53 protein-coding genes and 3 tRNA genes (2 of these 56 cut by a window edge) are annotated in these 57671 nt (G+C 50.2%); 13 read left to right on the top strand and 43 right to left on the bottom strand.

Annotation, left to right across the window (positions count from 1 at the left end; genetic code table 11):
- The 4 genes in view from AC0YN4_RS14675 to AC0YN4_RS14660 are tightly spaced (at most 27 nt apart) and all read right to left on the bottom strand, a layout consistent with a single transcriptional unit that may run on beyond the window.
- On the bottom strand, window positions 1-361 hold the 5' portion of the coding sequence (locus AC0YN4_RS14675) for an aromatic-ring-hydroxylating dioxygenase subunit beta (RefSeq protein ID WP_475836078.1). The gene continues 224 nt to the left of window position 1, outside the view; only the first 361 of its 585 coding nucleotides appear in the window; it begins with the start codon at window positions 359-361; the stop codon falls past the left edge of the window.
- Window positions 351-1712 carry an aromatic ring-hydroxylating oxygenase subunit alpha gene (locus AC0YN4_RS14670; RefSeq protein WP_475780425.1) on the bottom strand — a complete coding sequence of 454 codons (1362 nt, stop codon included), beginning with the start codon at window positions 1710-1712 and terminating at the stop codon, window positions 351-353. Before AC0YN4_RS14670 ends, AC0YN4_RS14675 begins: the two co-directional genes overlap by 11 nt.
- 27 nt (window positions 1713-1739) lie before the next feature.
- Window positions 1740-2657: an NAD-dependent epimerase/dehydratase family protein gene (locus tag AC0YN4_RS14665; protein WP_475780424.1), complete on the bottom strand. Its 918-nt coding sequence runs from the start codon at window positions 2655-2657 to the stop codon at window positions 1740-1742.
- Window positions 2658-2670: 13 nt separating this feature from the next.
- Entirely contained in the window at window positions 2671-3681 is a 1011-nt protein-coding gene (locus tag AC0YN4_RS14660) for an ABC transporter substrate-binding protein (RefSeq protein ID WP_475836077.1), read from the bottom strand.
- A gap of 114 nt (window positions 3682-3795) precedes the next feature.
- Here AC0YN4_RS14660 and AC0YN4_RS14655 point away from each other — a divergent pair, with 114 nt between their 5' ends.
- The gene (locus tag AC0YN4_RS14655) at window positions 3796-4656 is read left to right on the top strand and encodes a MerR family transcriptional regulator (RefSeq protein WP_475780422.1); all 861 of its coding nucleotides are present in this window, start codon (window positions 3796-3798) and stop codon (window positions 4654-4656) included.
- A 21-nt stretch (window positions 4657-4677) separates the two neighbouring features.
- Here AC0YN4_RS14655 and AC0YN4_RS14650 read toward each other — a convergent pair whose 3' ends face one another.
- From AC0YN4_RS14650 to glgB, 5 genes are all read right to left on the bottom strand, one after another.
- Window positions 4678-6645 carry a glycoside hydrolase family 15 protein gene (locus AC0YN4_RS14650; RefSeq protein ID WP_475780421.1) on the bottom strand — a complete coding sequence of 656 codons (1968 nt, stop codon included), beginning with the start codon at window positions 6643-6645 and terminating at the stop codon, window positions 4678-4680.
- Entirely contained in the window at window positions 6627-8093 is a 1467-nt protein-coding gene (gene glgA, locus AC0YN4_RS14645; protein ID WP_475780420.1) for a glycogen synthase GlgA, read from the bottom strand. Before glgA ends, AC0YN4_RS14650 begins: the two co-directional genes overlap by 19 nt.
- A gap of 69 nt (window positions 8094-8162) precedes the next feature.
- Window positions 8163-9275, bottom strand: a complete 1113-nt coding sequence (gene glgD / locus AC0YN4_RS14640) for a glucose-1-phosphate adenylyltransferase subunit GlgD (protein ID WP_475780419.1) — start codon at window positions 9273-9275, stop codon at window positions 8163-8165.
- On the bottom strand, window positions 9272-10438 hold the full coding sequence (locus AC0YN4_RS14635; protein WP_475780418.1) for a glucose-1-phosphate adenylyltransferase: 1167 nt from the start codon (window positions 10436-10438) through the stop codon (window positions 9272-9274). The genes glgD and AC0YN4_RS14635 overlap by 4 nt, the downstream gene beginning before the upstream one ends.
- A gap of 76 nt (window positions 10439-10514) precedes the next feature.
- Window positions 10515-12440 carry a 1,4-alpha-glucan branching protein GlgB gene (gene glgB, locus AC0YN4_RS14630; protein ID WP_475780417.1) on the bottom strand — a complete coding sequence of 642 codons (1926 nt, stop codon included), beginning with the start codon at window positions 12438-12440 and terminating at the stop codon, window positions 10515-10517.
- A 396-nt stretch (window positions 12441-12836) separates the two neighbouring features.
- On the opposite strand from glgB, the gene AC0YN4_RS14625 reads away from it, so the two are divergent.
- On the top strand, window positions 12837-14003 hold the full coding sequence (locus AC0YN4_RS14625; protein WP_475780416.1) for an iron-containing alcohol dehydrogenase: 1167 nt from the start codon (window positions 12837-12839) through the stop codon (window positions 14001-14003).
- Window positions 14004-14075: 72 nt separating this feature from the next.
- Here AC0YN4_RS14625 and AC0YN4_RS14620 read toward each other — a convergent pair whose 3' ends face one another.
- From AC0YN4_RS14620 to AC0YN4_RS14545, 16 genes are all read right to left on the bottom strand, one after another.
- On the bottom strand, window positions 14076-15842 hold the full coding sequence (locus AC0YN4_RS14620; protein ID WP_475836076.1) for an ABC transporter ATP-binding protein: 1767 nt from the start codon (window positions 15840-15842) through the stop codon (window positions 14076-14078).
- Between the two features lie 195 nt (window positions 15843-16037).
- Window positions 16038-16946 carry a helix-turn-helix transcriptional regulator gene (locus tag AC0YN4_RS14615; protein ID WP_090978112.1) on the bottom strand — a complete coding sequence of 303 codons (909 nt, stop codon included), beginning with the start codon at window positions 16944-16946 and terminating at the stop codon, window positions 16038-16040.
- A 96-nt stretch (window positions 16947-17042) separates the two neighbouring features.
- Window positions 17043-17636 (bottom strand): DUF4269 domain-containing protein, encoded by a 594-nt coding sequence (locus AC0YN4_RS14610; protein WP_475836075.1) that lies wholly within the window; start codon window positions 17634-17636, stop codon window positions 17043-17045.
- Window positions 17626-18840 (bottom strand): lysophospholipid transporter LplT, encoded by a 1215-nt coding sequence (lplT, locus tag AC0YN4_RS14605; protein WP_475836074.1) that lies wholly within the window; start codon window positions 18838-18840, stop codon window positions 17626-17628. The genes AC0YN4_RS14610 and lplT overlap by 11 nt, the downstream gene beginning before the upstream one ends.
- A 155-nt stretch (window positions 18841-18995) precedes the next feature.
- The gene (locus AC0YN4_RS14600) at window positions 18996-19733 is read right to left on the bottom strand and encodes a DUF4247 domain-containing protein (protein WP_475780411.1); all 738 of its coding nucleotides are present in this window, start codon (window positions 19731-19733) and stop codon (window positions 18996-18998) included.
- 15 nt (window positions 19734-19748) lie between these two features.
- Window positions 19749-20255: a DUF4178 domain-containing protein gene (locus AC0YN4_RS14595; RefSeq protein WP_475780410.1), complete on the bottom strand. Its 507-nt coding sequence runs from the start codon at window positions 20253-20255 to the stop codon at window positions 19749-19751.
- A 25-nt stretch (window positions 20256-20280) separates the two neighbouring features.
- Window positions 20281-20685 (bottom strand): DUF350 domain-containing protein, encoded by a 405-nt coding sequence (locus AC0YN4_RS14590; RefSeq protein ID WP_475780409.1) that lies wholly within the window; start codon window positions 20683-20685, stop codon window positions 20281-20283.
- A gap of 142 nt (window positions 20686-20827) precedes the next feature.
- Entirely contained in the window at window positions 20828-21499 is a 672-nt protein-coding gene (locus tag AC0YN4_RS14585) for a PspA/IM30 family protein (protein WP_475780408.1), read from the bottom strand.
- A gap of 238 nt (window positions 21500-21737) precedes the next feature.
- The gene (locus AC0YN4_RS14580; RefSeq protein WP_475780407.1) at window positions 21738-22625 is read right to left on the bottom strand and encodes a phytanoyl-CoA dioxygenase family protein; all 888 of its coding nucleotides are present in this window, start codon (window positions 22623-22625) and stop codon (window positions 21738-21740) included.
- A 140-nt stretch (window positions 22626-22765) separates the two neighbouring features.
- Window positions 22766-23005, bottom strand: a complete 240-nt coding sequence (locus AC0YN4_RS14575) for a hypothetical protein (protein WP_475836073.1) — start codon at window positions 23003-23005, stop codon at window positions 22766-22768.
- A 142-nt stretch (window positions 23006-23147) separates the two neighbouring features.
- Complete coding sequence (locus tag AC0YN4_RS14570; RefSeq protein ID WP_475836072.1) at window positions 23148-23363, bottom strand: hypothetical protein; 216 nt, start codon at window positions 23361-23363, stop codon at window positions 23148-23150.
- A gap of 9 nt (window positions 23364-23372) precedes the next feature.
- Window positions 23373-24782, bottom strand: a complete 1410-nt coding sequence (hydA, locus tag AC0YN4_RS14565) for a dihydropyrimidinase (protein WP_475780404.1) — start codon at window positions 24780-24782, stop codon at window positions 23373-23375.
- Between the two features lie 5 nt (window positions 24783-24787).
- Window positions 24788-26065, bottom strand: coding sequence for an NAD-dependent dihydropyrimidine dehydrogenase subunit PreA (preA, locus tag AC0YN4_RS14560; protein WP_475780403.1), 1278 nt, complete (start codon window positions 26063-26065; stop codon window positions 24788-24790).
- Between the two features lie 26 nt (window positions 26066-26091).
- A complete protein-coding gene (locus tag AC0YN4_RS14555; protein WP_475836071.1) occupies window positions 26092-27435 on the bottom strand; it encodes an NAD(P)-dependent oxidoreductase in 1344 nt (447 codons plus the stop codon).
- Window positions 27436-27438: 3 nt separating this feature from the next.
- Window positions 27439-28716 (bottom strand): M20 family metallo-hydrolase, encoded by a 1278-nt coding sequence (locus AC0YN4_RS14550; RefSeq protein ID WP_475780401.1) that lies wholly within the window; start codon window positions 28714-28716, stop codon window positions 27439-27441.
- 22 nt (window positions 28717-28738) lie between these two features.
- Entirely contained in the window at window positions 28739-30115 is a 1377-nt protein-coding gene (locus AC0YN4_RS14545) for an aminotransferase (RefSeq protein ID WP_475836070.1), read from the bottom strand.
- Window positions 30116-30262: 147 nt separating this feature from the next.
- Here AC0YN4_RS14545 and AC0YN4_RS14540 point away from each other — a divergent pair, with 147 nt between their 5' ends.
- The 4 genes from AC0YN4_RS14540 to rbsK all read left to right on the top strand — a co-directional run bounded on the left by AC0YN4_RS14540 (window position 30263) and on the right by rbsK (window position 32031).
- On the top strand, window positions 30263-30721 hold the full coding sequence (locus tag AC0YN4_RS14540; protein ID WP_475836069.1) for an N-acetyltransferase: 459 nt from the start codon (window positions 30263-30265) through the stop codon (window positions 30719-30721).
- A gap of 65 nt (window positions 30722-30786) precedes the next feature.
- Window positions 30787-30862: transfer RNA gene (locus AC0YN4_RS14535), tRNA-Thr, on the top strand.
- 7 nt (window positions 30863-30869) lie between these two features.
- Window positions 30870-30946 (top strand) — tRNA-Pro (locus AC0YN4_RS14530).
- A gap of 167 nt (window positions 30947-31113) precedes the next feature.
- Window positions 31114-32031, top strand: coding sequence for a ribokinase (gene rbsK, locus AC0YN4_RS14525; protein ID WP_475836068.1), 918 nt, complete (start codon window positions 31114-31116; stop codon window positions 32029-32031).
- A gap of 384 nt (window positions 32032-32415) precedes the next feature.
- On the opposite strand, the gene AC0YN4_RS14520 is transcribed toward rbsK, so the two are convergent.
- The 4 genes from AC0YN4_RS14520 to AC0YN4_RS14505 form a co-directional block, all read right to left on the bottom strand.
- Window positions 32416-33873 carry an amidase family protein gene (locus tag AC0YN4_RS14520; protein ID WP_475836067.1) on the bottom strand — a complete coding sequence of 486 codons (1458 nt, stop codon included), beginning with the start codon at window positions 33871-33873 and terminating at the stop codon, window positions 32416-32418.
- Window positions 33874-34021: 148 nt separating this feature from the next.
- On the bottom strand, window positions 34022-34513 hold the full coding sequence (gene ilvN, locus AC0YN4_RS14515; RefSeq protein ID WP_475836066.1) for an acetolactate synthase small subunit: 492 nt from the start codon (window positions 34511-34513) through the stop codon (window positions 34022-34024).
- A complete protein-coding gene (ilvB, locus tag AC0YN4_RS14510) occupies window positions 34510-36222 on the bottom strand; it encodes a biosynthetic-type acetolactate synthase large subunit (protein WP_475836065.1) in 1713 nt (570 codons plus the stop codon). Before ilvB ends, ilvN begins: the two co-directional genes overlap by 4 nt.
- Window positions 36223-36452: 230 nt before the next feature.
- Window positions 36453-37844 carry a HEAT repeat domain-containing protein gene (locus AC0YN4_RS14505; RefSeq protein ID WP_475780394.1) on the bottom strand — a complete coding sequence of 464 codons (1392 nt, stop codon included), beginning with the start codon at window positions 37842-37844 and terminating at the stop codon, window positions 36453-36455.
- 180 nt (window positions 37845-38024) lie between these two features.
- Here AC0YN4_RS14505 and AC0YN4_RS14500 point away from each other — a divergent pair, with 180 nt between their 5' ends.
- A complete protein-coding gene (locus AC0YN4_RS14500) occupies window positions 38025-38855 on the top strand; it encodes a helix-turn-helix domain-containing protein (RefSeq protein ID WP_475780393.1) in 831 nt (276 codons plus the stop codon).
- A gap of 69 nt (window positions 38856-38924) precedes the next feature.
- On the opposite strand, the gene AC0YN4_RS14495 is transcribed toward AC0YN4_RS14500, so the two are convergent.
- The 5 genes from AC0YN4_RS14495 to AC0YN4_RS14475 form a co-directional block, all read right to left on the bottom strand.
- On the bottom strand, window positions 38925-40595 hold the full coding sequence (locus tag AC0YN4_RS14495; protein WP_475780392.1) for a hypothetical protein: 1671 nt from the start codon (window positions 40593-40595) through the stop codon (window positions 38925-38927).
- Window positions 40596-40718: 123 nt separating this feature from the next.
- Complete coding sequence (locus AC0YN4_RS14490) at window positions 40719-41831, bottom strand: hypothetical protein (RefSeq protein WP_475780391.1); 1113 nt, start codon at window positions 41829-41831, stop codon at window positions 40719-40721.
- 132 nt (window positions 41832-41963) lie between these two features.
- Complete coding sequence (locus AC0YN4_RS14485) at window positions 41964-42857, bottom strand: cation diffusion facilitator family transporter (RefSeq protein WP_475780390.1); 894 nt, start codon at window positions 42855-42857, stop codon at window positions 41964-41966.
- A gap of 139 nt (window positions 42858-42996) precedes the next feature.
- Window positions 42997-43848, bottom strand: coding sequence for a phytanoyl-CoA dioxygenase family protein (locus AC0YN4_RS14480; protein ID WP_475780389.1), 852 nt, complete (start codon window positions 43846-43848; stop codon window positions 42997-42999).
- A 146-nt stretch (window positions 43849-43994) separates the two neighbouring features.
- Window positions 43995-45275 (bottom strand): adenylosuccinate synthase, encoded by a 1281-nt coding sequence (locus AC0YN4_RS14475; protein WP_475780388.1) that lies wholly within the window; start codon window positions 45273-45275, stop codon window positions 43995-43997.
- A gap of 106 nt (window positions 45276-45381) precedes the next feature.
- Between AC0YN4_RS14475 and AC0YN4_RS14470 the strand changes: the two genes are divergently transcribed.
- Complete coding sequence (locus AC0YN4_RS14470) at window positions 45382-46272, top strand: LysR family transcriptional regulator (protein WP_475836064.1); 891 nt, start codon at window positions 45382-45384, stop codon at window positions 46270-46272.
- A gap of 42 nt (window positions 46273-46314) precedes the next feature.
- Here AC0YN4_RS14470 and AC0YN4_RS14465 read toward each other — a convergent pair whose 3' ends face one another.
- Together AC0YN4_RS14465 and AC0YN4_RS14460 are read right to left on the bottom strand one after the other, a co-directional pair.
- On the bottom strand, window positions 46315-46740 hold the full coding sequence (locus AC0YN4_RS14465; protein WP_475780386.1) for a DUF1284 domain-containing protein: 426 nt from the start codon (window positions 46738-46740) through the stop codon (window positions 46315-46317).
- A 21-nt stretch (window positions 46741-46761) separates the two neighbouring features.
- A complete protein-coding gene (locus AC0YN4_RS14460) occupies window positions 46762-47502 on the bottom strand; it encodes a GNAT family N-acetyltransferase (protein WP_475836063.1) in 741 nt (246 codons plus the stop codon).
- A gap of 140 nt (window positions 47503-47642) precedes the next feature.
- On the opposite strand from AC0YN4_RS14460, the gene AC0YN4_RS14455 reads away from it, so the two are divergent.
- The 4 genes from AC0YN4_RS14455 (at window position 47643) to AC0YN4_RS14440 (ending at window position 52468) form a co-directional block, all read left to right on the top strand.
- A complete protein-coding gene (locus AC0YN4_RS14455) occupies window positions 47643-48425 on the top strand; it encodes a hypothetical protein (RefSeq protein WP_475780384.1) in 783 nt (260 codons plus the stop codon).
- 206 nt (window positions 48426-48631) lie between these two features.
- On the top strand, window positions 48632-50470 hold the full coding sequence (locus tag AC0YN4_RS14450) for a DEAD/DEAH box helicase (RefSeq protein WP_475780383.1): 1839 nt from the start codon (window positions 48632-48634) through the stop codon (window positions 50468-50470).
- Complete coding sequence (locus AC0YN4_RS14445; protein WP_475780382.1) at window positions 50467-51405, top strand: YqhG family protein; 939 nt, start codon at window positions 50467-50469, stop codon at window positions 51403-51405. The genes AC0YN4_RS14450 and AC0YN4_RS14445 overlap by 4 nt, the downstream gene beginning before the upstream one ends.
- A 55-nt stretch (window positions 51406-51460) precedes the next feature.
- Window positions 51461-52468, top strand: coding sequence for a hypothetical protein (locus tag AC0YN4_RS14440; protein WP_475836062.1), 1008 nt, complete (start codon window positions 51461-51463; stop codon window positions 52466-52468).
- 7 nt (window positions 52469-52475) lie between these two features.
- Here the strand turns inward: AC0YN4_RS14440 and AC0YN4_RS14435 are convergent, their stop codons facing one another.
- A complete protein-coding gene (locus AC0YN4_RS14435) occupies window positions 52476-52676 on the bottom strand; it encodes a YqzE family protein (RefSeq protein WP_475780380.1) in 201 nt (66 codons plus the stop codon).
- A gap of 110 nt (window positions 52677-52786) precedes the next feature.
- Here AC0YN4_RS14435 and AC0YN4_RS14430 point away from each other — a divergent pair, with 110 nt between their 5' ends.
- Window positions 52787-53575: an N-acetylmuramoyl-L-alanine amidase family protein gene (locus AC0YN4_RS14430; protein ID WP_475836061.1), complete on the top strand. Its 789-nt coding sequence runs from the start codon at window positions 52787-52789 to the stop codon at window positions 53573-53575.
- Here AC0YN4_RS14430 and AC0YN4_RS14425 read toward each other — a convergent pair.
- The 6 genes from AC0YN4_RS14425 to AC0YN4_RS14400 form a co-directional block, all read right to left on the bottom strand.
- The gene (locus AC0YN4_RS14425) at window positions 53543-54364 is read right to left on the bottom strand and encodes a divergent polysaccharide deacetylase family protein (RefSeq protein WP_475780378.1); all 822 of its coding nucleotides are present in this window, start codon (window positions 54362-54364) and stop codon (window positions 53543-53545) included. The genes AC0YN4_RS14430 and AC0YN4_RS14425 overlap by 33 nt on opposite strands.
- A gap of 136 nt (window positions 54365-54500) precedes the next feature.
- A complete protein-coding gene (locus AC0YN4_RS14420) occupies window positions 54501-54914 on the bottom strand; it encodes an exosporium protein C (protein WP_475780377.1) in 414 nt (137 codons plus the stop codon).
- Between the two features lie 110 nt (window positions 54915-55024).
- Entirely contained in the window at window positions 55025-55600 is a 576-nt protein-coding gene (locus AC0YN4_RS14415) for a P-loop nucleotide/nucleoside kinase family protein (RefSeq protein ID WP_475836060.1), read from the bottom strand.
- A 194-nt stretch (window positions 55601-55794) separates the two neighbouring features.
- Window positions 55795-55881, bottom strand: a tRNA-Leu gene (locus AC0YN4_RS14410).
- A 94-nt stretch (window positions 55882-55975) separates the two neighbouring features.
- Complete coding sequence (locus AC0YN4_RS14405; protein WP_475836059.1) at window positions 55976-57034, bottom strand: glycoside hydrolase family 18 protein; 1059 nt, start codon at window positions 57032-57034, stop codon at window positions 55976-55978.
- 15 nt (window positions 57035-57049) lie between these two features.
- Window positions 57050-57671, bottom strand: partial view of a transglutaminase domain-containing protein gene (locus AC0YN4_RS14400; RefSeq protein ID WP_475836058.1) — the 3' end only. 1997 nt of this gene lie beyond the right edge of the window; only the last 622 of its 2619 coding nucleotides appear in the window; its start codon lies off the right edge, out of view — the gene reads right to left on this strand; it ends in the stop codon at window positions 57050-57052.

Here is a 57671-nt window from a genome sequence, read left to right as displayed (position 1 = left end):
CCAACCGGAAATTCGACAGAAAATGTCTGGTCCGAGACGGCGGATCCTCTGCCCAGTTGTAGTCAGAGAATGTCCGCTCCACACGCATTTGGATCGATGCCAGATTCTCGTTCATATGAAAGGCTTGATCGCTGAACGGGCTTGGCGCATGACGTTCCCGCGTTAGCCTGATCGGAATTTGATAGCGGATATCACTTGTCAGCAGGGTCATCCAATCTGCATAGTTTCCGTTGTCCAGCAGCTCTGCCTCGTGTATCAGGAAACGCTCTCCCTCCTTCAGCAACTGCTCGGTTCCACGCTCAACAATCACGGTTTCTTCCCCCATAACAGCCCATTCCTTCCCCCTAATGCTAGATTTCATCTTCATCGTCAAGCATCGTATTCACGTACGATTCATAGAAATAACGCTGATTGCCTTCCCCATATCGCGGATAGTAGGCGACGCCCGGGAGTGGCCATTCCTCGTCTCGTTTCGCCTTGCCCATCCCGTTCATCCCCATTTGGAAATTGAGCTTCAAATTATTCTTCGCAAACCGATTGCCTGCCGTCTGCGTAATCGTCTCCCATGTCATCGAATCATCCATCTCGAAAATCCCCGCCAAGCTGAATGTCGCTGAACCAGCACGATAAGAAGCTTCTTTGAACGCTTGCGGCGTATTCTTAAACATGAGGAACCAGTTCCAAATTTCGATTTGGTCCGGGCCCTTCGGACGCCACTGTCGCATACTGATGAACGGCACAGGGGGCAAATTCCGCTCCGGCGTGACGGTCATAAGCAGGAATGAGCTGTTTGGAAATATATTACCGAGCATTTCCTTGGAGTCTCGAACGATCTCAAGTCCTTTCGGCTCCAGCCGATCCAAGCGGAAGGTATCGACGATTTCCTGCGGGAAATTCCAGTAAGGCATCTCAATGACCTGTTCGGTTTTATCGAGCGAAATGTCGACGCAATGTCCGTTCCCGGCAAGAATCTGCTCGCCGTTCATATTCGCCAGCATGGAGAATGGCGATGAACCCACTTCATACGCGGAATGGTGCAGGAAGATCAGGTGATACGCGTCGCCGCTGAAGTTTTCCGCCGCAACCTTCCAATTCGCATTCACGATCCAGCGCTGAGGTTCGCCAATGACTTCGAGTCCCTCATCCTGCAACCCGAACAGCAGATCCAGGTAGTACTTGCTGTCCGCAAGATATTCCTCAAGCGGCGGCGTCTCCTTATCCAGACACGCGAAAATCAATCCGTGAATCGTATCGCAGCGCGCCGCAAGCATGCCCCAATCCTTCTTGTTCAGCCCGTTGTAGGCATGCTGCTGCGCTGGCATTCCGATGAGGTTACCGTTGTTTTTATAAATAAATCCATGGTAGGGACAGCGAAAATGCGATGCGTTCCCTTTCTCCGCCCGGCATACTCGAACGCCGCGATGAACGCAGGCATCCAACATGACACGAATTTCTCCGGACTCGTCACGGTTCACGATGAACGGATCTTCGCCGATATAACGAAGCACATAATCGCCTGCGGATGGAATTTCCGATTCATGGCCCACATAGATCCATTTTTTCGTAAAAATTTTCTCCATTTCAAGCTCATACAGCTCGCGGTCATTGAAGATACCTACTGGGATTATGCCTTCCTTCAAGCTCTCTCTCATTTCGCGGAGCAGCGATTTGGCATGGCTGTATGCTGGTGCACCCTTCGTCTCTGTTTTCATCGTCTTGCACCTCGCTCTTCTATTGGGTTAGTAAGGATTAAACGTCAGCCAGCTCGCATATTCGCGCACACTATCATAGAATGGCCGCGATGGCTCGTAGCCGATTTCTTCGCGCGCTTTCGTAATATCGAAGGTGCCATAATGATCCAGCTCCGAGAATCGGCCTTCCCCGACTTCGATCACGGCGTCCGGGTACAGCTCCTTCACGAAGGCGATCAGCTCGCCGAACGTTGTTTTATAGCCAGCCGTTATGCTGTATACATAGCTCTTCATGTCCTTCGCTTCCATAGCACAGATGCATGCCTGCGCCACATCTTTCACGTGCACATACTGGAAGCCGTAGTCGCGGCCTTCTTTCAGGTAGGTCGGCACTCCCTTAATGGCATTCACGATTAGATCCTTCATGTAGCACTGCATAAACTGTCCTGGCCCATAGAGCCAACCCGGCCGCAACGACGGGATTTCTAAGCCATACAGATTGCGATAGCCGTAGGCCAACTTCTCCGTGAACACCTTCGTAGCACCGTATACGCCGCTCGGATGAAGCGGTACATCCTCCGTCACTGTGCCTAGCTCAGCATTGTTGCCGTAGGCGTATTCGGAGCTCAGGTTAACCACTCGTTTGATGCCGGACAGTCTGGCCGCTTCGAAAATATTCGTCGTGCCAACCGCATTGGTCATTACCGTCTGATACGGAATATCGATGGCAGTCACGGGATGGGAGATGGCAGCCGTATGAATGATGCGATCGATCTTATACGTGCGAATCGTCTCCAGAATAAGAGGCAAATCCAGCAAATCGCCTTGTACATAGGTGAGGGATTCATCTCCCCCGTTATCCTTCACTCTGCGATCGTAGCTGACGACGCGGTAGCCGCGCTCTCTCAGCATCGGAACCAGATTGGAGCCCAAGAAACCCATACCGCCGGTTACTAGAATATTCATTTATTAGTCCTCCCTATTTCTCGTCTGCCAGTTGATTGATAAATGTTGGATTGTACAGCTTGCTCATATCTGGTAACTCATCGATAAATTTCAGATCCTTCAGAAAGGCACCGACCTGCTCGCCGTTATATTTCACGGAGGTGTAGGCTTCTGCTTCCTTCTGAGCGGCTACATTATCGTTCAAATCATATACTTTCACACCTTCTAGGGAGATCTTAAATTCCTCCGGCGTAATCTCTGCATGTTTCGCCATAATGGCAATTGCCTCATCCGGACTGTCCTTGAGGAAGCTTACGGCGTCGAACCAAGCCGCCATGACGTTCTTAACGTCCTCTGGGCGATCCTTGATGATGCTTTCGCGGAAAGCGATGGTGTCCATCAGGAGTCCCGGTGTCTCTTTCGAAGAGAAGAGCAGCTTCCCCTTTCCCGAGCTTAACGTTTCGCTCAGGAATGGCTCCCAGATGACAGCGGCGTCGATTTTGCCTGCTAGGAAGGATGAGCCAGCGTCCGCAATCGCCATATTGAAGTAGTTAATATCCTTTTCTGATAAACCGTGCTGTTTGAGGACGGTCAACATGAAGAATTGATCCACCGTGCCCAGCTCTGTTGCAATTCGCTTCCCTTTCAAATCCTCAAAGCTCTTAACCGAGGGGTCGACCACAAAACCATCTGCACCGTCGGAGTAATCAATAATCATCGGAATTTGCAGTTTAATGCCTTTGCCAACCGGTGGCAGCGTGTCACTGAGGGTTTGGCTGTTCGCATCTACATTGCCGGAATTCAGTGCCGACAAACCGTCGCTGTAGCTAGGGAACCATTCGAGCTCCACATTCACATCGCGCTTCTCGAAAAACCCCTTCTCCTGCGCCACATACCAGAGAAAATAGGTCGGGAACGGATTCAGGCCGATTTTGAGCGGATCACTGGATTTCTCCGTGCCGCTGCCGTTACTGCTCGCGCAGCTGCTCAGCAGCAAACCTGCCATCATGCATGTCGTAATGATCGATAATACACGCCTCTTCATGGTTTGTTCCCTCCACTCGATTAACTTAAAGCGATTGTAAACCTTTGTGCTACACAAAAGTCAATCGCAATGTTATATTTTATAACATGATCGTGTGAGAGAGGTGTTTTTCCCATGAAAGAACGGCTATCTATTAGCGAAATGGCGCAGCTGCGCGGGATTTCTGCCGAAACGCTTCGTCATTACGACAGAATCGATCTGTTTAAGCCTCAGCATGTCGATCCCCATACCGGCTACAGGTACTATTCGATTTTTCAATACGAGGTTCTTGGTACGATTAAAGAGCTGCGTCAGCTTGGAATGAACACGAACGAAGTGAAACAGTATTTCAATGAGCGCAATATAAAGAATTCAACCGATATCTTAGCAGCCAAACACGAAGAGCTCGTCCATAAGCTGAAAGAAATGACGGCGCTCGAGGAGAATATCCGAGATAAGCTGGCTTTTCTAAGGGAAGTTATTGCCGAGGTAGGCAGCCCAGCCGTTACAATACGTCAACTGGAGCGCCGGAAGCTATTTACGCTGCATCAGAAGATTAACAGCAACCTGGAGCTGTGTTATGGCGTGCTGGGATTGGAGAACAGACTCACGGAAACGGCTCCGTTGCTTGCCAGCAACAGGCTTGGCGTCCTGCTGTCACAGGTAGACTTGGGGGCTCGTCGATTCGAGTCTCCGTCTACGATCTTCGTAGTGGCTAAGCGAGCTGCTTCTGTTCCGAAGGAGAATTTGATTATCATCCCCGCCGGTTCGTTCGCTTGTATTCGGTATTACGGGGAACTGTGGAATCGCAGCGAAAGTCTCGATACACTGTGCCGCAAGCTTGAAGAGGATGGATACGAAATAACAGGCGATGCACTGCAAATCATGCAAGTCGACATTACGATTACCGATAATCCAAGCGAGGTCATGTTTGAGATTCAAGTCCCTATCCGTAAGAAATCAGAAACAGCAGCTATTACGGCGGATGAGCCGTAATAGCTGCTGTTTTCATTTGTTCTATACTTTGGCGGAGAGCTCCGCATATTTCTCTGCATACCGCGTAACCGACTGCACATAAGTCGCATGAGACCATGTGAGCGGCGCTACGGAGAGCGGGCTGCCGTCAAGCGGATGCAATTGCTCCGGCAGGACACCGCTTGATAGTGCGTGTTCGACTACCCAGTTGAGCGTTTCGCGAGGACGGACCAGGTCGCTTAATTGCTTCGCCGATTCGATCTCGAAGTTCGCAATCCACAGCGTGCATATGATCCATGGATTACCCGGCACATTCTCGATATCTCCAGACTGCTGGAAGTAATAGTCGTTCGTGTAACGCGCAACGCCGCCGACACTTGTACGGATCGTCAGTCCATCACGAATCGCATTCATTGTCTTAATGACGCGTTCGTCCTCGACAGGCAGCACACCGAATTCCCAGATACCGAATAAGCTGCTCTCCAAAGTCATATCCTTCACCCAGCGGTTATCCTTCTGGATTAAGCCGCGCGCGAATCTGCCAGATTCTTCATCCCAGAGATGGGTAATCATCCCGTGTTTGATGGATTGCGCCGTATTGCGAAGATGATCGCTGCGTTCGTAATCCCCGAACAGCTCTGTAAAGAAGGCCGCCGCCATTAATCCGCCGTAAACGGAAGCAACGGTATAGGTCCATATGCCGTAACGTTCTTCCCACAGATCATAGCTAGGCTTCGGAAGTGACAGGCTATGCTCCATATATTGACTCAAGAAGGCTGCGCCTTTGCGAATCAAATTGTTATAAAGCGACTGGGGCAGCTCGATGACTTGATGCCGCGTGTAATCCCTCCACAGGGCAAACAGCACTAACGCTGTTTCGTCCTCTTGAATCGGCAAGCGCCGGCTTCCCTGCACGATATACGGATGCCAGCTGGAGCCTACCGTTCCATCAGGATTGTATTTGTGAAACAAGTATCCATCCGGTGAGAGCGTCTGCGCGCAGAACTGGAAGAACGGCGCGATTACGCTTTGGAATCCTGCAGCAGACATCGCATCGGCAATCAATGCTCCGTCACGCGGCCACATATAGCTATAGTGGTCACGATTATATTGCAGAATATCCGTGTCATTCGCTGCTACGATTGCTCCCCGTTCATCGGTTTGCGTCCGAACGAGCAGCAAGCTTAAGCGAAACATGTTCGCCGCTTCCTCATTCAGATCACCCAGATTATTCTCCGCGCGGTGGAGCCAATGCTTCCAATAAATCACGATTCGGCTCAACAATTTCTCCGGGTGGCTCTCTTGAACATATTGATTAAGAGATTTGACTTCTTCTAAATTCTTGCCGATCGACATCCAGTAATAGACTGTCTTCTCTCCGCCTGCAGGCACAACCGTACGGAAGCTGATCGTACTGTCAACAGAACCTTGCGCGATAGAGTTGCCCATCAGCGTTCCGTCCTCAGCGTCCCGCCAGGTTCCTTCTGCGGATTGGAATCGTTTAATCCCCGTCGTATATTGCATGATGCCGCCTTCATCCGAGAAGCCGTTGAACATGAAATACGAGGAGCGTTTATAGTGATAAAGCGTATGGTTCTCCGGATAATAGGCTGCCGTGTCTCCTACCTCCGAACCGTCAATCATGAGATCATGATGGAAGAACAACCGGAATTCACGCGGATCTGCACCTAGATTGCGCACGACTACGCGTTTGATGTAGATGCATTCCCGCTGATGAATGCCGTCATTCATATGCAGCTCCACAGCGAGACGTTCGTTACGCGCGATGACATTTGTTACAAGTGAGTCCTCGACGTAAGACAGCTCAAACTTCCATTCCGGATCTTCCAGCCAGGAAAACTGTCCCCCTGCCCATATCCCAAATCGACAATATTGGCCGCCCACATGATTCAGTTGACCGACGAAAGGATAGTAGATGTCTCGGATGTAGTTGTTTCGGTCCAAATTAATCAGTATTTTACCATTGCCAATTACGAGATGACGGGCCATTGGTGACTCTCCTTTCGATTAGGCGCAATCGCACTATATAACGACATATAGGCTTTCGCTGAACGCGTCCAGCTGATATCATCTTTGGCACCATTGGCCACGATTCGCTGCCACACTTCTTCATCTTGATAGAACTCGAGCGCTCTGCGTATCGTAAAGAGAAGATCATGCGCGTTATAGTTAGTAAAGCTAAAGCCGTTTCCTTCGCTTGTAAACTCGTTAAACGCCTGAACAGTATCCTTCAAACCGCCAGTCTCTCGGACAATCGGAACAGACCGGTAACGCAGCGCCAGAAGCTGGCTAAGTCCACAAGGCTCGAACTGCGAAGGCATCAAGTACATATCGCTGCCGGCATAGATTCTGCGAGCCAGACCGTCGTTAAACCCAAACCAAGTCGTAACCTGCCCGGGCTTCTTCAGCTCTGCACGGCGAAACATTTGCTCGAAGTTCCAATCACCGGAACCTAGCACGACCAACTGAACATCTTCCTTCAGGATCTGCTCCAGTACCGCTTCAATTAAATCAAAGCCTTTCTGATCGACCAGTCTGGATACGATACCGATTAACGGCGTTGACTCCGATTCCGTCAGGCCCAGCTCACGCTGAAGCGCAAGCTTGTTCTTCCGTTTGCGAGGTAATGATCCTCGATAAGGAACATCCACAGCCGGATCATTCATCGGATCAAACAGTTCCGTATCGATGCCGTTCACGATTCCGACCAAATCCTCTGAGCGGTAACGCAGCAGCCCTTCCAGCTTCTCTCCATACGCTTCCGTCTTGATTTCCTCCGCGTAAGTAGGGCTTACCGTCGTCAGCTTGTCCGCATACCGCAAGCCACCCATCATGCAGTTGCCGGCACCATAGAAATCAATGCCTTCCGAACCAAACAATTCATCCCCGGAACCAAGCAGATCCTTCAGCAGCTCTCGCCCGAATACCCCTTGATATCTCAAATTATGGATGGTGTACACAGAAGCGATGTCCCGGCATGCCGGGTCGTGTTTGTATCTGGTTTTGAGCAGGAACGGAATGAGTCCGGTTTGCCAATCATGGCAATGAATAATATCAGGCCGGAAGTCCATATGATACAGCGACTCCATCACGGCAAAGCAGAAAAATACGAACCGCTCCGCATCATCGCCATATCCATACAGCACGCCGCGCTTGAAATAAAATTCGTTATCGATCAAATAGTAGACAATGCCGTCGATTTCGGCCTTGAGCAGGCCGCAGTACTGGTCCCGCCAGCCCAGCCGCACGTTAAAGGTGGCAATGGTCTCGAACTGTTCCGCCATTGCAGCCGGAATCGTATCGTACTTGGGCAGAATGACGCGCACATCGGCGCCGACTTTAGAACGCAGTGCTTTCGGCAATGCGCCGGCTACATCAGCGAGGCCGCCCGTCTTCACGAGCGGCACCGCTTCAGAAGCAGCGAATAATACATTCATTGTATGGTTTCACCTCTACTCAACTTTCTATCTCTCTAGATTTGCAACGAATGCCGACAACAATAGGATTTAGATGACTTTCCGCTTAACTGCCAGGAATGGCGACACTTCGGCACCGCGCAGCTCACGGCTGCGTTCCACGGTGACATCCTTGTCGAGGATGACATGATCCACGAAGCTATGCTCTCCGATAATACCGTTCTGCATAATGATGCTGTTGCGCACAACGGCACCTTTGCGTACATGGACGCCTCGGAACAATATGCTGTTGATTACCGTTCCTTCGATGATACATCCGTTTGCAACGAGGGAATTCGACGTCTTCGCCCCTTCTGCATAACGGGCCGGCGGCTCATCTTTGACTTTGGTGTAGATCGGGCCCGGCTCATAGAACAGGCTCTTCCACACCTCAGGACGAAGAAGCTGCATGTTGTTTTTGTAATAGCTGTTCAATGTATTTACGACGCCAAGATAACCATCATACGCGTAGCTTTGAATGTGGAGATCGTTTACTCGCGACATAATCGCGTGGCGGACAAGATGATCCTGTCCTTGCGCAAGCGAAGTATCCACAAGCTCAAGCAGCAGCTCCTTGCGCATCAAGTACATCTCCATCGAGATCAGATCGCTTTCCAGCCGGCCGTAATGATCCTGCATCGCCGTGACGCGTCCTTTCTCGTCCGTTTGCAGTTTGCGCGCTTTACCGCCAAACAGCTCCGTCTGCTCTTTCGTAACGACCGTAATGTCCGCGCCGCTAGCTTTATGCGAAGACAGCATGGCGTCATAATCCACATTGCAGACCATATGACTGCGTGTTACCAGCACGTACTCTTGCGACGAGCGCGTAAAGTAATCACGGTGCTGATAGAAGTGATACAAATCGCCGCGACGCACTTCGTTCACGTCATCCGTTACCGGTGGCATGATGAACAACCCGCTCTGACGATGATGTAGATCCCAATGCTTGCCGGAACCCAAATGGTCGATAAGGGAACGATATTTGGTTTGCGCGAACACGCCAACCTTCGTAATCCCTGAATTCACCATGCTTGAAAGTGTGAAATCGATAAGCCGGAAGCGCGCTCCGAACGGAACAGTAGCCAAGCAGCGGCTTGCCGTCAAGGACTCTAGTTCATCTGATTCGTGGATAAGATTTATGACACCTAGTATGTTGGAGTTCATGACTGCTCTACCTCCTGCAACGAATGAGTAGCCGTAACGAGTTCATCACTTCCAATAACCGTAACTGAGCTTGAATCCGGACTTCCGATCACGACCCCGTCGCCGATGATGGCTCCTTCGCCAATAATGGCACGATAGATACGAGCCCCTTTGCCGATCTTTACGTTCGGCATAATGACCGATTCGCGCACTTGACTGTCAAGGCCGGACTGGACCCCATGGAACAGTACCGATCGATGAACAAGCCCCTCTATCAAGCAGCCCTCCGTAATGAGAGAGTCTACGATGTCTGCGGTAGCCGCAGAATAATGAGCCGGTCGATTCGGGTTAACGGAATATATCCGCCAGTCGCGGTCGTTCAGATCAAGCGCCGGTTTCTCCGAGAGCAGATCCATATTGGCTTCCCATAAACTCTCAAGCGTACCGACATCTTTCCAGTATCCGTTGAATGTGTAGGACTGAAGCTTCACGCCGTCCTGCAGCATAGCCGGAATGATGTCTTTGCCGAAGTCATTGCCGGACAACCGATTCGCTTCATCGCGAACCAAATACTGCTGCAACACCGGCCAGGAGAAAATATAAACACCCATCGATGCCAAATTGCTGGTAGGCACTTTCGGTTTCTCTTCAAACGAAGTGATGGCACCTTCATCGTCAACATGCATAATGCCGAAGCGGCTTGCTTCCTTCCAGCCTACTTCGATACACGCGATCGTAACATCGGCACCACGCTCCTCATGCTCTCGCAGCATGAGCTCGTAATCCATCTTATAAATATGATCGCCTGAGATCACTAATACATAGTCGGGGTCGTACCGATCGATGAACCCCATATTTTGATAGATTGCATTCGCGGTGCCTTTATACCACATACCGCCTTTTTGCTTGACATAAGGAGGAAGTATTGCCATTCCGCCGTCGCGTCGGTCTAGTCCCCATGGACTGCCGATTCCGAGATAGGTGTTCAGGACCAGCGGCTGATATTGCGTCAGAACGCCGATTGTGTCGATGCCCGAATGTGCACAGTTGCTTAAAGTAAAATCGATAATTCGGTACTTCCCGCCAAAATGGACCGCTGGCTTTGCTACATCTTTCGTTAGCACGCCGAGTCTTTTTCCTTCTCCTCCGGCAAGAAGCATGGCCACCATACGTTTTCTGCCCATGGACACACTCTCCTTCTTTACTGCAACGGCTTGCTGCAGTAGGTGTAATGATTGCTGTCAATCAGTGATGCGTGGTTTAGCGATCAATGCGGTCAAGTGACCCCTTGGCAAGTACCAGCAATTGAATCGATAGCGGTGGAAGTTCAAGCGAAATGTTGCAAGGCCTTCCATGCCATGGTGCCGGTTTGCTATATAGAACTTCCGGAATGTCCGTTAAGACACCGCCGAAGGCTGCCGCCTCACTGTGTAAAACGATCCGGTATTCACCGGATTCAGGTACGCCGATTCGATAGTCGGAGTAGTGATGATAGGAGAAATTACAGACAACAATCATGAACTCGCCACTCGCATGTCCGCGGCGCATGAAGACGATGACGCTCTGCGCGGCGTTGTGGACGTCAATCCATTCAAATCCGCCGGGATCGCAATCCCGCTCCCAAAGCGATGGCTGCTCGCCATATATATGATTAAGGGATTTAACATAATGGTGCATGCTCCCGTGAGCACGATATTCAAGAAGCTGCCAATCAAGTGCCTCAGCATCTTTCCATTCGTCGAACTGTCCCCACTCACCGCCCATAAAGAGCAGCTTCTTGCCCGGATGCGTCATCCAATAGCCGTAGAATAAGCGGAGCTGTGCGAATTTCTGCTCATAGGTGCCGGACATTTTGTTCAGGAGCGAATGTTTTCCGTGCACGACCTCGTCGTGTGAAAGCGGCAATACGAAATTTTCAGAGAATGCATATACGAGAGAGAAGGTGATGAGGTTATGGTGTCGCATGCGATCATTCGGATCAAGCGCCATGTAGCGCAGCATGTCATTCATCCAACCCATGTTCCATTTGAAATTGAAGCCAAGGCCGCCCATGTAAGTTGGTGAAGTAACGGCTGGCCAAGAAGAAGAGTCCTCGGCAATCATTAAGGCATCCGGAAAATACTGAAAAACGGTTTCGTTCAATCGTTTCAGAAAACGGATGGCATCGGTATTCTCCGTGCCGCCAAATGCGTTATAGGTGTAAAGCTCAGGAGGTTTGTCAAAATGAAGATCGATCATACTGGCAACGGCATCCACTCGCAGACCGTCGATATGGAATACGTCCATCCAATAGATCGCATTAGAAATGAGAAAACTTTGCACTTCCGTGCAGCTAAAGTCGAAAGCCAGTGTTCCCCACAGCGGTTTCTCCGCCAGCTTCCAGTTCTTTCCTTCGAAGATCGGTGTCCCGTCAAACTGCCGCAATCCATGATCATCCTTGCAGAAATGACCGGGAACCCAGTCTAAGATGACTCCGATGCCGCGCTGATGGCAGCGATCAATAAGATGCATAAGCTGCTCTGGCGTCCCATACCTGCTTGTTGGCGCATAATAACCGGTCGCTTGATACCCCCAAGATTGATCGAGCGGATGCTCCGTAATGGGGAGCAGCTCGATATGGGTATAACCCATATCAACGACATAATCGACGAGCGCACCAGCCATCTCTTCGTAGGTCCAGAACAGCTCCTTGCCCCAATTGCGCCATGAACCAAGGTGGACTTCATACGTGAGCATTGCTTCGTGATATGGACTGTCTTCTAGCTTACGCTGATGCCAGTCTCCATCATTCCAGTTAAAATGGAATACTTCAGCAACAACGGATGCCGTGCTTGGCCGCAGCTCGGATTGAAACGCATAAGGATCCGACTTTAGCAGCAGAGCGTCGTCAAGGGTTTGAATTTCATACTTATATACCGTTCCCGGCCCAATACTTGGTACAAATAAGCTCCAAACGCCGGTTTCGCCAAATAACTCCATTTCATGTTGGTACCCATTCCAATCGTTAAACGAACCAACAATTCGGACATGCTTGGCATTGGGAGCCCACACGGTGAATCGTACGCCGGTTTCGTCGCCGAGGCGAATCGGATGCGCACCAAAAGTTCGGTAACTATGAAACAAATTTCCTTTGTTAAAAAGGTATATATCGCGCAAAGATAGACCGATTGCAGCCGCATTAGCCATAATTGGCATGCACCTCCCCTAGTGTAGCTACTTGTAAAGGTATTGTCATGTTTACTAACGCAGGCGCGATTTTTATTTCATTATACACTCTCTTTTTAAAGTTGGCATCCTATTTTCAGAAAATTTTGATTCGTCCACTATTTCACTCTTTGTTATCTAGATGTTAGATTTGTCAAGAAAAATTTTTGTCAAAAAATGGCGTAAAATAAATAAAAACTGTTCTGATAGGAACAGTTCATATCTTAATATATTGGGAGAATTAGGACCATATTTCTTCATCCGATACTCGCGCGGCGTCAAGCCGAACCGTTTGCCGGTCGTCATTCCCTCGCCTTGACTTCACTCCTCCACTATCGATAAGATAAGCATGGTGTAACCAACTTATGGAGGTGCGACATGAATTCATTTACTTTTCAGAACCCAACGAAAATCGTCTTCGGCAGCGGTACGGTCAGTCAACTGGGCAAGCTGGCGGAAGCGTACGGCAAGACGATTCTACTCGTTTATGGATCCGGCAGCATCAAGAAAACCGGCCTATATGATGAAGTCATGACGCAGTTGAAGTCCATTGACGCTAAGGTCGTGGAACTGTCCGGCATCGAGCCGAACCCTCGTCTAACTTCCGTTAACCGCGGGATCGAGCTGTGTCGCAGCGAGAAAGTAGACCTCGTGCTTGCTGTCGGCGGAGGAAGCGTACTCGATGCAGCCAAAGCGATTGCAGCAGGCGCGCTCTATGATGGAGATGTTTGGGATTTCTTTATGCAGAAAGCCGTTATTCGCGATGCGCTCCCAATCGGCACGATCTTGACTTTATCGGCAACAGGCTCCGAAATGAACGGAAATGCCGTTATTTCGAACTGGGAGACGAAGCAGAAACGCGCATTTGGCAGCATGTATGCCTATCCTCGCTTCTCGATTTTGGACCCGACGCTTACGTTCTCGGTACCGCGTGACCAAACCGTAAACGGATCAGTCGATATCATGTCTCATGTGTTCGAGCAGTACTTTACGCTGACGCCTAATGCTCCGCTGCAAGAACGTCTGTGCGAATCCATCCTGTTAACGGTTATCGAGAACGCGGAGATTGCAATGGAGAACCCTGAGAATTACGAAGCACGCGCGAATCTTATGCTCTGCGGAACCATGGCGCTAAACGGCGGATTAATTAGTGTCGGTACGCAGAACGACTGGGCTTCCCATGGCATCGAGCATGAAATCAGTGCCATCTACGACATTCCGCATGGCGCCGGACTATCGATTGTGTTCCCGAACTGGATGAAATATGTATATAATGAGCGGATTGACCGTTTCACGCAATACGCGCAGCGCGTATGGGGAATTGAACGCGGCAACAAGTCGGACGAGGAGCTGGCGCTGGCCGGCATTGAAGCAACTCGCGCCTTCTTCACACGGATCGGCGCACCTGCAACACTTGCTTACTACAACATCGGCCGCGAGAATATTGACACAATGGCGAAAGAAGCCGTGCGCTTCGGCCCGCTTGGCAACTTCAAGAAGCTGAACGAATCAGATGTGCGTCAAATTCTAGAGCTATCGCTTTAATAAACGCAATTGAAAAAGCTGTCCCGAACGCGTTCCATCTTGATGGATGCGGTATGGGACAGCTTTTTTCGTTTAGATCTGAAGCTGCTTCAGATGATAAAATTCCCCTTTGCTCGCAATCAACTCATCGAATGTGCCAATCTCCGCAATTCGGCCCTGCTTCATCACGACGATGCGATCGGCATCGCGAATCGTGGACAAGCGATGCGCGACGATGAACGTGGTTCTGCCTTTGATCAGCTCCTGCATCGCTTTCTGCACATGGTATTCCGACGCATTATCGAGCGCTGACGTCGCTTCATCCAAGATAATGACTTTCGGATTACGGATAAGTGCCCGTGCAATCGCAATCCGCTGACGCTGCCCGCCGGACAGCTTGCCGCCATGCTCGCCGACCTTCGTATGGATGCCGCTCGGCAATCGCTTGATCATCTCAGACAAATTCGCCATTTCAATCGCAGCATAAATTTGCTCATCTGTAATATCCGGCAAACCGTACACGATATTGTCGCGGATCGTACCGGAGAACAGAATATTCGTTTGCGGGACAACCGAAATGAATTTGCGGTATTCCCGAAGATCGATATCATCGATGTTCACTCCGTCGATCGTCAGCTTGCCGCCTGTAGGCTGCAGGAAACCTGTGACGAGATTAAGAATAGTCGACTTCCCCGCCCCGGACTCCCCGACAAAGGCGATACATTCGCCGGCTCTTACCGTCAGCGTCACTTCCTCCAAGACATGATGCTCAGAGCCCGGATAAACAAGCTGAATATCTTCCAAAGCAATCTCACCGCTAATCTCGCGCAGTTTGATCTTCCCATCGTTACGTTCAATCTCCGGCGAGTTGAGAATTTCCGTAATGGAATAGATAGACTCGAAGCCTTTGGCCATATTTGGGTAGGTCGTAATCAAGGCAGATACCGAGCCTAAGATCATGCTGAAGAAGCCTTGATACATCACGATATTGCCAACTTCGATCTGTCCTTTGTAAGCAAGGAAAGCCGTGAACAGCAGGCAGAACACCTGGAACAGCTGGAACGTGACCCAGTTGGAAGCGCCAAAATACGCCTCGGCGATATCCAGCCTTAGCCCCTTCCCTTGCAGCTTGCGCAGCGTCCCGTCAATGCGCTCGATCTCCACTTCTTCCAAGCCATGTGCTCGCGTGACCGGAATCATCTCGACCATCTCGGACATTTTGGAGGACATCTTCTCGATTTCTTTACGGAATTCCTTATTGGTCGAGCTGATTTTCTTACGGAATATCCGCACGAGCAGAATAGCTGCCGGAATCGTCATCACGAAGAAAAGCGATACTGACCAGCTGTTGCGCACCGTAATGATAATGGAAACGATAATATTAATGAGAGCAGGCATCAGCGTCAGCATCACTTGCTTGGAAAGCTGCTCGACCGCCTCAACGTCCCGCAGCACCTTCGACTGAAGCCGTCCTGCTTGCAGGTCGCGATGATACGTAATCGACAGCTGCTGCAGCTTGCGGACAAGTGCGCTTCGTATGCCGGCTTCGACATGTCTGATGGCGCGGCTCATGTACGAGACATACCAAGTATGCGTCGGGATATTTTGCAAAATAACAACTACGATAACAGCAAAGTTTATCCATAATTCCCGTTCCGAATGTGCGCTGGGCTGGCTGACAATGTTGATAATGTTGGCCGTCACAATCGGCAGTACAAAAATCGGCGAGCTCTTCACGATGTAAAATAACAACGAGAGCAGCAGGTTGGTGAAGTTTCCGCGGTAAAGTGCAATCAGAAATTTCACGGGACTTTTCTCTTCCAGCGTAGCAGCCTGCTGAAAGGCGTGTTCATAATTCAAACGAGCTTTCTCTATTTTCTCCAATGCGTTCCCATCCCTCATCCGGCAACAAATACTAAAACGTCTTTGGCTATCTTAATTGAAAATATCAGGTTCGTAAACAGGCAAAACACAAGTTAAACAACTTGATACTCTTCAACCAAAAAACCTGCCAGCCCTCGAACAAGCGAGGACCGGCAGGCTGCCGCATGTCTATTACTCTCGATCAAGCGCATGATTGCGCATATCAAGCATGGTTTGTTTATCCCTGCTGCTGCCGGTAAAGCGCTTCCGATAGGAAAGCGGCGTAATCCCGACATGCTCGGCGAAGGAACGCGAGAAATGCGGGGTTTGCTTAAACCCGGTTTCATCTGCGATTCTGGAAATCGGCCAATTGGTCTTCATAAGCATCAGCTTCGCTTGATCCATCCGATAGGAAAGCAGATACTGCTGCGGCGTGCAATCGAATACTTCGCCCATGCAGCGCGCAATATAGTTCGGATGCAATCCCATCACATCACCAAGCTTCGCATTTGTTACGGTTGTGCGGAAATGCATTTTCAAGTAGGCAGCTGCCTCTTCGGCTACGGCAATCGGAGCTTTAGCCGCATCACTGCGCCAGCCCTCATCGAATAGCTGCAGCAGATGGAGGAACCACTGCTGTCGCTGCCAGAACGCCGCATGCGATGTACCCATAGCCGCATCGTGCAGCTTGCTGAAGAGCGAAATCGCTTCATCCGGATAGGAGAACGTCATCGTCTTCGGCAGTCTGATCGCGTAGGAATAATAATCGCCGCGAAGTGTGCCGCAGTTCGTATCGTTTAACTCTTCCCAAGGACCTGCAGTTTGAAAATGAACCCAATCAAACACGGTTTCTTCTGTACATGGTTTCGTTGGATAATGCCATAAATCCGGTCTTAAGATCAACATTTGTCCTGGACCGATTGCCCAGGAATTCGATTCTTCGCCAATGTATAACGTTCCGCTATGCACAAACAGCAAGTCGAAAACGCCGATATTCCGACGGTTAGGATGTTCGCCGCCCGGCCCATAAGAGCCGCGGTTGGATTCAATAAAGTAAGGCAGCGGCGGTGACAGAAAGGTGAGCAGCGGTTCGGACGACAAGGTAAGGCCTCCTAGCAAAAGTGTTGAGTCCGTATATTCTAACAGACATTCGCTTATGGAGATACATCTATTCTACGATTCTTGATAATTGTTTATTTAGTCAGCCACTATTAACGCAAGCAGCTGCTCGTCTGTCCAATCAGCAAGCTCCAGCAGCTTCATATAGGGATCTCCTTCAAGCTCGAGCGCCTTCGCGAAAGCCGGCTCTGTTTTGAAACCATTCTCTTTCAGACGTATGATCTCCGATTGAAAAGCATGGCCGAACAATGCCAGCATCCGTGCCTCAACAACCATGTGCCGGTAACCGTTCTGTTCGCTAGTCCTAATGGATTGCGCAAATATCTCAATCGGCCAATGCTCAAGCGTGAAATTCACCTTGATGCGTTCAAGACCGGCAACGATTCTTCGAACGATCGTACATTGCTGCCGCTCGAACTCCGCCTTCATCGCAGCTTCAAAGGCATCAAAGTCAGTCACTTCACAGATGATGTCCAAGTCGCTGCATGCAATGTTAATTCCGATCGGTACAGTTCCTACAAGGATCGGTGCGTATGGTTTAAGCTTCTCTAGAAGCAGGTGCTTCTTCAGTAAGTTATATACTTCGACTTGGGTAGGACTTCCCGCCAGTAAATAAGCAGGGTCCTTCCAATCCACGGAAAGGAAAGACCCTGCAGTGTGCCTAGTGCTCATGTCGTTGCTTTAACGGAGCTGATTCTCCGCCTTCTTTAATGCCGCCAAGCTGGGTTGCGAGGAAAAGAATAAAGAGGAGCAGCACCAGTCCAATCCCGATGACGGAGCCGTTAACGGAAACATCCATTTGGCTGAGCGTTAAATAAATGACAAGTCCACTGACCGTAAGAATATTCTCCACGAAGTTCTGCACCGCAATTGTCTTGCCAGATCCAATCAGTGCTTTGCCTTCTTCCTGCAGCATCGTATTCAGCGGAATAACGAAGATACCGCCGAAGACGCCGATTAAGAAAAGAAGAAGAATCGTCATCCACAGCACATAAGTTAACGATGCCACCATAACGGAAGCGACCATAAAGAGACCATAGTAGAATGCTCGGTGCAGCCTGCCTGCCGGCACAAGTTTAGGTGTTAGGAACGCGCTGCAAACGACGCCGATCGCCGTAACGCCAATCATCATCGACTGTTGATCGGTATCTTCGATTCCAAGATTAAGCGGCAACCAAGCAATGAGCGCAATGCGGAGCACTGCTGCCGTAAGCCAGAACGATCCGGTGCCGATTAAGGAAAACCGAGCACGCGCATTGCGGAACAACAAGGAGAAGTCGCGCAGAAATTGAACGGCTTCTTTGCCGTAACGCAAGGAGCTGTTTCCTGCTTTGGCCGGGATCATAAGCGTCATGAACAACGACAACAGATAGACAGCCATACATGTCAGTACAGCCGGCAGATCCGAATTCTGGGCGAGGAACCCGCCCGCCACTGTCCCGAGCAGAATCGCCAGAATCGTGGAGCCCTCGACTTTGGCATTTGCCCGCAGCAGCTCGCTCTCATTCGTGGTTAGCTCGGTGAGGATGCCATATTTCCCAGGCGAATAGACAACAGCCCCAATCCCGACGAACACATAACACAGTGCAGGCGGTAGACCGAAAAGCAGCAGCCCAATTCCGATTGCTTTCAGTACATTACCGAGAAGCAGCACATTCGATTTGGCCTTCTTATCAGCGAATGCGCCAACGACCGGAGCCAGTATAACATAAGCGCAGAGGAACGCAATCTGTATGTAATTGACGGCGATATCCGGATTGGCGACCCCTTGTCGCTTGACCATGCCCACGATGAGAAAAAAGTTCAAATTATCCGCGAATGCGCTCAGAAATTGAGTAAGTACGACCGTATTCAGCGGTGACAGCAACCGTTTCATTCCAGTTCCCCTTCCTATTACAAGCAGCCATTATGATCTCTCCATCATACCTAATGCCGCAATCGAATTAAAGTAAGATCATGCCATATACGCAAAAAAAAGACCGGATAAGCAGCTCCACTTTCGTCTGCTTATGCCGGTCTCTTCGTTTTCGTTTATCGTCGTCTCGAAATTCTGCCGAATCCGACTCTGGTCTTCGGTTTCGAGGATTTGCGCGGCGTAAGCCAGCTGCTCGACTTCTTGCTGCCGCCGGAATCGCGCGTAATTTTGCCGGATTGGGGGGGAGCTTTGTTGAAGAGCCCGCCTTCGCCCACCTTGCTGGTATCGGCGTTCTTGGAGCGTTTGAAGATCGATCCGGTCCGACTAACTGTCATCGGGGGAACGGCTTTCTTCTCCTGAACCGACGGGGCATGATAAGTGCCGCCCTTCGGCTTGTACTTATCTCGGTCGGAATAACCACGATAATTGCCATTCCCATAACGACCGTTATCGAATAAATCACCTAAGATGCTGGCGATCAGATAGCCTTGCAAGAAACTGGAGCTGTAGTTATTGCGGACGTACTCTTTGGAATCCACTTCGATCAGTGTATCTTCCGGCTTTGCTGCATCCTGCTGCAGATGGACAACTCGGTCCGAGTAGACGAGAAACATATGATCTGTTTTCTCAGGCGATTGCTGCTGCGGCTTGGACTCATCGATGAGCGCCTTCGCTACTTCAGGTACACTGACACCTGCTGCGCGATACACATAAGACGTTTCATTGCCGCTTCCGTTGACGGACTCCAGCGGATAGTTCTCTTCAATCGTCTTATTCATGCCGCAAGCGGCAAGAAGAGGAACAATGAGCGTTACAACAAGCAATAATTTGATTAAATAACTGGCTTTGCGCATCCCACTCATCATCTCCTAACTGCCGCGGAGAACGCGAACATCGGCCGGAAGCACATCTTCACCTTCATATAGCATGAATCGGCCATCCTGCCATTCAATACGCAGCAGCTTCATATCATCAGATTGATACTGCCAGACGTATTGCTCTCCACCTTGCACAAACGGCGTCTTACCGGATGCGGTAACGAGGCCTGAATACTGCTCCTCCAAATGGAACACACGGTCATCCAATTCGATTTCTGTTGGTACTTCCTCAACGGAATCGAGCCGCCCATCGATGGAATTGTACAAAGCATACTCGGTACGCTCCCGTTCTTCAATGGTTAAGTATTGGATCGCGGAACCGTCTTGAAGCGTTAATACAATCAGATTACGTTGGCGGTTATGCAGCCTGCCAACGACCTGGTACGTAACAAGCGACACTTCGACTACATCCCCGGGACCAATCGTCAGGACGCTTTTCTCCATCTTCGCCGGTTCCGGTTTGGCCATTATATTCTTAATTCGTTTGAATAAGCTCATGACGATAACTCCCTATTGTTCAAGATTACAGACACGAACCGATGATCAAGGCACCTGCCACGTGGAGCGATCCCGCCAGCAGCGCATGCGAAAGCTTGTTGTCTTTCGTGCCTTCACTCAAGTCAAGTCCGGTTGTGGAGCGAAGTACGAATTCAACAATACTCTCCACGAGCAATAAGATGACAAACGAAATGACGGATACGAGCAGCGCTTCCCCGAGATGATTCGAAGTCGAAATCGACTGCGACAGGATATAAGCTTGCGCGAGCAGCTTCATGACAAAACGGCTCGTCACCGCTACGTTGCCCTTCTTGATTTCTTCCAAATCCTTATACCGGGTAAACAAGGAATCGACCGCCATTAGCACAACCAGCAGTACTGCACCGGCCCCGGTCCAAACGAAAATCGCAACCATCTCATTTAATGTCATTCCATTATTCCTCCGTCATCCATTGTGCCGCAGCCCATCTGCAAAGAAAAAACGCCGCAGGGCCTGGAATCAAGCAATGTGCGTGATTCCGGCCGGCAGACGTTCTTCCCTAAACAGCCACTTGCGGATTAAGCTCCACCTGTTATTCTTTGTTCTCGTATTTCTTCATCAGCGCCGCGAGCTCATCGTCAACGGCTTTATTCTTGCCGAGCGCTTCGAACTCATCGTCCAGCGACTTGGCTTTGCTGTTCATTTCATTGCTTGCTTCGGCTTGGGCTTCAGCTTGCAGCATTTTCTCTTCCATACGCTTCAAACCCGACATTGCCGTATCGGAGCTGAAACCAGCCATCGACTTGTTAATCTCAGCTTGTGCTTTCGCTGCTTTGTAACGAGCAACGAGCGTCTCACGCTTGTTCTTCATTTCAGTCAGCTGCTCGCGCATTTCGCCCAGCTTGGAGCGAAGATTGTCTGCGGACGCTTTATTCGTATCGTAGCTGACTTTGTATTCATCACGCTTCTGCTCAGCTGCTTTCTTCTCTTCCAGCGCACGTCTTGCCAGCTCGATATTCTGCAAGGAAGCGGCTGTGTGTGCCTGCTCTTCGCGTTTCTTAACGAGTGCATCTTGTTCCTCGTACAACTGCTTGAACCGTTTCTCAATTGCGATCTGGGATGCAACAGCTTTCTCCGCATCCTCTAGATCCTCTTGCATATCGCGGATATATTGATCAGTCAGTTTAATCGGGTCTTCAGCTTTCTCAATAAGTGAATATACGTTCGATAACGTTAGGTCCCGCAATCGTTTAAATACAGACATGTTTCGTTTCCTCCTCAAAATGGTGTTCGTATGCGTTCATGCTCTCTAATACGACAAGTGAATTCATTCGTTTCACAAATATTCTCGTTTGATTATATTTCCTACAGTCCCTGCTGCAATTTACGCCAATCGGGGCGGCGAAGCACCTTCCTTCGTAGCCTTCCCCTAATTTACCATAGGAACGCAAGACAAGAAAAGAGTCTTTCGCAGTTAACTACGAAAGACCCCCCTGTTTATTCTATACGCCCCATTTTGCTCTTGCATCCTCCATGCTGACCGTCGGGCCGGCATGCCAAGCATAATGGCCTTTGGGCTTGGCTCCGATCCAGCGCTCATCAACCGGCTCCGACTTGAGCTGATATCTCGTATCGGCACTGAACCGGTAACGGTTCGTTTGATTCGTTAATGAGCCGTGCATCGTATACATACCGAACAGAATGGCATCTCCAGCCCTAAACTCCGTAGTCGCCCACCGTCCGCCATATTTGTTAATCAGCTCGAGTGGATCAGATGAAAACCAACCATCCACGCGGTCTCGATCCACATCCATCTGTCCATACGTTTCCCGAATGCGATCAAAGTGCTGGGAGCCCAATAATATGGCCAGTCCGCCTAATTCATAAGGAATGTCATCAAGCGGTGTCCATAGCGTGTATAAGTTCTTCGTTCCGCGTCCCATATAGACTATGTCATAATGTGCCCCGGTAAATCCGCCTGTCTCGACAGCTCGCACCCATTTGTAATCATACGTGATACATTCGCCGCCCAGAAAACGTTCGAAGAACTGCATCGTCGAATCGCTGTTCACGACATCAAGCAGCTCCTGGGGTTGATTCTCGCTGCCTTGGAAGCCTGCTGCTTTATTACTGTCATTGATGATCCCGTCTTCTAGCGGCATTCCCGGCATCAGCTTCCCTTGTTCATGAATTCGCTGCAGGAAGGCCAACCTTGCCTGCTGTACTTTGGAGCGATTATGAAAATCCCTGATGAACAGATAGCCGTCTTCTTTCAGCCTTTCCCGCAGCTTGATCTCATCGTCAAGGATATCGTTTGATTCCCTCAGCTCCGTCAAATAAGGGCCATTCATCTCCAGCTCACATTCGCCGATTTTCACCTTTACTGTCATCTCAAGTTCCTCCCAAGATATCGTAATCTTTGCTTTTCCAACCTGTAAGCAAGCAATTCGGCACCGGAATGTATTTATTGAAACCGCTTTAAAATGTATGCAAAACTATGGAGTCAGTCAGTCTTGCGTAGAACGTGGTACTACTCTCGTTTGCTGTCCTTCTCGTTGCCGTGTTTGAAATGACCTGTCGCCTTCGCCATGACGAGCTGAATGGTTTTAAAATCCTGGCCGCTGATTCGGGACAAGAACTTGTCCGCCTCTTTACCAGCTAACGACGTAACCTGCTTTCCTTTGTACGATATGAACACCTTATTGTCCTTCGTCACCCGATAGGTGAAAACTTCCTCATCAAGACGATTCCTCTTATCGATATTGCCCATTGCGATCACCTTCTCCAGCTATTCATGATTGCAAAAATTTCGTACGATTATTAATTCGATGGTCTGTTAATAAATTCCTTGAACAAAAGCTTCACAATAAGAAAACGTCCCGGATTAATCCGAGACGCTGCGCAAGTTATTCTTATCCATTGTTCAGTAAGAGCGTGGACCAATATTTTCGCGCATTGGCATTTCGCAGGTGGAGCGTCGTAAGCTTGGCGTTCCCAGCCTCTCCAGGCGGTGCAAGCAGCAATTTGTCGCCGCTTAAATCCTCGATGACCCCTGCTATGCGATACCCCTGCTCCAAATATCCGTCAATTGCTGCCTTCTCGGCCAGAAATTCGCTGTGCTCCGACATTATGCCGACTCACCCTTTCTCGCTCGCGCGCTCGCTTCCGAACTTATTGCGCCGCAGATAGTGCCCGCTTCCCGGACTGCCAACAAACTGCTGATTGCGGATAATAAACTCCCCGCGGCTAAGAACAGAATTCGGGACGCCAGTTACAGCTACCCCTTCGAACGGATTGTAATCGACGTTCATATGATGCGTTTCGGCAGAAATAACACGCTTTACTGTAGGATCGAAAATGACGATGTCCGCATCGCTGCCGACGGCAAGCGTCCCTTTCTGAGGGAAGATGCCGAATAGCTTCGCAGCTCTGGTCGCTATAATGTCAACGAACTGATTGAGACTGAGTCTGCCTTTCTCGACTCCTTCGGAATACAGCAGGCTGAATCGGTCCTCGATGATCGGTCCTCCGTTTGGTATTTTGCTGAAATCGCCTAAGCCAAGCTCCTTCTGTCCGTTGAAATTAAAGGAACATTGATCGGAACCGACCGTCTGCAGCTGCCCGTTCTTCAGTGCATTCCATAATGCCGCTTGATGCTCCTTCGCGCGAAGCGGAGGCGACCAGACGTATTTCGCCCCTTCAAAATCCGGTTTCTCCAGGTACGAAACGTCGAGCAGCAAATATTGCGGGCAGGTCTCCCCCCACACACGCAGTCCATCTAGGCGCCCCTCTGCGATTTGCTTTACCGCTTCCTCACATGTGACATGCACGACGTACAGCTGCGAATCCGCTAATCCGGTCAACCGGACAGCTCGCCCCGTCGCCTCCCCCTCCAGCACGGAAGGGCGCGTCAATGCGTGATAGATCGGCTCTGTATGGCCTTGGGCTAACGCCTGACGGATCAAATAGTCGATGACATCGCCATTCTCTGCATGCACCATAACCAAGGCACCGTGCTCCTTCGCGCTGAGCAAAGTACGGTACAGAATGCCGTCATCGGCTTGAAGGACGTTTTTATAAGCCATAAACACTTTGAACGAGGTGATCCCTTCGTTGTTGATGATGGAAGGCAATTCCTCCAACACCTCATCCGTAATTTCACTGATCATGAGATGAAAGCCGTAATCAATGACAGCCTTCGCTTGCGCTTTCTCATGCCAACTGCGGATCGCGCTGCTGAGCGGCTTCCCTTTGTCTGTCAGGCAGAAATCGATAATCGTCGTCGTGCCGCCATATGCTGCTGCTATTGTGCCGGTCTCGAAATCATCCGCTGTAATCGTACCGCCGAAAGGCATATCCAGATGGGTATGGGGATCAACCCCGCCGGGAAACAGATAGCAGCCCGCAGCGTCGATAACCTCCGCCTGAGGCGCTAACCGAAGCAAGTCGCTGCCGATTGCCGTTATGAGCCCGTTCTCGATTAGCAAATCTGCGCGGCTGATATCTGCGGCGGTTACAATGGTCCCATTCGTGATAATTTTGGCCATTCTGCTCATGCCTCCTTTTGCTGCTTAAGCATCGCAATCGCCGCCTGACGCTCATTCCATGACATGGAAATGCCGGTTGCAGGCTGCTCGATCATTGCAATTGCACCTTCGACAGGACAGACAATCGCGCATAAATTACAGCCGACGCAGTCCTCTTCCCGCACCTTCAAGTAACTCCGTCCCGCGTCATCCGTTAATCGGTCGATGCATTGATGAGACGTATCCTCGCAAGCGATATAACATTTGTTGCAGGAGATGCATACTTCGGTATCAATCTTCGCCGTTACGGCATAGTTCAAATCCAGGTTTCCCCACTCGGTGTACCGCTCCACAGACCGACCGGTCAGCTCGCCGACACTCGCAATTCCTTTGCTGTCGAGGTAGTTGTTCAGTCCATCAATCATATCCTCGACGATTCGAAAGCCGTGATGCATCGCAGCCGTGCAGATCTGCACGCCGGTTGCACCCATCAGCATAAACTCGACCGCATCCCGCCAATCCGAGATGCCGCCAATGCCGGAGATCGGTACATCAATACGCGGATGCCTTGCGCATTCGGCTACCATGTTCAGCGCGATCGGCTTCACCGCAGGACCGCAATATCCGCCATGCGAACCCTTTCCGCCGACATGCGGAATCGTATTCCAAGTGTCAAGATCGACGCCTGCAAGCGAATTTATCGTGTTAATAAGCGAGATCGCATCCGCACAGCCTCTAACGGCAGCTAGCGCCGTTGCCGTAATATCGGTAATATTCGGCGTCAGTTTCACGATGACCGGCGTGCGTGCCGCTTCCTTCGCCCAGTAGGTTTGCTTCTCGACTAAGTCAGGCTGCTGACCAGACGCTGAGCCCATCCCCCGTTCGGCCATGCCATGCGGGCAGCCGAAATTCAGCTCCAGACCGTCGACGCCGACGGCCTCCACCTTCTTAACGATTTCATGCCATTTATCCCGCTTCGGCTCTACCATGAGCGATACGACCAGTGCCCGTTCGGGGAACAGCTTCTTCGTCTCTGCGATTTCCTTCAGGTTCACTTCAAGCGGACGATCCGTAATCAGCTCGATATTGTTGAAGCCTGCCACTCGTTGTCCGTTGAAATGAACGGCGGCAAACCGAGATGATGTGTTGATAATGGGATCGCCGAGCGTCTTCCACACAGCTCCGCCCCAGCCTGCTTCAAACGCACGCTGCACCTGATAGCCGGTATTCGTAGGCGGAGCGGAAGCAAGCCAGAACGGGTTCGGTGATTCGATTCCAGCCAAATTAATGCGCAAATCAGCCATATGATCGCCCTGCCTCTCTTTGGAATTTAGACCTGGTCCGCCACAAGCCGGCGATAGATCGCATAAGCAGCAAGCTTCCCTTGCTGCGCAGCCGAGACGACCATCGCTTCGCCTTGCCCATCGCCGAAAATAATATCGCCTGCCGCATAGATTCGATCGTTCGAGGTTAAATAGGTAGCTGGATCGACCGTCACGATGCCGCGTTTATGCACGAGGCCAAACTGATCGACCAACGACGCATGTCTGGACTGTCCGATCGCTTTAACAATCGCATCTGCCTCGATAGTGAACTCACTGCCTGGTATCGCTACTGGCCGAGCCCTGCCGCCTTCCTCAGACGCCTCAAGCTTCATGCGAATACATGCGATCCCCTTCACACGACCCTGCTCATCGCCAATAATGCGAAGCGGCGCAGTCAGCCATCGAAAGGCAACACCGTCGCTCTTGGCAAACTCGTACTCAAACTCGTAGGCCGTCATCTCCTGCTGTGAGCGACGATAGCAGATCTCCACGCGAGATGCACCCATTCGCACGGAGCAGGTTGCCGCATCAATTGCGGTGTTGCCTGCTCCGATGACTACGACATTGCGGCCGCTCAGCTCTGCAGTGAGCGATACTTTGGTTAACTCAACCAGCTCGATCGCATCATATACGCCTGCAAGCTCTTCACCGGGAATGCCCAGCATCGGCACCTTCGACATGCCTGCGGACAGTAACACCGCATCATATCCGTCGAGCAACTCCTCAGCAGAGACGTCGCGACCGACTGCCGTGTTTGTGCGGATATCGACGCCTAACCGGCGCACTTGCTCGACCTCCCACAGAGCAATCGGCTGCGGCAGCCGGAACGACACGATTCCATATGTGTTTAGCCCGCCTGCCTGCTCCTTTGCTTCAAATACGGTCACCGCAAATCCGAACCGGGCCAGCTCCCGCGCAGCAGACAATCCTGCCGGCCCGCCTCCGACGACTGCAACGGAACGCCCGTTGCGGGCGCCGGCAGTGAATAACTGCTGCTCGTTCTTGATGGCCCAGTCCGTCGCATAACGCTGCAGGTCGCCGATCCGGATCGGTTTGGAGGAATGATTCAGCACGCATGCGCCTTCGCAGAGCTCTTCTGTCGGGCAAACGCGCGAGCAGCTGGCGCCAACGGGATTGGCGTCCATGATGGTGCGGGCCGAGCCGGTAAGGTTGCCGGTTGCTATTTTTTTGATGAAAGAGGGAATGTTGATGCCTGTCGGACATGCCTGTATGCAAGGTGCATCGTAGCAATAGAGACAGCGATTGGATTCTTCGATGGCTTCCTTCGGCCGCATCCCCGCCTTCACTTCGGCAAAATTTCGCTTTAACGCTTCAACCGAAATATACAAGGCTTATCCCCCTTCCTCTTCCCCATCGACTGAAGACATGCGCACAATCGTGCGATACAGCAGCTCTACACCTAGCTCGATATCCTCCGGCGTGGAATATTCCAGCGGATTATGGCTAATTCCGTCCTTGCACCTTACAAAAATCATTCCATACTCACATACATGCGACATGGCAAGCGAATCATGGAACGGACCGCTCATCAGCTCAGGCGGCGTGTAATCAAGCAGCTGAGCTGCCTCTTCCCGCATCACTTGCTTGATTCGCTCTGCGCAATATCTCGCCTCACTGTTCGTATCTTCGCGCACCGTGTAGGTCAAACCATGCTCGCTCGCCGTTTCCTCCAGAATCCGCCACAGCTGCGACTCCCGCTCTCTACGGCGCTCCATATCGATATCCCGGAGATCAATCGTGAACGTTACTTTCTCCGGAATGATGTTGCGCGAGTTCGGGAATACGCGCAATGCGCCAACGGTCCCGACTGTCGGCGCCCCCGGCTCTGAGCGAGCCAGCGCATTCAGCGCCGTAATGACGCTGGCGGCCCCGACCAGAGCGTCTCTGCGCATCGGCATCGGCACGGAACCGGCATGTCCCGCAAAACCCGTCATCTCGATCGTCAGCCAGAGCGGACCGGAGATCCCGCTTACAATGCCGATCGGACGCCCCATTGCTTCCAGCACCGGTCCCTGCTCTATGTGCAGCTCTAGAAATGCCCCTACTGACCCTTCACGATAGCGGGCCGCTTCGAATCCATCCGGGTCGCCGCCGAAATCCAGCAATGCTTCGCGTCTTGTCACACCGGCAGCATCAGTCCGCTCAAGCTCCCCTTCCTCCAGCTTCCCGGTGATGCCCCGGACACCGAACAAACCCTTGTTGAACCGACAGCCTTCCTCATCGCAGAAGGCAGCTATTTCGATGGGCATTTCAGGCACAATACCTCGCTCCGTCATTGTCTGTACCGCCTCCAGCGCACCGAGCACGCCGATGACGCCATCGAATCGTCCGCCATAGGGCTGCGAGTCAATATGCGAACCGGCCATCAGCAGCGGTTTACCGGAATCGTTGCCTTCAAGCCGACCGAATAAATTGCCGAAAGCGTCGATTCGTGCCTGCAAACCGGCTTCTTCCATCCATCGTTTGACTAGCAGCACGCCTTGCAAATCCTCTTGCGACAGCGCGAGCCGGCATACGCCGGTATCGCCAAGCTTGCCGATTTGTGCCAATTCATCGATTCTGCGATGCAGTCTCTCTCTGTTGATCGCCAAGCTCCCGGATGCTGTCATGCTCCTTCGACTCCTTTCTTGTTCAACCGGCTGGTTGAGTAGTTGCTAAAGCCCCGATTGCCGCGATTACGGTTCCTGCTATAAATTCAAGCTCTTCATCCGAAGTAATAAGCGGCGGGCAGAGCGTAATAATGTTGTTGAAGCCCGGAACGGTGTCGCCGTTCTTCCCAACGAGCAAACCGCGGCGCCTGCATTCTCCGATGACGCTGAGCACCTTGTCTGCAGTTGCCGGGAGCTTCGACGCTTGATCCTCCACAAGCTCAATCCCACATGCTGAGCCGAACAATCTTATGTCGCCGACGTTTGGATGCGTTCGCAGGACTTGAAGGCGCTGACCGAGCTCTTGCCCCAAATAGGCCGACCGTTCCACCAACCGTTCCTCTTCCAGAATCGCCAAGTTCGCCAGCGCAACCGCGCACGATACTTGATTGCCTCCAAATGTATTCACATGCCGGAAGTGGCTGTTCGCTTCCTTCGTCTTAAAGCTGTCGTACAAGCTCGCACGCACAGCCGTAGCCGAGAGAGGTGAATACCCGCTGGTCAGTCCTTTCGCCATCGTTACGATGTCCGGCACTACGCCGTAATTGTGATGACCAAATCGCTCACCCGATCGGCCGAATCCACAGATGACCTCATCCATGATGAGCAGTACGCCATACTTATCACAAATCTCGCGTACCTTCGGCAAATATTCAGGCGGAGGCACGATCATGCCGCCACCGGTAATGACCGGCTCCATAATGACGCCTGCGACGGAATCCGCGCCTTCCCAATTAATCGCGTCCTCGATCGCTTCTGCACATTCCAGCTTGCAGCTGCCTTGGGTTTGTCCAAACGGGCAGCGATAGCAATATGGCGGCGGCACATGCTCGAAACCTGCACCAAGCGGCTCGTACTTCAGCTTGCGCTGCGCTTGGCCGGTTGCGCTTAGAGCACCGAAGGAGCTTCCGTGGTAGGCACGATGCCTGGCAATAAACTTATGGCGGGTCGGCTCCCCATTTTGATGAAAATGCTGCCTAGCAATCTTGAAAGCTACTTCGTTCGCGTCCGAGCCGGAATTAGAATAGAAAATACGATAATCGCTGCCCAGCCATTCGTTGATCTTCTCCGCCAGCTCAATTGCCGGAACATGAGTCTGCATCATAGGCGAGTATGCAATCGTCTTCATTTGCTCATAAGCAGCCCGCGCAATCGACTCTCTGCCATGACCGACATTCACGCACCAGAGTCCCGACATGCCGTCGAAATACCTTTTGCCCTCCGCATCCGTTATCCAGCAGCCATCCCCGGAAACAAAAATCAGCGGGTTGTCATTATGAGGCGAAATATGATGCCATACGTACTTCCGATCCTTCGAAAGCAGCTCCTCCGTGCCGGATACCGATTGATCGCCGCTCATTTCCCCACCCCTTCATCCATCTCAATCTACTTCTTAGTTCAGTTTATTCGGCCTCTTTCGTCGATATGGCAATAGGTTGTCATTTCTTATTCGGATGGACAATAATATGTACATACAGGTATGCTCATCCAAACCGGGAGGTCACTGATGATGATCGAAAACTGCATTCATAGGCAGATGGAGCTCATTTCAAACGACAATTGTTACGTACACCGGATTGTGCAAACGCGGCAAGGCGATTCCGCCATTCTGTACTCCCCGAATAAGGGCTTTGATATCCATGCGAGAATTGTGTTTGCATCAGGTATTGCGACCAAACGTCATCGGAATGACCTCAGTATGTACATCACTTCTATTGAAGGTCAGTGCGCTTGGATTCTCCAATACATTCGCATTCTGGGGGAGAAAATCAATCAAGGCTACGGCTCATTAATGATGGAACAGTTATTAACGCGGGCTGTGGAGGAGAATATTCGTCATATCGAGGGACGTATGCAGGCTGCCGAACATAAGGAGCATCTGGAGAGGCTCCGTCATTTCTACACCAAGTTCGGCTTCACGATCGATGAGCAGAATCGAATTCATTGGACTAATAAAAATTTTTAAAATGGGACTTGCATAAATTATTTTCTCTGTGGTAAGATACGTCTTGTGTTTCGGTAAAAACGCGCGCCGGTGTAGCTCAGTTGGTAGAGCAACTGACTTGTAATCAGTAGGTCGGGGGTTCGAATCCTCTCGCCGGCACCACTTACCGCGGGACGTAGCTCAGCTTGGTAGAGCACCTGGTTTGGGACCAGGGGGTCGCATGTTCAAATCGTGTCGTCCCGACCATATATACATAATGTATCATAGAATAGAGTCATAGAAGAGAACCTTGAGCGCTAAGCTCAAGGTTTTTTTTATTGTTTGAATATCACTACGACGCATTGACGCTTCAATTTAGCACATGCTATATTCAGGAAATGATAGAAACGCTTACATCAGCTTCGCAGGAAAGGATGACCATTGTGGCAAAGCAGCCCAAGATATCGGTAGCAGGAAGCTTGAATATGGACCTCGTTCTGAAAATGCAGCGGATGCCGAAGGTTGGCGAAACCGTGCAAGGCGATGAAATCCACTACATTTCCGGGGGAAAAGGCGCTAACCAGGCCGTCGGTTGTGCACGGCTCGGCGCAGAGGTTAAGATGATCGGTGCCGTTGGCGAGGATGCCTTCGGATCGGAAATTATGGAACGGATGCGGAATTTCGGTGTGCATACGGAAGCCATCTCCGTGCTTGAAGGTGCTTCGACAGGCACGGCGACCATCATGCACACGTCAGAGGATAATTGCATCGTCATCGTGCCTGGCGCAAACGGGCACAATAGCGCTGAAAGCATCAAGGCGCATGCTGAGCTGATCCAACAATCGGATATGCTCATCGTTCAGTTGGAAATCCCGATGCCTGCTGTAGAGACCGCGCTTCGGATTGCACGTGAAGCCGGCGTGCGCACGGTTCTGAACCCGGCCCCTGCCCTTCCGCTTACGGAAGCGCAAATTGCGCTGGCGGATTATTTTACGCCGAACGAGACTGAGTTTGAGTTGTATTGCGGTGTGTCGATCACTTCGGAGGAGCAGCTGTTCGAACGAATGACCGACTGGCAGAAACGGTATCCGCACCAAACCTTGATTGTCACACGCGGTAAACATGGCATTTCATGCGCCACTGCTGATGGCATCGTCACCGTGGCTGCCCCAATTGTGAAAGTCGTAGACACGACCGGTGCCGGAGATTCGTTTAATGCAGCGCTCTGCTTCGGCATCGCAAGCGGCTGGCCACTTGACCAGACGCTGCCGCTGGCTGTCAAAGCAGCCTCCTATTCCGTAACCGTATTCGGCGCGCAGGACGGCATGCCGACACTTCAGAACTTGAGTTAGTTTGTTTGATGAAAAGGAGCTGAGCGGCTTAGGTGCGCTTAGCTCCTTTTTGGCATCATGAAGACTAGCGTTACACAAGCTAATGTAGACCTCTGGGTAAGCTACTTTCTCCCATTTTCCAGACTTCCTGCTAATGTAGACCTCTAGGTACGCTACTTACCGCTCATGTGCGGTTCCCAGTACCTCTCATTTGCTCCAATCCACCTTTCTTCGCTCATGTGCGGTTCCCAGTACCTCTCTTAGCTCCAAACCTCCATTTTCTCACTTATGAGCGGTACCCAGTACCTCTCTTTCGCGCGGCTCCCCCATCATCTGCTACAACGCAAAGAGAGACCTTCTCAAAAGTCGCTTTGCGAACGTTTGAGACAGTCCCTCTCCTAAACCCTATATATAACTTTTCAATGAAGGCGCCTTTCGCACCTTGCTGCGCTGCTCATAAGCATAAGCCAATTGAATCAGCCGCGGTTCGCTATAAGCCTTGCCTGAGAATGTAACGCCGAACGGGACGCCGGCTGAGGTGTAGCCAGCCGGGACAATTATGGATGGATACCCTGCCCGGGCCGTTATGCGTGAGCCAAAGTCCGCCGGGAACAACAAAGCGTCCAATCGATCTTCCCTCATAACGGCATCGATGCCTTCAACCTGGCATAGCCGGAGATCCGTTAGTCGATCCCTTAAATACTGTGTCTCCGTTAGTGTGCCGGAAGTGTTTTTTTCAGCGAGCAGCAGTAAGGATTGGCCGTATTTCAACGTTTCCTCTGGATGCGCTTCATTGAACCCGATGATCTCCGCCAAGGAGCGGACCGGTGCGTTCGAGGGCAGCGCGGACAGATACGCATGAAGTGAGCCTTTGAACTCATTCAAGATGACTGAGGAATAGGCAATTTCCCTAGCTGTCGGAATATTGGCTGGATCAATAATTTCGGCACCGAGCTCACGCATCGTTCTAAGCGCTTGGTCGAAGATGTCCAACTGCTCCGGCGTTAACTCTTCAAAATAATAATCGCGCGGAACACCGATGCGAGCCCCTTCCAATCCGCCTAACTCAAGAAACTGTGCGTAGTCCGTCTGACGCTTCCCTAAACTGCTGCCCATGGCCGGATCTGCCTCATCCACCTGCACCAACGCATCGAGCAGCAAAACAGCATCCGTAACGGTTCGTGCCATCGGGCCTGCCGTGTCCTGGCTATTGGAAAGCGGGAGAATACCTGAGCGGCTAACGAGTCCAACCGTCGGCTTGATGCCAACGGTAGAACTCAAATTGGCCGGATTAATAATGGAGCCGGATGTTTCAGTGCCGATTGCCGCCATGCAGAAATTACAAGAAACAGCAACCCCTGAGCCTGAGCTTGATCCACCGGTAGGCGTCGAAATATTATAAGCATTTAGTACTTGTCCACCTCGGGAGCTGTATCCGGAGGGCATGCCTTCTGTCATAAAATTCGCAAACTCAGTCATATTCGCTTTGCCCAGTATGACTGCCCCCGCTTCACGAAGCTGCTTTACAATGAAAGCATCTTCACCGGCATAGAGGCTTGCAAGTGCGAGTGAGCCTGCGCTTGTGTGCATTTTGTCACCGGTGTTAATGTTGTCCTTCAGCAGGATCGGAATGCCGTGCAGCGGACCTCTAGCCCCGCGATTCGCTCGCTCGGCGTCAAGTGCATCCGCGATAAACAAGGCATCGGGATTCAGCTCAAGCACAGAATTAATGGTGAGGCCATTCTTGTCATGATCAGCAATGCGCTCCATGTAGATCAGAACTAACTCTCTGGATGTGATTTCACCGTTTTCCATCGCAGCCTGCATATCAGCTATGGTGGCTTCTTCGATTACAATGCTCATCTTCTTCCCCTCCGGCTATGGATAAACGTCACTCACACACAATCTAGTTCTATTGTACATGATCGCTATAAACTTTGTGGGAAGAAAAAGAGCCTAGATTCGGTAGTAGTGTACCGCATCTAGGCTACATGTCTTTGATTGTCTCGTATCACTCGTGATTACACTCTCCACGATTCATAGCCGTCACTCCAGTACGGGACAGCTCCAAGATTTCATACGGTTTCAGCAGCTCGATTAAAGAAGCTATTTTATCTTGTTCGCCAACAACTTGAACAATTAGACTCTCTACTCCAATATCGACAATCGAAGCACGAAAGGATTCAACAATACTAATAATCTGCGGTTTCACTTTGGACAGTGCGCTTACTTTGATAAGTGCAAGCTCGCGATCAACCAGCGGATTTGCAGTTAACTCATCAATTTGAATAACATCAATAAGTTTATTAAGCTGTTTGTTCACTTGGTCGAGCATTTTATCATCGCCGGATGTCAAAATAATCATACGAGATAATCCTGCTTCTTCTGATTGTCCTACCGTTATACTGTCAATGTTGAAGCCTCGGCGTCCGAATAATCCGGCAACTCGCTGCAATACACCCGGATGGTTGTTTACAAGAACAGAAATCGTATGTCGTTTCATGATTCATCCCCCATAATCATGTCATCGATCGTGGAACCGGGGGTAACCATCGGAAAGACATTCTCATCTTGACTGATAACAAAATCGATTAGAACAGGTCCCGGTGTTTCCAAAGCTTCGTTCCATACTCGATGAGCCTCTTCTTGATTGGATGCCCTGAGCCCTTTAACGCCGTAGGCTTCTGCCAATTTCACGAAATCCGGACTGCCAGAGAGATCCATATGACTAAAGCGATTGTCATAAATAATTTCTTGCCATTGCCGGATCATCCCGAGGACCTGATTATTCAGAATGACGATCTTCACAGGAATGTTATGAGCCGCGCAAACCGCAAGCTCTTGTGCACACATCTGAAACCCGCCGTCACCATTGACGGAAACTACAACTCGGTCCGGGAGACCTACCTGTGCCCCAATCGCAGACGGTAAACCAAAGCCCATCGTGCCAAGTCCACCTGAGGTAATTAACGAACGCGGGTGCTTAAACTGATAAAATTGAGCAGCCCACATTTGATGCTGGCCTACGTCCGTTGTGACGACTGCTTCACCATTGGTCGTTTCGCTGATCATTTCAATGACGAATTGTGGTTTTAGCGTGATTTCGGAATTCGTGTAACGAAGTGGATACTTATTTTTGTTTGCTTGAATTTCTGACAGCCATGCTTCTGATTGGCTGGGCTTGGCATGATGAAGATTCGCCTGTTGAAGTACGGATTTCACATCGCCGATACAAGGAATGGCCGTTTCAACGATTTTTCCAATTTCCGCCGGATCGATATCGATATGTGCGATCGTTCTCGCCTTAGGAGCAAATCCACTGGTTTTCATCGTTACTCTGTCATCAAAACGTGCTCCAATACTGATGAGAAGATCGCAATTTTGTAACGCTCTATTGGCTGTGTAAGTTCCGTGCATGCCGGGCATACCCATCCATAATTCATGCGCACTCGGAAATCCGCCTAAACCAAGCAATGTCGTCGTAACGGGGATCCGGGTTTTCTCGACAAATTCAAGTAAATCCTTGGCTGCATCGGAATAGATAACGCCGCCGCCGGCCAGAATGACAGGACGTTCGGCTTCTCCGATTGCGACAAGCAACTTCTCGATTTGCGTCATATTCGGTTGAATGTCCGGACGATATCCCCTGACCTCAGGCTTATCTGTCGTCGGATGTTGATAGTTCATCATTTGACTGGATACATCCTTTGGAATATCGATCACAACAGGGCCTTTTCGTCCAGTGGAAGCAATGTAGAAGGCCTCATGAATAACCTTGGGCAGTTCATTGACATCATGAACTAAATAGTTATGCTTCGAGATTGGCAATGTAATGCCTGTGATATCCGCTTCCTGAAATGCATCCGTACCCAGTAGAGCTGTCGAGACGTTGCCAGTAATAATAACCAGTGGAACAGAGTCCATATTAGCAGTAGCAATCCCCGTAACCAGATTAGTTGCCCCAGGTCCCGAAGTTGCAAAACAAACCCCAACTTTACCCGTTGCACGCGCATAGCCGTCTGCAGCATGGATCGCCCCTTGTTCATGACGAGATAAAATATGCTTAAACTGCGGCATCTCATGAAAAGCGTCATAAATGTTTAGGACACTTCCTCCCGGGATTCCAAACACGCACTCCACACCTTCAAGCAGTAAACTTCGGATAAGAGCCTCTGAACCGGTAACCCTATCGTTCTTTGTGAGATTATTCATCCATTCATGAGTCGATTGCTGGATCTCTATAGGTTTCATTTATTTATCCTCCCATCGAAGCTGCAGTGTTACCACCCGAAGCCGTTATTGCTCCTGTTGCCCCATTCTATGAGATTCAAAATAATAGATCAATATCGTTGTTTCTATGCAAATGATAGATAATATCTATCGTTCATTTGAATGACAACAAAAAATCCCTCCGAAGAGGGATTCTCAATTGTTATTTGTGTTTAGAACGTGCTCGCAGGCGTTGTATCCGAGCACCAGCGTGTATTGAACAGCTCTTGAATCAACACTTCATGCGCTTCCGGCGTGCCGATATAGCGCAGCGCTTCAAGTGCGTGGCCGCGGACATAACGGTTCTCGTGTGCCAGCTGCTCTGCCAATGCCGGAACAGCATCTGCAGCGTCTTTGCCGATTCGAACAAGCGACAGACCTGCTGTGAAGCGAACTTGCGTATCCTCGTCCTGCAAGCCTTTGATCAGAGCGGGAACGACTAGCTTTGCATTCGCGCTGATCATACCGAGGGCGTCAACTGCAGTGCGTCTTATTTTCGCGGACGGGTGATCCAGTTGAGCCGCTACGTGAGAAACAGCTCGATCTGCGTAACCTCTTAGCTCCGACAAAGCGAAGATGGCATGGTTAACGACATCTTCATTCTCAGCGCGAAGCGCTTGAAGCAATCCTTCAACAGCTTCCTCGCCGGCTACGGACAATCCGTAAGAAGCGATACGGGATACTTTCTTCTCCAGCTCAAGTGCGCCTAGCAAGGCTTGAACGCCTGCTTCGCCTCTTGTCGCAAGCTCGTAGGCGGCATTCAAAGCATCCTGCTCTTCGCTTCCGTTCAAACGAGTTGAAAGGCTGGCAATTTCTGCAGCATCAGCTGGCTTCGTGCCCGCAAGCGCCGCAGTATTGCCGGACATCCAGTTCCAAACCTCTTCGGCAATCGGATTGTTGCTCTCATCTCCTGCAACAGCAGCCCAGGACTGCTCTTGATTGTCCCAAGTCGGCGATTGCGGAGCTTCCGTACGCATGAATTCGAATTTCAGCATGAAGCGCGGCTTGCCGATCAAGTTCGGAGTCGAACGATGCCAAATATCATAGTGGATCAGCGCAAATGTCCCCGCTTCTCCGTTTGCAGTCGCTTCCTCTGCCGTTTCATCCGAAGCAAAGGTGCGGCTGTCTTGATATTGCGTGCCAGGCATAACACCTGTTGGCCCAAGCTCAATAGGCGTATCTTGCGGGAAGTACATAATCATTGCCCACCATGGGTGATGATTGCGCAACCGGTTGTAGCCCCAGTAGCTGTCTTTGTGCCAGCCGCCCGGCTTCGGTACGGAGTTGTAATGTCCGTGTCTGTGCGTATGGAGCAAATAATTCGGGCCAAGCACGCTGGTCAACGCCCCGGTGATAACCGGGTTCTCAAATACGCGCTGCAAGTCGCGAATCCGCGGCAAAATGTTGTTGCCCGGGTTGCCTTCGGTATCATAAATACTATTGAGCTGCTCTACTAAACGCTCGTGAAATTCACGCGGGAAATCTGTTTTTAGAATAAGAAAGCCATCTGTAATAAACGATTTGACTTGTTCATCAGTCAACAAAAGGGGTTGCGCAGTCGTCATTTCTGTTGAGCCTCCTATAGGATTACTTCTTCAACTTGATTATAGGAGGATGCTGCCACCGATGTAATGGCTAGAAATAAGAATGAAGGTGCTAAAACTAAGATTGCGGTTTCATGAACCCTCGAAATGCTCTATGATAAGAGAAAATCATTCAAATGCCTTATAGCCGGGAGAATTCCAATGACGATATTACGTGCAGATCACGCCTTAACCGATCTCTTACGCGCACTTCAAATCGACGTCATCACCGCTCACAAAACACAGGTGACCACCGAGTGGGTCGATATGGACTACGTGCCCGAATATAATAAGTTCTATTATATTGTGGAAGGAGAAGGCTGGCTGAAGGTGGACAATCAGGAGATGCTGCCATCCCCTGGCGAGATCTGCTTGATGCCTGCTTTCACGAAACAATCCTATTCCGTTCTTAATGGGAAGAAGCCGTTCCTCAAATATTGGTGCCACTTCACGGCTTCAATCGGTCCCTTTGACTTATTCCAATGGATCGGCGTTCCGCTGTACATTGGCATTGCCGATCAAGAAGAAATGACCGCCTTGTTCAAGCTGCTGGTCAGCCTGCGGCAAAGCGATTCCGTCATCTCACGGCTGCGTGAGAAGTCGATTATGCTGGAGATTATTGCGCGGTATTTGGAGCATGTGCCGATTACGATTTTGCAGCATCGCTCGGAGGATCTGAAGCGAATTCAGTTCATCCAGGAATATATCGACAGCCATATGGCCGGTCATTTGCGCATCGAGGATATGGCGAAGGCGGCTCATTTGCATCCGAATTATTTTATCGCCTATTTCAAGAAGCATTTCGGAGTGCCGCCGCTTAAATACGTCAGTCGCAAACGAGTGGATAAAGCAAAGATCCTACTGACGAGCACGACACAGAGCATCAAGGAAATTGCGGATCAGATCGGTTTTAAGGAAACGAACCATTTCGCTAAATTCTTTCGCAAAGAAACCGGGCAAAGCCCGACGGAATATCGCACACTCCATACGTAGAATACAGCAAAAAGGCGTTCCCCTGCAGATTAATAGCTGCAGGTAGGAGCGCCTTTGTCGTTGCATAAGCTACAAATTCTTCATCGTCGACACCATGACCTCGCCCGTCAGCCATCTGCGCATGAGCAGCAGGATCAACAACGACGGGAGCGATATGATGGCGCCGGCGAGCAGCAGGTCAGCCTGCGAATATACAGGTCCCGCATCACCGATCTCATTCATCGCGTTAACGAACGTCATGAGCGGCGGAAACGTCTGCGGATTCGTCAAGTGGACGAAAGCCTGCGTGAACGAGCTCCACAGCATAACGAAATGAAGAGCTCCCAGCGCGAGAAGCGGCTTCCAGATGGAAAGTATGTAAACGTTGAAGAAGATAAATGTCTCTCCTCGACCCGCCGCGGCTGCCTCTTCCCTGCGATTGCCGAATTTACGGTTAAAGATGCTCTTCAAGATGAAGATAGGCAGAATCGAGTAGAACCCCGTGAAAAACAGCGGGAATATCGTATTGCTCATATGTAAGTCCCGATAAAACAAATATTCATGAAACGTTGAGCTGCTAATAGTCAGCAATGCCAGCAGCATGAGCTTATACAGCCCCCTTCCCGGCAAATCCGTGACGGTTAGCGGGAAAGCAAGCGCCGCCGTAATGATCATGAAGACGGTGACCGCAACCAAGTCCATGACCATATACAGCACATAGCGATAAGGACTTAGCAAATGATCTGGCACGGAGCCGGACAATTGATGCATAAATGGATAAATGAAGAGCAAGTACAGCAGGATGAATACGGCTGAAGAAAGTACGATACTGATCAGGATGCCGGCGGTATTTTTCCCTTTGCCGGTTGATTGGATAGCAGCAGCACCGCTAGCTGAAGGAAACAACTCACGCGCGAACAGACCTCTAATGAGAAAGTATGCAAGCAGGGAGCAACTAAATTGAACGACAAACTGAAATAGGGCTAGCGGTCCGGCCAGATTGTATTCGGCATTCATAAACACCGTTCGGAAACCAAAGCTATCCAGTGTATCCCCTGTCTCCATTACCAGCGGATTGACCAGCAATCGCTGCAGCTCCGAATCCATCGTCAGAAGCGATCCCAGCTGCATAAGCATGAATGCCGTAACAGCCTTCATTGCAGGGATGACGTTGCGGTGCAAATAGCTGCTGCGAGCTCGAATGCTTCCGTTGTCCATTGCCGCTTGTCTTGCACCTATCGCCGTAAGAGCGATCAGAATGGGAATGCCGCAGGTTTTGAACACTTCTACAAGAACGAGTGTCATTGGAAACAGCTCCGAATGTGCGAGCGGCATCGATTGGATACCGAACGGAGACTGGCTCTGCGATAGAGTAAGCATCGTAATATAGACGATAATTGCCGATGGAATGAAGTAAGGGATCAGGAACAAGGTGGTTAATCCGCCTCTAAGCCTGCGGAACCCTATGCCGCTAAGCGCGAGAGCTGCACCGAGCGCGAAGATGCCGCCGACTGCCGTATATGCAAGCTTCATCGATAACGTGTTGCTTAGTACGGACGTAAACGCAGGCAGATTAAACAGGTTACGGAAATTCTCCAACCCTACCCAGTCGCTGCCGTATAACCCTTTAAAGATGACAAAATTGACAAATGAACCGTACAGCATCATGAAGAATGGAATTCCTTTGAAAATCAACCAAAGCAGTAATGGCGGGATGACGAGTAAATAATGCATCCGGTACTTCCAAATCCGTTGCAGCATTGAAGTAACTTCCTCCTAATGGATATTCATCCGTGTTCTTCCTCTCTTCTATTCGACAAAAAAGAGGATTGTCCCTCCGTCACCTTCCGGCGACTTCAGAACAACCCTCTTCTTTATTACTTACTATCTACGAATACGGTTACCGAAGTATTCTTTGGAATCGGAGCTGAACCCTAGTGTTAGCGGCCCTAGCAGCGCGTCATCGTCTGTTTTATAAGTAACAAGAACTACGTTGCCTTTCTTAGCTACATAATCCTCGTATGCTTTCTTCTTGTCATCTTGTGGGAAGAGTGCTGCATCAGAAGCAGGTACGATTGTAACTTCTGCTTCGTCTTTCTTCGTTACCACATGTTTCTTCTGATCATCGGAAAGCTGTTTCCAAGCAAGCTCACGATATTCAGTTACTTGTGCCGGGGATAGCGCAGCAGATTGCTCTGTCACTACCAGGAATTGAAGCGGGCTGATTGGCGGAAGGCTCTTCGTCATCGCAGGACCATAGTAAGCGCGAACTTTCATGCCAGCTTTCAAAGCCGACCATTCAATCGGTTGACGCTCGGTATCACGGATCGTTGTTTCTTTACCGGAATTAAGAACCAGTGTAGTTTCTTTGGCGTCGCCGAATTTCACTTGCCAGCCTTCGCTTGTTTTCTCGACGGATTGAATGACATCTTCTTTAACCAAGCGTTCAGTACCAACTACAACCTTCACGGCATGCGATTGACCTGGGTAGCTCATTGCAACGATTGGGCCGTATTCAGCCGTAAGCTCGAAGCCTGCTTTCAAATCTTTAGCAGCAAACGGCTTGCCTTCTTGATTCGTAAGTACGGTTTCTTTATCGACAGTCAATACGATCCAGTTGTTTTGGCCTCTGCCAACTACACTGATCTGTACGGAACCATCTTGAGTAGGACGAACATCTTCGATAATGCCGGACACATTAATCAAATTCGACTCGCCTTCCTCCGGTTGATTTTTGGAAGTAAGTTCAAGAACTTTCGTTTTTGCGTTATAGTGCAGCTCGTAACCAAGCGCTGCCGCTTCGCCGCGTGCTGGGAGATAGGCTTGGCCATTAATAAATACCGGCTCCAAGGAAGTTGCTTTACCGTCTACAGTAACATCAATGTCACCGCGGAGGAATCCATTTACTTTCTTCATAAAACCGGATGCTTCTACTGCTGCTGTTGTGCCAAGTAGCCCCGCAATCGTTGCTACAATGATGAGTTTCTTCTTGTTCATTATTTCGTTCTCCCTTCGCGTTCTGTTCTAGTGGTTGTAGGCCTACATGATCTCCAGACGCGCCTACCTACAGAAAGGTTGCAATAAAAAATAAAAAAACGATCTGGACGCTATCGTCCAGACCGAATCAAGCTAATGGTGATCATCCTCATACCATGGATTTAAATGAACGAGCACTTCATCTACTTCCGGATGGGCGTCCATCAATTTCTTCTTGATGGTTCTAATAATATCATGTCCTTCTTGTATGGAAAGCGTTCCGAGGACCGCGACCCTAGCATCCACTAGCACGTAATGACCATGCTCTCTTGCACGCAATCGATCAATCCGTTTCACTTCAGGAACTTCGCGCAAATGCTCCGTTATATCCTCGATTTTCTCCGGACTTAGACTCTTGTCCATCAGGACATCAGCCGTCTCTCGCGCCATATCGATACCCAGCTTCAATACGAGGAGGGATACGATCACCCCTGCCGCGGGATCACCGTAGCTGAGCCAGCTAATGTCCATCCTCTCTCCCAACCAGCCAAGACCAATCCCAACCGTTGCTGCCAATGAAGCATAGACATCGGCCAAATGGTCGTATGCGGTAGCGAGCATGGCTTTACTCTTCGATTCCTTCCCGATGCGCATCGTGTACATATATAGAAATTGCTTGGCGATCAAGGAAACGATTGCGGCTGCAAGTGCGATGAGATGCGCTTCTGTCGGCGGCTCGAAGAACGTGAGTACGGCATGATAACCCATATATAAAGCGGCGGCAATGAGGATAAAAGCAACAATTCCCGCTCCAAGCACCTCGGCCTTGCCATGTCCGTAGGGATGATCCTCATCCGGCGGTTTGCCCGAGACGCGCATAGAGCTGTACGCCGTAGCCGTTGCGATAACGTCGCCGGCATTGTGAATACCGTCTGCAATGAGAACTTGACTCTGAAACAATATACCGACGATTAGCTTAATACCAGTCAGAAGCACATTGCTGATCAGAGAGATCCACATCGCGACGATGGATGCTTTGCTTTCCATGTGTCCCTCTTCATTCCCCTCTTCTGCCATCGATCATAATAATGGAGATATTACACTTTATGACATTCAAACGCAAGGTACGGAAGCACAAAACAGGCTCTTCCGAGGAAGTCGGAAAAGCCTGTTTTGCTTGAAGCGATTATGGCTGGGTTGCGGCTGCTTTCGCTTGTCTGGCGAGCTCAGGCAAATGTGCTTGATTCTCTTGAATTTGGCGCAGATGGCGCAACCGCTCGCTGCTTGCACCACGCAGCACGGCTTCGCCATGGAGCTCTTCCACCCAATAAGGGGCGAATGTGCTCACATACTCATGCAGCTCAGCCATATGCTCTTCCGTATAATGTCTGGAGAAATTAATCAATAGCACACGCCGATTATTCCCGCCGCCAAAAGCAGCATGTTTCATATAGTTATTGAAGACCAGCAAGTCCCCGGGTCTAATCTCGAGCGGCACAGCCGGCAGGTCTGCGCGATCAACGCCCCACTGTCCCTGCATATCCGCCTTATGAATGTGCTCTTTAAGAAGTTCGGTAAACTGATCACCGATATAATGGCTGCCCGGAATGACGCGCAGCGCACCTGTTTCTTTGGTAACCGGATCTAAGTAGAAGGATACATTGAGGCTCTTGAGATTACCAGGCCAACGCTTATCCATCGAAGTATCGGAGTGCCAGCCCGTGTCCCCGACATATTTGTTACCCGCACTCGTCAGATAGTTGTAGTCGTCACCAAGCAGCGTGGAACAAATCATGTGTACGCGCGGATCATCAAGCAGCGAAGCCAGCTTCTCGCTGTGGCCCAGAAAAGCGACGATCGTGGATGTTTTCTTGAAATTATGCGGCTTGCCGTTGAAGTTTCCCCCGTGTTTCGTAAATACGGCATCAAACTCTTCCGTAATCTCCATGATACGATCCTGCATTAACCCCCGAAATACCAAATACCCGAACGTGTCGAAGAACGCTTTCTGCTGGCTCGATACAGTGAATTCCTGCATAACAGCTACACACACTCCCGCCAATAATTTGAGAATCGACTACTCGCATATGGTTCATTGTCTATCCTCAACCTATTTCGACTCGTTCAAGAGTATTCCTGCCGCTTGGCTCTGTCGGGCTTATGCCTGCCGAACTAACTGCTGGCTTATCTATGAATCAACTGCTCTCTGCGCGGCCCAACCGAAACGGTCGACACGCGAACACCTATCGATGCTTCTACAAAACGGACATAGGCCTGCGCTTCTTGCGGCAGCTCGTCGAAAGTTCTTGCTTCGGATATCGAACACTTCCAGCCGGGCAGCGATGTCCAGATCGGTTTGGCCTCTTCGAGCTGGGCTGTAACGGGAAACCGTTCGATCTTCTTGCCATCCGCAAGCAGATAACTTGTGCAAATCGGAATTTGATCCAAGTAACCGAGCACATCGAGGTTGGTAAGCGCAACCTCAGTTGCGCCCTGCACCATGCAGCCGTACCTTGTTGCAACGGCGTCGAACCAGCCTACTCGTCTCGGACGGCCGGTCGTCGCACCGAACTCGCCTGCGTCTCCGCCTCGTAACCGCAGCTCATGTGCTTCATCGCCGCTTAGCTCCGCCACGAATGGTCCGGCGCCAACGCAGCTGGAGTAAGCTTTGGTAACGGCAATGACATGCCCAATCGCATAGGGAGGAATACCAGCTCCAACGGCAGCAAAGCCGGATAAGGTAGAAGAGGAAGTTGAGTACGGATAAATGCCATGATCGGGATCACGGAGGGCACCGAGCTGACCTTCGACCAGAATGGACTCGCCTCTCATCCATGCTTCATGCAGCAGACTTGTCGTATCCGCCAAATAAGGGCGAAGCTTCTCCCCATACGCCATGAGCTCCGAGATATAATCATCGGCTTTCACAGGCAATTGCCCATACAAGTGCTGCAGTGTCACGTTCTTCGCTGCGAGCATCTGTTCCAAGCGTCGATAGAGGCGATCCCTATCGAACAGCTCTGCTGCTTGAATACCAAGCTTTGCGTACTTATCCGCATAGAAAGGCGCGATTCCGCGTCTGGTCGAACCAAAGCTCCGCTCGCCAAGTCGATCTTCCTCGAGTCCATCGAATTGGACATGTATCGGCACCACAACCTGCGCCCGCTCCGAAACGACCACTTTCGGCTTCGGCACACCGCGCACTTGCAGCTCTTCGATTTCTCTCATAAGCATATTCACGTCAACAGCGGTACCCGGACCAATCACATTCGTCACGTTTGGATAAAACACCCCGGATGGCAGCATGTGTAGAGCAAACTTCCCATAGCCGTTAATGATCGTATGACCTGCGTTGCTGCCTCCTTGAAATCGAACGACATAGGAAGACTGTGCTGCCAGTACATCCGTCAGCTTTCCTTTGCCTTCATCTCCCCAATTTGCACCTACAATGGCCGTTACCGTCATAGAGCCACGCCTCCTAATTGTTGATCCTTCCTTACAAATTTGATTATAATGGTTGTGAATGTATCAAAATAATTGATATTACTTATATCAGATATTAGGTGAGTTAATGACTATTAATTCGGAGTGGTATCGAAGCTTCTATTGGACAGCCAAGACAGGCAGTCTATCACGCGCGGCGGAGAAGCTGCATATTACGCAGCCTGCAGTCAGCCATATCTTAAAGCAATTGGAAGGCGCACTCGGCGGACAGCTATTCTTCCGCTCTGCTAAAGGCGTAGTATTGACAGCGGAAGGCGAGGTGTTATTTCGTTATATCGAGCAAGCCTTCAGCTTCATAGAATCCGGCGAGAAACGTATCGCCGAGATGCATAACCTGGAAAGCGGAGAAATCCGAATCGGCGCGAGCGATACGCTATGCAAGCATTATCTGATGCCTTTCTTGGAGCAGTTTCATCACCAATTTCCGCAAGTGCGTATCCATGTCACTAATCGGACTACACCGGAAACGATTGATCTGTTAACCGACGGCAAGATCGATTTCGGCATTATTAATCTGCCGGCAAGCAATGCCAAAATCGATATCAAACGGAGTCTTCCTCAGCAGGATTGTTTGGTAGGCAGCAAGAAGTACGCGGATTTAGCGGGTTCGGCTTCTCCGCTTAACGTACATGAGCTTTACCGGTATCCCTTGTTAATGTTAGAGCCCGGAGGCAGCACAAGACGCCGCCTCAGCGAATGGGCGGCTGAACAAGGCATCCAGCTGCAGCCCGAACTTGAGCTTGGCAGTATCGATCTTCTATTGCAATTCGCAATCCGAGGGTTCGGGCTTGCCTTCGTTATTCGCAACTATATCGAGCACGAAATTGCTTCCGGTGAGCTGTTCGAGATCCCGCTCCAACCACCGCTGCCCGAGCGTTATATCGGTATCGCTACATTGCGAGGCGTCCCGCTCTCCGCAGCCTCCAATCGGTTTCTATCGATGCTCCCGTTAACATAGAAAAAACCCACCTAACGGTGTAAAAACCGTCTTAGGTGGGTCTTATTGGGTCGGAAGCGGCGGGAGCCACTCCCCTTGTTTAATTATCCGAACTCCTGCTTCGCAGACACCGTAGCTTCGCCACTGGCAGGTGTAACACAACGTATTAATATCTTCCGGGACTACGTTCGACCTTACCCGCTCAATAACGTCAGACCAGAGCAGTTCCATGCCAAAGTCTAACCCGAGCTTTTGCAGAATCCGCTCATCGTGTTTCGCAACGGAAACATTATGGCAATGCGGCTCCACATCGGATGGAAAGCACGCGCATAAGTCATCCGGACCTTTGACAATGGCTACTCGTGAATCAGGCTCATCACGCAGCTTGTTATAGACGACGGTCATATTCGCCGAGAAGTCCGCCGAATACCCCATCCCCCGAAAACCTAATAAACATAATAAATGATGCCCGCGCAATTGAATCGACATTATATCCCACCTTAACAAAACTTACCGCTTCATCACTCGATACCAATAGGGATAACTCTCTTGATAATTCAGTTTCCCGTACAGACGGTTCGCTGACGCATTGCTCTGGACGACTTGCAAATACCCCTTCGCTGCACCTTGCTCTCTCGCGAAGTGGAGCATATGACGGATCAACTGCTCCCCATACCCTCGATTACGCTGTGCTTCCGCGGTTACAATATCATATAAACCGATGTACCCTCGTTCGATTACGCCTAATCCACATGCGACCGGTTCACCGTTTACCTCTAATGTGAAATAACCTTGCTTCTGTTTCGAGCTTGTTATGATTTGAGCAGCGATCCGTATGTTGGTACCTGTTATTCGGTTCATTTCGCACATTGTATGGAGCCACGTCTCGCTGAGCGAGCCTTCCATCTTGATGTCTTGCAGCTCCGGTGCCGGCACGTCGGCTAAACTTTCTATTATCATAACACGGGAGGGGTCCGTAATGGCATACCCGCGCTGCGCTAGAATTTGATCCAGTTCGGGCGGACCGAAAGGCGTTATTTTGAAAATCGTATCCTGACCTGCTTCGTTATACAGCGATTCGCAAGCTGCAATTCGTTCTTCTAATTGATGATTATCGCAGGCGTATAGTGCGCTTACGGAATTGGATCGTTTCGTATACCCATAAGCAAATCGCAGCAGCCATCCGTCATAAACGACCGTCTGTAGGGACGGCCAAGCGTTCAGTGTCAATTCTTCTATCATTTTGTTCATAGGCATGCGGCTCCTCTCCCAAATCAAATTTAGTATAAATATACATATTTATGAGTAATTATTCAACTCTTCTTTACTTCATCCTAAGCTGAAAAAATGTTAAAATGAGACAAGCATTTACTAAGAAAGGCGGAGAAGAGATGGCACAACTGATCGCACCTCTTACATACACACCCTTCGAGAATGAAGAAGAGCAAATACAGAAGTTGAAAGAATGGGGCCTGCTCTCCGAGAAAGCCTCCAAATCGAAAACATTTATCTACAAAAATAACGCCGTTCATACCGTCTGCTCCATTGTTGGTTATGTCGATAAAATGACAGCAGTCCTTGAGCTGGGCGACAAGCAGCACTGCATTCATCCTTCCTACTTGAAGGAAATGCAAACGGCAAGCTTCGGACAAAGACAAGCGACAGCAACTGAAGATGAAGGCAGCGATACGGAAGATGCTTCTGCTGCAGTTATCGCTCCAACTGTTGAAGCGGAGTCGGAACAACCAATAGAGTCGGCTACGGCTACGGTGGCTGCTGCTTCGGCCATCGAAGAGGCGCCAGCCGAATCGACAGCAGCGAAGTCCGAGGAGAAACCCGCTGCCAAGAAAGCGAAGAAAGAGAAAGCGCCGAAGCTGGAGCTTCCGGAGGAGAAGGTGAAGATGAGAGCAACGGTTAAAGAGTTTACGACCGTTCCGAACAATTTCTCCGATACGGATGACGAGGTAGTCATCTACGAGGAAGTGTCGATTGAAGAGCCGACCCTAGAATTAGGCGCAGCCTGGTCCAGCCATAGCAATACGCTGAAGAAACTAGAGCTTGCTGTTGGCGATACGATTACGTTCGAATGCAAGATCGTCGCCAAGAAATTAACGAAACATCCCGTTGCCTACAAGATTAACAATCCCGGCAAAATCACGAAAGAAGAATCCTAGTCGACGATTCTGATTTGCAGCTCGCAGAGAGAAGCCATGTTACATGGCTTCTCTTTTTTATGTTTTCCAGAAATTTCGACCTTTTTCAAGCTTTATCTTATGAAATCGCTGCTGCAAGGAAATACTACTACCTACGAAGGATAACCATTTGCATGCCCGTCAGTCGATGCATTCCGATCGGCCAGAGAAAGGAGCTCCTCCAACCTATGCAATCGAACTATGATCCCGTAAACGGAGAAAATCTTTCAGGCCCCGCTTCAAGCCCGGGCTCAGCTTCTGCCGTGAAACGCAAGCTGCACCCGAGCGTAGATTTGCAATTCGATCGCACATGGCTTCATCAATTGCAAGAACGCGTCGACCGTAACGGTCCTTGGGACGAGTGGACGATGTACCAATTGGCTATTGAAGCCGAACAGTCGAAGCTGGTTGAGAGCTTCGATGATTTGCAATGCTTGCGCAGCCTCCCTTCCTTCGAGCCGATGCCGCATCAAATCAGCACGGCTCGAAAAGTACTGCATGAGATGAGCGGCCGTGCGATTCTCGCCGATGAGGTCGGACTCGGCAAAACCATCGAAGCCGGCTTAGTGCTGAAAGAATATATGGTGCGCGGGCTTGTAAAGCGCGCTCTTGTGCTCGTTCCGGCTTCCCTCGTCCTGCAATGGGTGCGTGAGTTGAACAGTAAATTCGGTATCTCTGCCGTGGCGCAGAAGAAGGACCATTCATGGGCCTATGATGTTGTCGTAGCTTCCATGGATACGGCGAAGCGAGAGCCCCATCGCGAGAAGCTGCTCGGTCAAGACTACGATATCCTCATCATCGACGAAGCGCATAAGCTGAAGAACAAGAAAACAACCAACTATCAATTCGTGAATTTGCTGCGCAAGAAGTACTGCCTCTTGCTTACGGCTACTCCTGTCCAGAACGATTTGGACGAGTTATATAACTTAATTACGCTGCTCAAGCCGGGACAACTAGGCGGCCAGAGTGAATTTGCCGCTAATTTCGTCGTGGACAAGCGGCTGCCGAAGAACGAGGAACAGCTGCATGAAGCGTTATCCTCGGTCATGATTCGGAATCGTCGCGGAGACGGCGGCATTCAATTCACCAAACGAATCGTGAAGAATATCCCGCTTTCGCTCTCCACAGAAGAACAGGCTCTATATGATGCCGTCACCAAATTTGTGCGTGATCGGGTCGATGAGAGCCAAGGCGATTGGTCAAGCCTCCTCTCTCTCGTCACGCTCCAAAGAGAAGTTTGCAGCAGTCGCGATGCCGTGTTCCTCACGCTGGTCAACATGTTCAAGAAGACGGCAGAAGACTCTCCGCTGCGAGCGAAAATTTGGGAACTGGTCGAGGTTATCCGCGGCATCACCGCCAATACCAAAGCGGAGAAAACGATGGAGCTCGTTCGCGAGATGAACGATAAAGTAATCATTTTCACGGAGTATCGGGCAACGCAGGAATATCTGCTGCAATATTTCCGCTCCAATAATATGGTTGCTGTCCCCTATCGAGGCGGGATGAACCGCGGTAAGAAGGATTGGATGATGGACCTGTTCCGCGGACGCGCGCAGGTGCTGATTGCAACAGAGGCCGGCGGGGAAGGGATCAACCTGCAGTTCTGTCATCACATGATCAATTTCGATTTGCCTTGGAATCCGATGCGGGTCGAACAACGGATCGGACGAGTCCATCGTCTCGGGCAAACAAGCGACGTGCGCATCTATAACCTCTGTACGATCGGCACCATTGAAGAGCATATCGTCAGTCTGCTGCATGAGAAAATCAATCTGTTCGAGCTTGTAATCGGGGAGCTTGATCATATTCTGGAGCGTTTCGAGAAGAGCGAAACGCTGGAACAGCGCCTTGCCCGATTAATGCTGGAGTCTGGCGGCAATCAAGATCAGCTGCGCATGCAAATCGACGAGCTTGGTAATTCACTCAGCCGCATTCGCGACGAGGTTGAATTAGAGGAGCCTATGGAAATGGGCGCAATCAATGCAGTCATGAACGCCGTTGGGCAGACAATTGAGGTGAGACCATGAATGAACGTCAAATTCACAAGTTTGTTCAGCGTTATTTAGAGACGACGGGCTGTCAGATTAACGAGAAATCACCTGCCCATTTTCAGGTGAAGCTTTCACCGAGGGCCGACCGTGACCTGACGAATCGGCCTTACTATTGGAGCTTCGTCGACCGTACAGGTGCCGATCCGGAAACGATGTCCATGCTGCTCGTAACCGATAAGCAGAAGTATGAGCAGGCGCAGGCAGCAGCACCGCCTCCCCCAGCCCCGAACGCTGCGAATGCGGCGGCAGATGCGGCATTAAGTCGCTCTTTCGGCCATATTCACGGCACGCTCAATACGAATGTTCGCGTTCCGCGCGAGGATTTGTATTATGGCTCCCGCCGATTGAATCAGCTCTTCGAGTCAGCTCGCAGCGGCGGCAGCTACCTATGTTTGTTCCAAGAACCGGAGAAACGAAGCGCCCACCCTCTACACTCCACTGCTTACAGCGCTTGGCTTGGGGTTAATATGAAAGTAGAGTTCGCCTGCGATATGAAGCGCGAAGAAATCCATTCCTTCGGCGTGTCGCTGGCAACGGGACAATGTATCGAGCAATTTCATGATCGGCTGATGACTCATCGCATGACCCCGAAGCTGCCGCCTAATGTGCATACCGCCAAAAACGCGCTATCCCTTAATAAAGCAGCTACCATCGCAGAACAAACACTGGAACGCAAGCTTCGCACCTATGACTACTCGTGGGCCCAGGCAGCAGCTGAACGTTTGGCAGATGAGTTAGCGACGATCAATCATTATTATGAGCCCCTTCTGGCTTCCGCGGAAGAAGAGAATAAGCAGCTGATCAGCGAACAGTTCGAACGCAGACAAGAAGAAATCCGCTGGCAATATGAGCCTCGCGTCACGGCTTCTGCCATTAACTGCGGGATTTTCTATCTCCAGGGCATTGGTTAACAAGATCTCTCTTTATCCGGCAAAAATAGAACATAGCTTGTCCCAATCTCCTGACATGTTCCTACATCCTTTTCAACTGAAGGTAAGGTACAATGACGGTGAATCGGCTTTCCCAATCTACAGGAAGCAGCAGGTGATGCAGATGATGCGAAAATGGATATCGATTTTTGCCATAGCAGCCGCTTTCCTCTTGACAAGCACACAGGTCTCAGCAGCAGCTTTATCGTTCAAAATAGCTCCCAGCGAGCAGCATGCATCCAAGCTCGAGCAGCAAGTTCAAACTTGGATGGACGCACTGTCGGATCAGCCCCAATTTCAATCCTGGAAGCGCGCTACCGCTGCAATCGTCCCCCTTGGACCAGGTACTCATGGTTGGTTAGTTACATTTCGGCTGGATCGTCTGCCCGTTGGTTATATGATTGTTCATGCAACTGCGGAAGGCGGGTTTGTGCTCGGCGAATACGGCGCAGGCATGCATCCGGCTTTTGACCCCAATACGTTGTACAGCTCCATGGTGCGACAAGGCTTGTTCACCACCTTCGCTGAAGCCATAAAAAAACCGCTCCATTTGGAACGGCTCTACGTATCGCCTGTACTTGCAGTTTGGAAGTATGTCGCGGCCAATCAGGAAACGTATTATCTGGATGCGTGGACGGGAGAGGCTTTACCGATTACAGATCAACTATGGCAAGAACAAACGAAGGCGCTGGTCGCGAATACGGACAAGCCTGCATTAAGCATGGCGAAGACGACGACTGCAGTTCAGCTAAAGAAACTGTATGCCGCTACTGCCAATCAAGTGTTCGATCCTTATGAGCGATTGCCATGGCTGACCAAATCTCCTTTGTCCCAGGAGCAAATCAAGCATCTGCCTGACTTGCTCGACAAGCGGAATCAAATTCGATTTACCGCAGAGTTGTTCCGCGAAACGGTATTGTTCGTTTATCCGGCAATCGGGTACCATAACTGGGATAATCACAGCCTGTTTGTCGCTTTTGATTCCGCGGGTACCCGATATATCCCGATTGACCTGCTAAACCAAGAAGGCCATTTCTTCGATTAATGGGTCATTAACCTTCTTCTCGAGGCTTAGAACGGATGAGCTGCATGACACCAAGTCCGCCCATACCAAACCAGCGTGTCAGCCAAGGCTCTCTTGTAGCTTTGGCTATTTTGCGCTTTTCCTTCCGAGCTTCCTGCGGCGTATCAATGATCTCAATCATTTTGCCAGTCATGAATTTAATGTATTCTTCGGGTTTCTCGACAGCCATATCCTTCATCTCCTTCGTTTCATTCTAGTGTACCTACAGTGTCCCCGTTAATCATTTACTTCAAACATGAATGAGTTTCCTTGGTCTGTGCCACGCTAACGATAGCCATTATGGAATTGGAGGTAGGGTACAGCATGCTGGAGTACCGATCTGGACGACGGGTATGGACTCGATTGTTCCTGATGTTCTGTTCTGTTGTCCTTTGCTCGTTTACATTAGGTTCGACGAATCAACTGGCAGCAGCTTATCCGCTGGATGCGCCTGCGGCTGATGCTCATCTGCAAGCAGAAGCACCGCCAAGTTATCAACGTGCGCTTCCTTCTGCGGAAGTCCTAATCGATGTTGGTCACGGTGGAATCGACGGCGGTGCGCACCATGAAGATATTCTAGAGAAGGATATTAACTTAGCGGTAGCCAAGAAGCTGTACTTGCTCCTAAGCGCTAACGGCATCCGCGCCATCCTTAATCGCGATGCCGACTACGCACTAAGCGACGATAACCGCTGGAATCCTTCCGGTTCTCGGCATCGGCGGGACTTGTCTCAGCGCAGCCAGCTCACCAAAGAAATCCAGACGAAGATTCTCGTCAGCATCCATGTCAATTGGGCACCGGACAGAACGGAGCACGGACCGCTCGTCCTCCATCAAAACGAGGGAGAAAGTGCGCTGCTTGCATTCTGCATCCAGGATGCACTGAATCGCAAGCACAATACGCACCAACTCCCCCGTGTAGGCTCGCCGTTTTATTTGCTGAATGTCGTGAAGCAGCCTGCCGTTATCGTGGAAATGGGATTTCTAAGCCACGAAGGCGACCGGACCATGCTCCTCGATCCCCGCAAGCAGCATCAACTGGCTGAGGCGATATCATCAGGAGTGCGGAATTATATCCTTCTCCGCTGAAGGCACCACCATCTCGGATAACTTCACGAAGCTTGTCGTAGACTGCAGCCGCGGAATTGCGTCTTTCAGCACCGCGGCTGTCAGTTTACCCGGTGGTCCGACATGTCCGATAATGACGCAGCTGTCATTGGTCTCTAGGTACTTGCGAAGCACGCCGACTTGCTTAGAGATATGATTCGTTGTATACACATCGTCTAAGAAAACTTGATTGGATAACAGCGGAACGCCGAGCTCTGCCGTCACCTTTGGGAGCACCGTCTTGTACGTTGTTCTGCTATCCAAGAAGAACATCCCATGCTTCTTAACTACAGACAGCACTGCTCGCATGACGCGCTCATCGGCCGTTACTTTAGAGCCCATATGATTGTTCATGCCCACTGCATGCGGGACGGCGGCAATGGCTTCCTCCACTCGTTTGCTAATTTCAGCATCGCTCATGCTTGTTGTAATAGCGCCAGGTCCCAGCCATTCCGGCTTGCCGCGAACCGGCTCCATCGGCATATGAACGATAACATCGTCACCTCTCTTGAAAGCGAACTCTGCGTCCTGTTTCGTTGTTGGCATGAACGGCATAACAGCTACGGTAAAATGTACGGGAAGCTCCATCATCTCCGGAGTGCCCGTCATGCCGTTGCCAAAATCATCGATGACAATCGCTACCTGACGATGGCCCTTTAATTCTACTTGCTTCTCGTTTACGGGAGCGGCTGTTGCTGCACCGGTAATTGGAGTGAGCAATACAGCGGCGGCTATGATGATACTACCCGCCAGCCCAGTTTTAACATGCATCTCTTTTAAGTTCTCCTTTGTCCATAAGGTAATGTCCATACATACATTCATTGTTTGTAAATGATGGGAAATATATGTAATCCAAACAAGAAAGACGAGGTTGACCTCGTCCTTCAAGCATACTCAACTTATTTTCTTAAACCGCATAGACGGTTGCGCTGAGATTGATTGGGCCAATGACAGCAGCTTGGCCGCCCGCGTTAAGCTTTTCCACATAAAGCGAATAGCCATGCGCGCCGGTTGGCACATTGATGTCGATGACTTGAAACGATACCACGCCATAATGCTCGAATCCTGCCTCAAAGCCTTGCAAGGCATAGAAGATTTCTTGCGTGCCGCGGAAAACGCGGAACAAGACATCTACAACACTAAAAGTGCCGGATGCACCGATTGTAGCAATCAGCTCAACGCGATTGTTATGGTGTTCATGCGGGATAAAGATACCCAGCTCAGCCAATATGGTTTTGGCAGGTGTTTGCGGAACCGGAATATGCACTTGATTCGTAACGACTGCCGGTACACTTACGTTATAATCAATGATTTTCGCCATGAATAATCAACTCCTTTCCTAAGAGATACACTATTCTATGAAAATAAAAATGCTTTGGTGTGGACGAGTTGTGTGTGTTTCATGATTCGAATATAAAAAAACTGCCGGGTTCATTGGGAACCGGCAGTTATAGATTGTATTTGAGACTCTATATAGTCGTAAACTTTGACGATTTCATTCTCGTAGTTTTCGTTAATTTCAAAGTAGGCAGCACCGCTGTCCTGACATAGCTCTCTAAACGCGTCTTGCTCGTTTATGTAGTCAACAATGAACTCTTCTTCTGCGGGTTCTCCTCGTTCTTCAATTACATTTTGGTGCCAAAAAATTTGAGATACAAAGCTAGCTTCAATATACGCTCGCGAGAAACCAAGAAATACTGAGACGATTTTCTCCGCATATTCTTCTTCGAAGTCATTGATATACTCAGGTAAGATATAACATCCCTCAATGATAAGGTTCTGCTCGTTCTCAATATTCGTCATTATGATCCCTTTGAGGATCGGCCATAATTTCTCACCGATATGTTCCGTGCTATCAAGAGGCGTAAATCCGCACTCCGGATTCGCTCTATACAACCCCATCTTCAGATGGTCTATGGACAGATACGGAATGTGATAGTTCTCCAGCAAGGTTTGAGCCATTAATGTCTTACCGGTGCGGCTGCTGCCACTGATTAGAATAACCAATGCATCATTCTCCTTGGCTTGCATGATAAAATCAGCATGTCATTAAAGAAGTGAGGTGAGTTAAATGAAGGTTTGCGGACGCACTTCAGAAGCCATTAAAAAATGCCCCCGACATAAAGTCAGAATAGCCAGGTGATTGGGGCTAATAAAAAATAAACCCTTCGATCTTCATCGAAGGGTTATCGTTGTAAGGTTGGTGCGGTCGAGAGGACTCGAACCTCCACGGCTGTTACACCACTAGAACCTGAATCTAGCGCGTCTGCCAATTCCGCCACGACCGCATCTGGCAGTTCCTGATTCAATCTATCGTTTGAAGCAGTAAAAACACTTTACCACGAATAGAATAGCAGTGTCAAACATGATTATGCTGCGCGATTATTTTGCCGCTACACAATTGTTTCCCAATCCTTTGTCGATCGCATCCAACAACCGGAACGTCGTATCGCAGCAGTACTCCCAGAACATGACCCCGCGAAGTCCTTCATTCTTAACAAATTGGCATTTGTGATGAAGCGATTCTTCATCCTCGTAGGAAATAAATTGATTGCCATTGTATAGGAATGGAGCTTTCGCTTCATCATCCCAGTGGCGTGTGTACCCATTCTTCTCAATATAGTCGTTAGCCAAACGGGTGAAATCCGGTCCGTAACCGCCAGCTCCTGCGGTCATTTGCAGAAAACCGTTATTGATGTTCGGCACGTCCTTCCACATCCGCGAGTAGAATGCGGCGCCGATGACGATCTTCTCCCGAGGCACACCGGCTGCAACGAACAAGCGAACTGAAGCCTCCACGCTAATGCGGAACAAATCACCTGTCGATGCAAACAAATTCGTATGGTGGCCGGTCAATGTCTGGAACCCGCCGCGCATGTCGTAGGTCATTAATTGCACATAGTCCAAGTAGCGCTGAACTTGGTCCATCTCGGTTCCGTCAACGTAGTATTGATCAGCTCCTGCCGCGATGGTCAGCATATAATGCCTGTTGTTTCGTGCACCTAATTGATCCAGCGCTTCTCTAAGCTCTTTCAAGAGCAGCGTGAAGTTGGTTTTGTCAGCCGGGCTCGAGGCGATCCCCGCTACGCCGTAACAGGGGTATTCCCAATCCAAATCAATGCCATCGATCGCGTAGTTCTCCAGAATGGCTACAGCAGTATCTGCCATCCGCTTCCTACCCGCTGGCGTAGAGGCTGCTTCGGAGAACCCGCCTGCACTCCATCCACCAACGGACAGCAAAATCTTCAAATCAGAATTATAGGACTTAATCGTTGGCAAACTGGCCAAATGCTTCAGATGACCGATGGAGATTTCATCGTTGACAACATGAGCGAAAGCGATGTTGATATGAGTTAGCTTTAATGCATTTTCTCGGGATAGTTTGGGAAGCCATGAATCGCCGACATAGCCTACTGAATAGTAGTTAGAAGTTACTGTCATACGTATATTTCCTCCTCATTTCTTATCGTTTAGCTGTGTCCCTACTCGAAGTACCTCACTGCCAATACCCAGCTTATAGCCCGCAGTTACATACCGGATGCCGCCGCCTTTGTCTACGACAACTACGAATGGCAGAGAAGCCGTACTTGAATCTAATAATGCCGGAGCTGCCTGCTGAACGATTACATCACGGTCACGAACGAAAGTGAACGCAAGAGGAAATCCTTCATAGGAAGCCGGGTCAAAGGACGCCGTCCATCCTTCTTCACCTATAGCCATAATAATAGGCATGCCTAGCGCGTCATAGGCACCGGCCAGCTCCTTTAATTCACGAAGCAAATGCTTGGAGGGCTCTCGTTCCGGCTCGATCCATGCCAGCACTGCACCTCTGCCCTGTGCCAATTCACCAAGTGAAACAGCGTCTCCATTCTGGCGAATGAATCTCCATGCCGGATCAGCTTTCCCAATGACAGGTACTTCACGATTCGGATAGCGGAATGACAGTGGCAGCTCACCACGTTTGTTTTCCAATACCGTAAAATAAGTCACTCGAACCAGCACGGAGCCGTCCTTCTGTCTTGTACCGGCTGTCATGCGATAACGTCCCGCTTCAAGCTCAAACGGCTGATCATACACA

This window comes from Paenibacillus sp. J22R3 (genome assembly GCF_056269305.1).
The sequence above is the reverse complement of the archived record's forward strand: the minus strand, read 5'-3'. Positions and strand labels throughout refer to the sequence as shown.

Bases quoted from the DNA above. Each gene is read 5' to 3' on its own strand.
- AC0YN4_RS14500 (WP_475780393.1), top strand. From the start codon at position 38,025: ATGACGATATTACGTGCAGATCACGCCTTAACCGATCTCTTACGCGCA.
- AC0YN4_RS14440 (WP_475836062.1), top strand. From the start codon at position 51,461: ATGTTCCTACATCCTTTTCAACTGAAGGTAAGGTACAATGACGGTGAA.
- AC0YN4_RS14635 (WP_475780418.1), bottom strand. From the start codon at position 10,438: ATGGGCAGAAAACGTATGGTGGCCATGCTTCTTGCCGGAGGAGAAGGA.
- AC0YN4_RS14625 (WP_475780416.1), top strand. From the start codon at position 12,837: ATGAATTCATTTACTTTTCAGAACCCAACGAAAATCGTCTTCGGCAGC.
- hydA (WP_475780404.1), bottom strand. From the start codon at position 24,782: ATGGCCAAAATTATCACGAATGGGACCATTGTAACCGCCGCAGATATC.
- preA (WP_475780403.1), bottom strand. From the start codon at position 26,065: ATGGCTGATTTGCGCATTAATTTGGCTGGAATCGAATCACCGAACCCG.
- AC0YN4_RS14425 (WP_475780378.1), bottom strand. From the start codon at position 54,364: ATGCATGTTAAAACTGGGCTGGCGGGTAGTATCATCATAGCCGCCGCT.
- AC0YN4_RS14505 (WP_475780394.1), bottom strand. From the start codon at position 37,844: ATGACGACTGCGCAACCCCTTTTGTTGACTGATGAACAAGTCAAATCG.
- lplT (WP_475836074.1), bottom strand. From the start codon at position 18,840: ATGAAACGGTTGCTGTCACCGCTGAATACGGTCGTACTTACTCAATTT.
- AC0YN4_RS14465 (WP_475780386.1), bottom strand. From the start codon at position 46,740: ATGTCGATTCAATTGCGCGGGCATCATTTATTATGTTTATTAGGTTTT.
- AC0YN4_RS14585 (WP_475780408.1), bottom strand. From the start codon at position 21,499: ATGTCTGTATTTAAACGATTGCGGGACCTAACGTTATCGAACGTATAT.
- AC0YN4_RS14550 (WP_475780401.1), bottom strand. From the start codon at position 28,716: ATGACAGCATCCGGGAGCTTGGCGATCAACAGAGAGAGACTGCATCGC.
- AC0YN4_RS14540 (WP_475836069.1), top strand. From the start codon at position 30,263: ATGATGATCGAAAACTGCATTCATAGGCAGATGGAGCTCATTTCAAAC.
- AC0YN4_RS14430 (WP_475836061.1), top strand. From the start codon at position 52,787: ATGGAATTGGAGGTAGGGTACAGCATGCTGGAGTACCGATCTGGACGA.
- AC0YN4_RS14470 (WP_475836064.1), top strand. From the start codon at position 45,382: ATGACTATTAATTCGGAGTGGTATCGAAGCTTCTATTGGACAGCCAAG.
- AC0YN4_RS14490 (WP_475780391.1), bottom strand. From the start codon at position 41,831: ATGAACAAGAAGAAACTCATCATTGTAGCAACGATTGCGGGGCTACTT.
- AC0YN4_RS14570 (WP_475836072.1), bottom strand. From the start codon at position 23,363: ATGTCGGAGCACAGCGAATTTCTGGCCGAGAAGGCAGCAATTGACGGA.
- AC0YN4_RS14650 (WP_475780421.1), bottom strand. From the start codon at position 6,645: ATGGCCCGTCATCTCGTAATTGGCAATGGTAAAATACTGATTAATTTG.
- AC0YN4_RS14420 (WP_475780377.1), bottom strand. From the start codon at position 54,914: ATGGCGAAAATCATTGATTATAACGTAAGTGTACCGGCAGTCGTTACG.
- glgD (WP_475780419.1), bottom strand. From the start codon at position 9,275: ATGAACTCCAACATACTAGGTGTCATAAATCTTATCCACGAATCAGAT.
- AC0YN4_RS14660 (WP_475836077.1), bottom strand. From the start codon at position 3,681: ATGAAGAGGCGTGTATTATCGATCATTACGACATGCATGATGGCAGGT.
- AC0YN4_RS14545 (WP_475836070.1), bottom strand. From the start codon at position 30,115: ATGAGCGGCGATCAATCGGTATCCGGCACGGAGGAGCTGCTTTCGAAG.
- AC0YN4_RS14580 (WP_475780407.1), bottom strand. From the start codon at position 22,625: ATGACAGTAAAGGTGAAAATCGGCGAATGTGAGCTGGAGATGAATGGC.
- AC0YN4_RS14435 (WP_475780380.1), bottom strand. From the start codon at position 52,676: ATGGCTGTCGAGAAACCCGAAGAATACATTAAATTCATGACTGGCAAA.
- AC0YN4_RS14455 (WP_475780384.1), top strand. From the start codon at position 47,643: ATGGCACAACTGATCGCACCTCTTACATACACACCCTTCGAGAATGAA.
- glgB (WP_475780417.1), bottom strand. From the start codon at position 12,440: ATGGCTAATGCGGCTGCAATCGGTCTATCTTTGCGCGATATATACCTT.
- AC0YN4_RS14485 (WP_475780390.1), bottom strand. From the start codon at position 42,857: ATGGAAAGCAAAGCATCCATCGTCGCGATGTGGATCTCTCTGATCAGC.
- AC0YN4_RS14590 (WP_475780409.1), bottom strand. From the start codon at position 20,685: ATGACATTAAATGAGATGGTTGCGATTTTCGTTTGGACCGGGGCCGGT.
- AC0YN4_RS14405 (WP_475836059.1), bottom strand. From the start codon at position 57,034: ATGACAGTAACTTCTAACTACTATTCAGTAGGCTATGTCGGCGATTCA.
- AC0YN4_RS14445 (WP_475780382.1), top strand. From the start codon at position 50,467: ATGAATGAACGTCAAATTCACAAGTTTGTTCAGCGTTATTTAGAGACG.
- AC0YN4_RS14450 (WP_475780383.1), top strand. From the start codon at position 48,632: ATGCAATCGAACTATGATCCCGTAAACGGAGAAAATCTTTCAGGCCCC.
- AC0YN4_RS14480 (WP_475780389.1), bottom strand. From the start codon at position 43,848: ATGCAGGAATTCACTGTATCGAGCCAGCAGAAAGCGTTCTTCGACACG.
- rbsK (WP_475836068.1), top strand. From the start codon at position 31,114: ATGACCATTGTGGCAAAGCAGCCCAAGATATCGGTAGCAGGAAGCTTG.
- AC0YN4_RS14475 (WP_475780388.1), bottom strand. From the start codon at position 45,275: ATGACGGTAACGGCCATTGTAGGTGCAAATTGGGGAGATGAAGGCAAA.
- AC0YN4_RS14495 (WP_475780392.1), bottom strand. From the start codon at position 40,595: ATGCTGCAACGGATTTGGAAGTACCGGATGCATTATTTACTCGTCATC.
- AC0YN4_RS14460 (WP_475836063.1), bottom strand. From the start codon at position 47,502: ATGAACAAAATGATAGAAGAATTGACACTGAACGCTTGGCCGTCCCTA.
- AC0YN4_RS14670 (WP_475780425.1), bottom strand. From the start codon at position 1,712: ATGAAAACAGAGACGAAGGGTGCACCAGCATACAGCCATGCCAAATCG.
- ilvB (WP_475836065.1), bottom strand. From the start codon at position 36,222: ATGAATAATCTCACAAAGAACGATAGGGTTACCGGTTCAGAGGCTCTT.
- AC0YN4_RS14665 (WP_475780424.1), bottom strand. From the start codon at position 2,657: ATGAATATTCTAGTAACCGGCGGTATGGGTTTCTTGGGCTCCAATCTG.
- glgA (WP_475780420.1), bottom strand. From the start codon at position 8,093: ATGAATGTATTATTCGCTGCTTCTGAAGCGGTGCCGCTCGTGAAGACG.
- AC0YN4_RS14520 (WP_475836067.1), bottom strand. From the start codon at position 33,873: ATGAGCATTGTAATCGAAGAAGCCACCATAGCTGATATGCAGGCTGCG.
- AC0YN4_RS14610 (WP_475836075.1), bottom strand. From the start codon at position 17,636: ATGAGCACTAGGCACACTGCAGGGTCTTTCCTTTCCGTGGATTGGAAG.
- AC0YN4_RS14655 (WP_475780422.1), top strand. From the start codon at position 3,796: ATGAAAGAACGGCTATCTATTAGCGAAATGGCGCAGCTGCGCGGGATT.
- ilvN (WP_475836066.1), bottom strand. From the start codon at position 34,513: ATGAAACGACATACGATTTCTGTTCTTGTAAACAACCATCCGGGTGTA.
- AC0YN4_RS14575 (WP_475836073.1), bottom strand. From the start codon at position 23,005: ATGGGCAATATCGATAAGAGGAATCGTCTTGATGAGGAAGTTTTCACC.
- AC0YN4_RS14595 (WP_475780410.1), bottom strand. From the start codon at position 20,255: ATGAGCTTATTCAAACGAATTAAGAATATAATGGCCAAACCGGAACCG.
- AC0YN4_RS14600 (WP_475780411.1), bottom strand. From the start codon at position 19,733: ATGCGCAAAGCCAGTTATTTAATCAAATTATTGCTTGTTGTAACGCTC.